Source organism: Streptomyces sp. NPDC008317 (genome assembly GCF_042955955.1).
Classification (GTDB): domain Bacteria; phylum Actinomycetota; class Actinomycetes; order Streptomycetales; family Streptomycetaceae; genus Actinacidiphila.
On sequence record NZ_JBIBFQ010000001.1, the window covers coordinates 400,167 to 455,572 of the forward strand.

Annotated in this window: 54 protein-coding genes and 1 pseudogene (2 of these 55 cut by a window edge); 21 read left to right on the forward strand and 34 right to left on the reverse strand. The window is 72.0% G+C overall.

Going from position 1 to position 55,406, the window contains the following annotated elements; translation table 11 throughout:
• The 3 genes in view from ACFY9V_RS01560 to ACFY9V_RS01570 are tightly spaced (at most 60 nt apart) and all read left to right on the forward strand, a layout consistent with a single transcriptional unit that may run on beyond the window.
• Positions 1–60: the final stretch of a Scr1 family TA system antitoxin-like transcriptional regulator gene (locus tag ACFY9V_RS01560; protein ID WP_391158644.1), read on the forward strand. 792 nt of this gene lie to the left of the window's left edge; the window shows 60 of its 852 coding nt (coding positions 793–852); the start codon falls outside the window, past its left edge; its stop codon occupies positions 58–60.
• A gap of 12 nt (positions 61–72) precedes the next feature.
• Positions 73–264: a hypothetical protein gene (locus ACFY9V_RS01565; RefSeq protein WP_391158647.1), complete on the forward strand. Its 192-nt coding sequence runs from the start codon at positions 73–75 to the stop codon at positions 262–264.
• 60 nt (positions 265–324) lie between these two features.
• Positions 325–516 carry a hypothetical protein gene (locus tag ACFY9V_RS01570; protein ID WP_355339601.1) on the forward strand — a complete coding sequence of 64 codons (192 nt, stop codon included), beginning with the start codon at positions 325–327 and terminating at the stop codon, positions 514–516.
• 55 nt (positions 517–571) lie between these two features.
• Here the strand turns inward: ACFY9V_RS01570 and ACFY9V_RS01575 are convergent, their stop codons facing one another.
• Positions 572–742 (reverse strand): hypothetical protein, encoded by a 171-nt coding sequence (locus tag ACFY9V_RS01575; protein ID WP_355339598.1) that lies wholly within the window; start codon positions 740–742, stop codon positions 572–574.
• A gap of 183 nt (positions 743–925) precedes the next feature.
• Between ACFY9V_RS01575 and ACFY9V_RS01580 the strand changes: the two genes are divergently transcribed.
• The 4 genes from ACFY9V_RS01580 to ACFY9V_RS01595 are packed head-to-tail and all read left to right on the forward strand — an operon-like array spanning position 926 to position 3,736.
• Positions 926–1,447 carry a hypothetical protein gene (locus ACFY9V_RS01580; RefSeq protein ID WP_355339595.1) on the forward strand — a complete coding sequence of 174 codons (522 nt, stop codon included), beginning with the start codon at positions 926–928 and terminating at the stop codon, positions 1,445–1,447.
• 2 nt (positions 1,448–1,449) lie between these two features.
• Positions 1,450–1,836, forward strand: coding sequence for a tail fiber domain-containing protein (locus ACFY9V_RS01585; protein WP_355339593.1), 387 nt, complete (start codon positions 1,450–1,452; stop codon positions 1,834–1,836).
• Positions 1,833–3,389, forward strand: coding sequence for a glycosyltransferase (locus ACFY9V_RS01590; RefSeq protein WP_391158651.1), 1,557 nt, complete (start codon positions 1,833–1,835; stop codon positions 3,387–3,389). Before ACFY9V_RS01585 ends, ACFY9V_RS01590 begins: the two co-directional genes overlap by 4 nt.
• 38 nt (positions 3,390–3,427) lie before the next feature.
• Entirely contained in the window at positions 3,428–3,736 is a 309-nt protein-coding gene (locus ACFY9V_RS01595; RefSeq protein ID WP_391158653.1) for a hypothetical protein, read from the forward strand.
• Here ACFY9V_RS01595 and ACFY9V_RS01600 read toward each other — a convergent pair.
• Positions 3,733–4,695 carry a pirin family protein gene (locus tag ACFY9V_RS01600; protein ID WP_391158656.1) on the reverse strand — a complete coding sequence of 321 codons (963 nt, stop codon included), beginning with the start codon at positions 4,693–4,695 and terminating at the stop codon, positions 3,733–3,735. The genes ACFY9V_RS01595 and ACFY9V_RS01600 overlap by 4 nt on opposite strands.
• A 203-nt stretch (positions 4,696–4,898) precedes the next feature.
• Positions 4,899–5,342: an SseB family protein gene (locus tag ACFY9V_RS01605; RefSeq protein ID WP_391041886.1), complete on the reverse strand. Its 444-nt coding sequence runs from the start codon at positions 5,340–5,342 to the stop codon at positions 4,899–4,901.
• Between the two features lie 136 nt (positions 5,343–5,478).
• Here ACFY9V_RS01605 and ACFY9V_RS01610 point away from each other — a divergent pair, with 136 nt between their 5' ends.
• From ACFY9V_RS01610 to ACFY9V_RS01620, 3 genes are all read left to right on the forward strand, one after another.
• On the forward strand, positions 5,479–7,305 hold the full coding sequence (locus ACFY9V_RS01610; protein ID WP_391158659.1) for an acyl-CoA dehydrogenase C-terminal domain-containing protein: 1,827 nt from the start codon (positions 5,479–5,481) through the stop codon (positions 7,303–7,305).
• Between the two features lie 140 nt (positions 7,306–7,445).
• Positions 7,446–8,738 (forward strand): M18 family aminopeptidase, encoded by a 1,293-nt coding sequence (locus tag ACFY9V_RS01615; protein ID WP_355339578.1) that lies wholly within the window; start codon positions 7,446–7,448, stop codon positions 8,736–8,738.
• Between the two features lie 159 nt (positions 8,739–8,897).
• The gene (locus tag ACFY9V_RS01620) at positions 8,898–9,134 is read left to right on the forward strand and encodes a hypothetical protein (protein WP_188282515.1); all 237 of its coding nucleotides are present in this window, start codon (positions 8,898–8,900) and stop codon (positions 9,132–9,134) included.
• 48 nt (positions 9,135–9,182) lie between these two features.
• Here the strand turns inward: ACFY9V_RS01620 and ACFY9V_RS01625 are convergent, their stop codons facing one another.
• Complete coding sequence (locus ACFY9V_RS01625) at positions 9,183–12,257, reverse strand: hypothetical protein (protein ID WP_391158662.1); 3,075 nt, start codon at positions 12,255–12,257, stop codon at positions 9,183–9,185.
• 99 nt (positions 12,258–12,356) lie between these two features.
• Positions 12,357–14,252, reverse strand: coding sequence for a thioredoxin-like domain-containing protein (locus ACFY9V_RS01630; protein ID WP_391158664.1), 1,896 nt, complete (start codon positions 14,250–14,252; stop codon positions 12,357–12,359).
• A gap of 39 nt (positions 14,253–14,291) precedes the next feature.
• Between ACFY9V_RS01630 and ACFY9V_RS01635 the strand changes: the two genes are divergently transcribed.
• A complete protein-coding gene (locus tag ACFY9V_RS01635) occupies positions 14,292–14,786 on the forward strand; it encodes an LURP-one-related family protein (protein ID WP_355339569.1) in 495 nt (164 codons plus the stop codon).
• A 121-nt stretch (positions 14,787–14,907) separates the two neighbouring features.
• Here the strand turns inward: ACFY9V_RS01635 and ACFY9V_RS01640 are convergent, their stop codons facing one another.
• On the reverse strand, positions 14,908–15,711 hold the full coding sequence (locus ACFY9V_RS01640) for a carbon-nitrogen family hydrolase (RefSeq protein WP_355339566.1): 804 nt from the start codon (positions 15,709–15,711) through the stop codon (positions 14,908–14,910).
• Between the two features lie 133 nt (positions 15,712–15,844).
• Here ACFY9V_RS01640 and ACFY9V_RS01645 point away from each other — a divergent pair, with 133 nt between their 5' ends.
• A complete protein-coding gene (locus tag ACFY9V_RS01645; protein WP_355339563.1) occupies positions 15,845–16,669 on the forward strand; it encodes a maleylpyruvate isomerase family mycothiol-dependent enzyme in 825 nt (274 codons plus the stop codon).
• A gap of 88 nt (positions 16,670–16,757) precedes the next feature.
• On the opposite strand, the gene ACFY9V_RS01650 is transcribed toward ACFY9V_RS01645, so the two are convergent.
• Complete coding sequence (locus tag ACFY9V_RS01650) at positions 16,758–18,092, reverse strand: MFS transporter (RefSeq protein WP_391158667.1); 1,335 nt, start codon at positions 18,090–18,092, stop codon at positions 16,758–16,760.
• Positions 18,089–18,769: a GntR family transcriptional regulator gene (locus ACFY9V_RS01655; RefSeq protein WP_355339557.1), complete on the reverse strand. Its 681-nt coding sequence runs from the start codon at positions 18,767–18,769 to the stop codon at positions 18,089–18,091. Before ACFY9V_RS01655 ends, ACFY9V_RS01650 begins: the two co-directional genes overlap by 4 nt.
• A gap of 125 nt (positions 18,770–18,894) precedes the next feature.
• On the opposite strand from ACFY9V_RS01655, the gene ACFY9V_RS01660 reads away from it, so the two are divergent.
• A complete protein-coding gene (locus ACFY9V_RS01660) occupies positions 18,895–19,533 on the forward strand; it encodes a methyltransferase domain-containing protein (protein WP_391158669.1) in 639 nt (212 codons plus the stop codon).
• 223 nt (positions 19,534–19,756) lie between these two features.
• Here ACFY9V_RS01660 and ACFY9V_RS01665 read toward each other — a convergent pair whose 3' ends face one another.
• On the reverse strand, positions 19,757–20,398 hold the full coding sequence (locus ACFY9V_RS01665; protein WP_391158672.1) for a TetR family transcriptional regulator: 642 nt from the start codon (positions 20,396–20,398) through the stop codon (positions 19,757–19,759).
• A gap of 110 nt (positions 20,399–20,508) precedes the next feature.
• Here ACFY9V_RS01665 and ACFY9V_RS01670 point away from each other — a divergent pair, with 110 nt between their 5' ends.
• Positions 20,509–21,447, forward strand: coding sequence for a zinc-binding dehydrogenase (locus ACFY9V_RS01670; protein WP_391158675.1), 939 nt, complete (start codon positions 20,509–20,511; stop codon positions 21,445–21,447).
• A 111-nt stretch (positions 21,448–21,558) separates the two neighbouring features.
• Here ACFY9V_RS01670 and ACFY9V_RS01675 read toward each other — a convergent pair whose 3' ends face one another.
• Both ACFY9V_RS01675 and ACFY9V_RS01680 read right to left on the reverse strand, forming a co-directional pair.
• A complete protein-coding gene (locus ACFY9V_RS01675; RefSeq protein ID WP_391158677.1) occupies positions 21,559–22,644 on the reverse strand; it encodes a hypothetical protein in 1,086 nt (361 codons plus the stop codon).
• A 167-nt stretch (positions 22,645–22,811) separates the two neighbouring features.
• Entirely contained in the window at positions 22,812–23,606 is a 795-nt protein-coding gene (locus ACFY9V_RS01680) for an MHYT domain-containing protein (protein WP_391158679.1), read from the reverse strand.
• Positions 23,607–24,383: 777 nt separating this feature from the next.
• On the opposite strand from ACFY9V_RS01680, the gene ACFY9V_RS01685 reads away from it, so the two are divergent.
• On the forward strand, positions 24,384–25,184 hold the full coding sequence (locus ACFY9V_RS01685; protein WP_391158681.1) for a type II CAAX prenyl endopeptidase Rce1 family protein: 801 nt from the start codon (positions 24,384–24,386) through the stop codon (positions 25,182–25,184).
• A 110-nt stretch (positions 25,185–25,294) separates the two neighbouring features.
• Here ACFY9V_RS01685 and ACFY9V_RS01690 read toward each other — a convergent pair whose 3' ends face one another.
• Genes ACFY9V_RS01690 through ACFY9V_RS01700 form a run of 3 tightly spaced genes read right to left on the reverse strand, consistent with a single transcriptional unit; the run spans position 25,295 to position 26,589 of the window.
• Entirely contained in the window at positions 25,295–25,495 is a 201-nt protein-coding gene (locus ACFY9V_RS01690; protein ID WP_391158683.1) for a DUF397 domain-containing protein, read from the reverse strand.
• 11 nt (positions 25,496–25,506) lie between these two features.
• Complete coding sequence (locus tag ACFY9V_RS01695; RefSeq protein WP_391158687.1) at positions 25,507–25,704, reverse strand: DUF397 domain-containing protein; 198 nt, start codon at positions 25,702–25,704, stop codon at positions 25,507–25,509.
• A gap of 3 nt (positions 25,705–25,707) precedes the next feature.
• On the reverse strand, positions 25,708–26,589 hold the full coding sequence (locus ACFY9V_RS01700) for a Scr1 family TA system antitoxin-like transcriptional regulator (RefSeq protein WP_391158689.1): 882 nt from the start codon (positions 26,587–26,589) through the stop codon (positions 25,708–25,710).
• A gap of 261 nt (positions 26,590–26,850) precedes the next feature.
• On the opposite strand from ACFY9V_RS01700, the gene ACFY9V_RS01705 reads away from it, so the two are divergent.
• Both ACFY9V_RS01705 and ACFY9V_RS01710 read left to right on the forward strand, forming a co-directional pair.
• On the forward strand, positions 26,851–27,273 hold the full coding sequence (locus tag ACFY9V_RS01705; protein ID WP_391158692.1) for an ATP-binding protein: 423 nt from the start codon (positions 26,851–26,853) through the stop codon (positions 27,271–27,273).
• Positions 27,274–27,290: 17 nt separating this feature from the next.
• On the forward strand, positions 27,291–27,995 hold the full coding sequence (locus tag ACFY9V_RS01710) for a 2-phosphosulfolactate phosphatase (protein WP_355336738.1): 705 nt from the start codon (positions 27,291–27,293) through the stop codon (positions 27,993–27,995).
• On the opposite strand, the gene ACFY9V_RS01715 is transcribed toward ACFY9V_RS01710, so the two are convergent.
• The 4 genes from ACFY9V_RS01715 to pdhA (ACFY9V_RS01730) form a co-directional block, all read right to left on the reverse strand.
• The gene (locus tag ACFY9V_RS01715) at positions 27,976–28,170 is read right to left on the reverse strand and encodes a hypothetical protein (RefSeq protein WP_355336737.1); all 195 of its coding nucleotides are present in this window, start codon (positions 28,168–28,170) and stop codon (positions 27,976–27,978) included. The genes ACFY9V_RS01710 and ACFY9V_RS01715 overlap by 20 nt on opposite strands.
• A 99-nt stretch (positions 28,171–28,269) precedes the next feature.
• Positions 28,270–29,730 carry a 2-oxo acid dehydrogenase subunit E2 gene (locus ACFY9V_RS01720; RefSeq protein WP_391158694.1) on the reverse strand — a complete coding sequence of 487 codons (1,461 nt, stop codon included), beginning with the start codon at positions 29,728–29,730 and terminating at the stop codon, positions 28,270–28,272.
• Between the two features lie 10 nt (positions 29,731–29,740).
• Positions 29,741–30,715 (reverse strand): alpha-ketoacid dehydrogenase subunit beta, encoded by a 975-nt coding sequence (locus tag ACFY9V_RS01725; RefSeq protein ID WP_355336735.1) that lies wholly within the window; start codon positions 30,713–30,715, stop codon positions 29,741–29,743.
• Between the two features lies 1 nt (position 30,716).
• The gene (gene pdhA, locus ACFY9V_RS01730) at positions 30,717–31,925 is read right to left on the reverse strand and encodes a pyruvate dehydrogenase (acetyl-transferring) E1 component subunit alpha (protein WP_355336734.1); all 1,209 of its coding nucleotides are present in this window, start codon (positions 31,923–31,925) and stop codon (positions 30,717–30,719) included.
• A 381-nt stretch (positions 31,926–32,306) separates the two neighbouring features.
• Between pdhA (ACFY9V_RS01730) and ACFY9V_RS01735 the strand changes: the two genes are divergently transcribed.
• Together ACFY9V_RS01735 and ACFY9V_RS01740 are read left to right on the forward strand one after the other, a co-directional pair.
• The gene (locus ACFY9V_RS01735) at positions 32,307–32,966 is read left to right on the forward strand and encodes a response regulator transcription factor (protein ID WP_355336779.1); all 660 of its coding nucleotides are present in this window, start codon (positions 32,307–32,309) and stop codon (positions 32,964–32,966) included.
• A 65-nt stretch (positions 32,967–33,031) separates the two neighbouring features.
• Positions 33,032–34,066: a phosphotransferase gene (locus ACFY9V_RS01740; RefSeq protein ID WP_391158697.1), complete on the forward strand. Its 1,035-nt coding sequence runs from the start codon at positions 33,032–33,034 to the stop codon at positions 34,064–34,066.
• A gap of 209 nt (positions 34,067–34,275) precedes the next feature.
• Here the strand turns inward: ACFY9V_RS01740 and ACFY9V_RS01745 are convergent, their stop codons facing one another.
• On the reverse strand, positions 34,276–35,790 hold the full coding sequence (locus tag ACFY9V_RS01745) for a protein kinase (protein WP_391158700.1): 1,515 nt from the start codon (positions 35,788–35,790) through the stop codon (positions 34,276–34,278).
• A gap of 336 nt (positions 35,791–36,126) precedes the next feature.
• Between ACFY9V_RS01745 and ACFY9V_RS01750 the strand changes: the two genes are divergently transcribed.
• The gene (locus tag ACFY9V_RS01750) at positions 36,127–37,881 is read left to right on the forward strand and encodes a protein kinase (RefSeq protein ID WP_391158702.1); all 1,755 of its coding nucleotides are present in this window, start codon (positions 36,127–36,129) and stop codon (positions 37,879–37,881) included.
• Positions 37,882–37,962: 81 nt separating this feature from the next.
• Here the strand turns inward: ACFY9V_RS01750 and ACFY9V_RS01755 are convergent, their stop codons facing one another.
• The 12 genes and pseudogenes from ACFY9V_RS01755 to pdhA (ACFY9V_RS01810) form a co-directional block, all read right to left on the reverse strand.
• Positions 37,963–38,535, reverse strand: a complete 573-nt coding sequence (locus ACFY9V_RS01755; RefSeq protein WP_391043469.1) for a proteasome activator — start codon at positions 38,533–38,535, stop codon at positions 37,963–37,965.
• Between the two features lie 121 nt (positions 38,536–38,656).
• On the reverse strand, positions 38,657–41,452 hold the full coding sequence (locus tag ACFY9V_RS01760) for an FtsX-like permease family protein (RefSeq protein WP_391159540.1): 2,796 nt from the start codon (positions 41,450–41,452) through the stop codon (positions 38,657–38,659).
• 200 nt (positions 41,453–41,652) lie between these two features.
• Positions 41,653–42,411, reverse strand: coding sequence for an ABC transporter ATP-binding protein (locus ACFY9V_RS01765; protein WP_355336729.1), 759 nt, complete (start codon positions 42,409–42,411; stop codon positions 41,653–41,655).
• Between the two features lie 281 nt (positions 42,412–42,692).
• On the reverse strand, positions 42,693–43,406 hold the full coding sequence (locus ACFY9V_RS01770) for a helix-turn-helix transcriptional regulator (RefSeq protein ID WP_391158705.1): 714 nt from the start codon (positions 43,404–43,406) through the stop codon (positions 42,693–42,695).
• Positions 43,407–43,507: 101 nt separating this feature from the next.
• Positions 43,508–44,248 carry a hypothetical protein gene (locus ACFY9V_RS01775; protein ID WP_391158708.1) on the reverse strand — a complete coding sequence of 247 codons (741 nt, stop codon included), beginning with the start codon at positions 44,246–44,248 and terminating at the stop codon, positions 43,508–43,510.
• Positions 44,249–44,408: 160 nt separating this feature from the next.
• A complete protein-coding gene (locus ACFY9V_RS01780) occupies positions 44,409–45,368 on the reverse strand; it encodes an NAD(P)H-quinone oxidoreductase (RefSeq protein WP_355336726.1) in 960 nt (319 codons plus the stop codon).
• Positions 45,369–45,607: 239 nt separating this feature from the next.
• A complete protein-coding gene (locus ACFY9V_RS01785; RefSeq protein WP_188279870.1) occupies positions 45,608–46,747 on the reverse strand; it encodes a TrkA family potassium uptake protein in 1,140 nt (379 codons plus the stop codon).
• A 170-nt stretch (positions 46,748–46,917) separates the two neighbouring features.
• Positions 46,918–48,459: a molybdopterin-binding protein gene (locus ACFY9V_RS01790; protein ID WP_391158710.1), complete on the reverse strand. Its 1,542-nt coding sequence runs from the start codon at positions 48,457–48,459 to the stop codon at positions 46,918–46,920.
• Positions 48,456–49,426, reverse strand: a pseudogene (locus ACFY9V_RS01795) (DUF6457 domain-containing protein). Before ACFY9V_RS01795 ends, ACFY9V_RS01790 begins: the two are co-directional and overlap by 4 nt.
• A gap of 174 nt (positions 49,427–49,600) precedes the next feature.
• Complete coding sequence (locus ACFY9V_RS01800; RefSeq protein ID WP_391158712.1) at positions 49,601–50,932, reverse strand: 2-oxo acid dehydrogenase subunit E2; 1,332 nt, start codon at positions 50,930–50,932, stop codon at positions 49,601–49,603.
• Complete coding sequence (locus tag ACFY9V_RS01805) at positions 50,932–51,960, reverse strand: transketolase C-terminal domain-containing protein (protein WP_391041923.1); 1,029 nt, start codon at positions 51,958–51,960, stop codon at positions 50,932–50,934. Before ACFY9V_RS01805 ends, ACFY9V_RS01800 begins: the two co-directional genes overlap by 1 nt.
• Complete coding sequence (gene pdhA, locus ACFY9V_RS01810; protein WP_391158715.1) at positions 51,957–53,057, reverse strand: pyruvate dehydrogenase (acetyl-transferring) E1 component subunit alpha; 1,101 nt, start codon at positions 53,055–53,057, stop codon at positions 51,957–51,959. Before pdhA (ACFY9V_RS01810) ends, ACFY9V_RS01805 begins: the two co-directional genes overlap by 4 nt.
• 180 nt (positions 53,058–53,237) lie before the next feature.
• Between pdhA (ACFY9V_RS01810) and ACFY9V_RS01815 the strand changes: the two genes are divergently transcribed.
• Complete coding sequence (locus ACFY9V_RS01815) at positions 53,238–53,720, forward strand: Lrp/AsnC family transcriptional regulator (protein ID WP_188279875.1); 483 nt, start codon at positions 53,238–53,240, stop codon at positions 53,718–53,720.
• 38 nt (positions 53,721–53,758) lie between these two features.
• On the opposite strand, the gene ACFY9V_RS01820 is transcribed toward ACFY9V_RS01815, so the two are convergent.
• The 3 genes from ACFY9V_RS01820 to ACFY9V_RS01830 all read right to left on the reverse strand — a co-directional run.
• Positions 53,759–54,541 carry an alpha/beta hydrolase family protein gene (locus tag ACFY9V_RS01820; RefSeq protein WP_391158718.1) on the reverse strand — a complete coding sequence of 261 codons (783 nt, stop codon included), beginning with the start codon at positions 54,539–54,541 and terminating at the stop codon, positions 53,759–53,761.
• 79 nt (positions 54,542–54,620) lie between these two features.
• The gene (locus tag ACFY9V_RS01825; RefSeq protein WP_391158720.1) at positions 54,621–55,208 is read right to left on the reverse strand and encodes a TetR family transcriptional regulator; all 588 of its coding nucleotides are present in this window, start codon (positions 55,206–55,208) and stop codon (positions 54,621–54,623) included.
• A gap of 7 nt (positions 55,209–55,215) precedes the next feature.
• Positions 55,216–55,406, reverse strand: partial view of a 3-hydroxyacyl-CoA dehydrogenase gene (locus tag ACFY9V_RS01830; protein WP_391158721.1) — the final stretch only. The gene runs 1,297 nt beyond the window's last position; the window shows 191 of its 1,488 coding nt (coding positions 1,298–1,488); the start codon falls outside the window, past its right edge; its stop codon occupies positions 55,216–55,218.

Genomic DNA, 55,406 nt, shown 5'->3' on the forward strand with positions numbered 1-55,406 from the left:
ATAGCCCTTCCGCCCGAAAAGACGCGCGACCTCGTGCACTCCATCACGTCCCAGCTCTAGGAGAGTCCCCCCGTGCCCGACATCACCTGGGAAGCCCCCTTCTGCCAAGACGCAAGCAACTGCTTCCGCCTCGGCACCGACGCCGACGGCAACGGCTACATAGCCGTCAACGGCCAAGAAGACCGTCCCCTCACCGACACCCGCGAAGCCCTCCGCACCCTGATCACCGACATCAAGGCCGGCAAGGCCGACCACCTGCTGTAGTCGCGACACATCTCCACGACCTGCGCGCTCAGGCCCGTACCCCGAGGAGACCAAACCCCGATGCCCGACATCACCTGGGAAGCCCCCTTCTGCGGCGAAGGCAGCTCCTGCTTCCGCCTCGGCACCGACGCCGACGGCAATGGCTACATAGCCGTCAACGGCCGCGAGGACGAATACCTCACCGACACCCGCGAAGCCCTCCGCACCCTGATCACCGACATCAAGGCCGGCAAGGCCGACCACCTGCTGTAGGCCGGCCACCTCGCGGTCAAGGAGCCCCCGACGGCCGTCGGCCGTCGCCGTCGGGTCAGGTCACGACCCGCAGTTCGGGGCTGCCGGCCAGGTCGATGCCGTAACGGGCGTAGACGGCCGTGGTGTTCTCGCTCGTGAGGGCGTCCCGGTCGAGCGAGAGCCGGTCGGCCGTCTTCGCGGAGCCCTTCGACGGCGAGGCCCTGCTGGTCAGCCACTCCTCCGGCACCGGCGACACCCTTCTCGTACAGGCGGACCAGGGGGCGAACGTAGGTCGGGGCGGAGGGGTCACTCGATGGGGCGAAAAATGCGATCGTCGTCCCCTATGTACCGATTGGCGGAGAGCGACGGATGGGCCGTTGGGGTCGAATGACCCGGACCAACCGTCGCCGCAGCACCCGTCGGAGAAGACATGAAGGTCTCAGGAACCAGGTTCGCCGGACTCGCGGCGGTCGCCGTGAGCACGCTGTCGCTCGGCGCCATCGTCGCGTCGGCCGCGCCTGCCGTGGCCCAGCCGCCGATCTGCGGCACCACCGACTGTCCCAGTCTGTCGCCGGCCAACCTGTCGGCCACCCAGGGATCGCTGAACGTCACGCAGATGCAGTTGGAGAACATCTCGGCCACGGCGACCGACGCGGTCACCGGCCGGCCGCTGGCGGGCGCGCTGGTCCAGTTCTCCACCAGCAACGGCCGCGCGCTGGGCTCGGCGTACACCAACTACCAGGGCGTCGCCGCCATCAGCGCCTCGGAGAACTTCGGCCCCGGCACCGTCCAGGAACTGCTCAACGGCTACACCGCCGTGCTGGTCGGCGACGGCATCCACGCCCCCGCCTCGGCGCACGCGGCGATCACCATCGGCACGGACTGCACCATGGCCGCCAGCAGCGACCGCGGGCTGAAGTGCGCCGTCGTCCCGGTCGACTGGAGCCGCTGAGCGTGTGGCCTTTCCGCCGTTCCGGCGCGGCCACACCGGTAGCAGCCACACCAGCAGCGGACACCGCCGTAACGACCGCTTCCGCCGAGGTCACCTCGACGGGAGCCGTCAACGGCTACCACGTGCTGGCGACCGTCGCGGCCCTGCCGGTCAGCACCTGGCGCTACCTCTGGGAGCCGGAGCACGTACGCCACATCGGTCCGATGTCCCAGGACTGGCACGCCGCCTTCGACTTCCAGCACGCCAACACCAGCGTGATCCCGCTCGTCGACGCCAACGGCGTCGCCATGGTCTGCATCCAGGCCCTGAACCGGCGCATCGACGAACTGACCGCCGAAGTGCGCGGCCTGCGCGAGATCACCGCGCAGCACGCACGGTCGGGCCGATGAGCGAGCCCGCGGACGAGGCGGGCCTGGCGGCCCTGCGCGAGTTGGTGGCGGCCCCCGCCGACCGCTTCCGTCAGCGCCCCGCCCCGGGACCCGAACAGGAACCGCGCACCCTCACCGTGGGCATGGCGACCTACGACGACTACGACGGCGTGTACTTCACCGTCATGAGCCTGCTGCTCTACCACGCGGAGGCGATGGACCGGGTCAGCGTCCTGGTCGTCGACAACCACCCCTCCGGGCCGCACGCCTGGGCGCTCAAGCGCCTGGAGCAGCAGATCCCCCAACTGCGTTACGTCCCCTACGACCGCCGCGTGGGCACCGCCGCCCGCGACCGGATCTTCCGCGAGGCCGTCTCGGACTGGGTGCTGTGCGTGGACTCCCACGTCCAGCTGCTGCCCGGGGCGCTGGCCGCCCTGCTGGACCATATCGACGAGCACCCCGACAGCGGCGACCTGCTCCAGGGACCCCTTGTCTCCACCGACGGGCACACGGTGTCCACCCACTGGGAACCGCGCTGGGAACGGTTCATGTACGGGGTCTGGGCCACCGACCCGCGCGGCACCGACCCCGACGCTCCCGCCTTCGAGATCGGGATGCAGGGCCTCGGCCTGTTCGCCTGCCGAACGAAAGCCTGGCCAGGGCTCAACCCCGCCTTCACCGGCCACGGCGGCGAAGAGGGCCACCTGCACGAGAAGTTCCGCCGCTCCGGCCACACCACCTTGTGCCTGCCCGCCCTGCGCTGGACGCACCGCTTCGACGCGCCGCGCCCCGGCCACATCACCCAGGACTGGTACCAGCGCCTGCGCAACTACCTGATCGGCTTCGACGAACTCGGCCAGAGCGCCGGCGAGGCCGTCGGCCACTTCACCTCGATCCTGGGCGAAACAGCCGTCCGCCAGGGCCTGGCCGACTACCGGACCGAGACACGCAGCCCCTTCACCGCCTTCGACGGCATCACCTGCATCAACCTCGACGACCGGCCCGACCGCTGGGAGACCGTGCGACGGCGGCTCGGCGCGCTGGAGATCCCCGCCGCGCGCGTCCACCGCCTGTCGGCCACGGCGACCCCCGTCAACCACCACATCGGCTGCGCCCTCTCCCACCGCCGGGCCATCCAGCAGGCCCACATTGACGGCCTGGAGTCCCTGCTGGTCCTGGAGGACGACGCGGTCTTCCTGCACGGCACCACGTGGGTCCTGCGCCGCGCCCTGGCCGAACTCGGGTCACGGCCCTGGTCGTTGCTCTACCTCGGCGGCGCCGACTGGGGCCGGACCTTCCCGCGCGCGGAGAACTGCGGACACATCGAGCCCGTCACCGGGATCACCACCGCCCACGCCATCGCGTACCACCGCGATGTCTTCACCGACCTGCTCGACGAACTCCCGGACACCGTCGACGGCATGACCGCCTGGATCCGGCGCCACACCGCGATCGACCAGTACCTCGCCGCCTGGGACCGGCCCGACTGCTACCGGACCGTCCCCGTCGTCGCCGCCCAGACCGACCAGATCCACCTGGTGGCGGAGGACCTGCGCGACCAGTTCGCCCTCTGAACCGTCCCCGCGAAGGCACCCGAAGGAGCGCCCGCCCGGTGAACTCGCCCCAGGCCCGCCGTGACGGGCTGCGCGTCAAGTCCCTCGCGGACGGCCGCCTGGCCGTCTACGACGAGCGGGCCGAGCAGGGACACCTTCTCGGCCCGCAGTCCGCCGCGGTCTACCTCCTCGCCGACGGCACCCGCACGCTCACCGACCTCACCGCGGCCGTCGCGCGCGTCCGGCCCCCGGCCGACACCGCGGCCGTCCGGCTGGCGCTCGGCGAGCTGACCGCCGCGGGCCTGCTCGACACACCGCCCGGCGCGCGGCCCGGCGCACCGTCCGGGCCGCCGGGGCGGACCGGCTAGCGGCCGAGGGCCGTGTCGGCGGGGATCGTGCCGAGGCGACCGGCCTGGAAGTCGTCGAACGCCTGGGCCAGTTCGGCGTGGGTGTTCATGACGAAGGGGCCGTACTGCATCATCGGCTCGCGGATCGGGAGGCCGCCGAGCAGGACGACCTCGAAGTTGGGCGAGCGGGACTCCTGGGTCTCGTCCGCGCGGATGGTGAGGGAGTCTCCCTTGCCGAAGACGACGGCCTGGCCCATACGGAAGGGGCGGGCGTCGGGGCCCGCGAAGCCGCGGCCGGCGAGGCCGTAGGCGAGGGCGTTGAAGTCGGCGCGCCAGGGCAGGGTCACCGAGGCGCCGGGGTTCACCGAGACGTGGATCATCGTGATCGGGGTGTGGGTGGCGCCGGGGCCCTCGTGGCCCGCGAGGTCACCGGCGATCAGCCGGATCAGCGCGCCGCCGTCACCCGAGGTGAGCAGCTTCAGGCCGCCCGCCCGGATGTCCTGGTACTTGGGCGGCATCATCTTGTCGGCCTTCGGCAGGTTCACCCAGAGCTGGAGGCCGTGGAAGAGGCCGCCGCTGGTGACCAGCGACTCCGGCGGGGTCTCGATGTGCAGCAGACCGGACCCGGCGGTCATCCACTGGGTGTCGCCGTTGGTGATCGTGCCGCCACCGCCGTGCGAGTCCTGGTGGATGAAGGTGCCGTCCATGATGTACGTGACGGTCTCGAAGCCGCGGTGCGGGTGCCAGGGGGTGCCCTTGGGCTCTCCCGGCGCGTACTCCACCTCACCCATCTGGTCCATCATGATGAACGGGTCGAGGTTGCGGTAGTCGATGCCCGCGAAGGCGCGGCGCACGGGGAAGCCCTCCCCCTCGAAACCGCTCGGGGCGGTGGACACCTGTAGCGCCTTGCGGGGCTGGGCGTCGTCGGGCGCGCTCACACGCGGCAGGGTCAGCGGGTTCTCTACGGTCACGGCGGGCATGACTGCCTCCTTCGGGATGCTCCGGTTCCAAAGTAGTTGAACACTGAACATCTCGCAAGGCGTGACTATTCCAGCACTCACCGGAGGGGAAGATCGAAAGCGCGGGCGTACGAGCCGGGACGTGCGCCCGTACGGTCTCAGGCGTACCGCCGTACGGTCTCAGGCGCGCCGCCGTACGGTCTCAGGCGTGCCGCCGGGCAGCCTCAGCCGTACATCCGGCGCATCGTGAAGTCGACCATCTGCTCGACCGCCTTGGCGTCGAAGACCATGCGATGCTGGCCGTCGATGTCCAGCACGAAGCCGTAGCCGGTGGGCAGCAGGTCCAGCACCTCGGCGCCGGTGATCACGAAGAACTTGGACTCCTTGCCCGCGTACCGCCGCAGCTCCTTCAGGGAGGTGAACATCGGGATGACCGGCTGCTGGGTGTCGTGCAGCGCCAGGAAGCCCGGATTGTCGCCGCGCGGGCAGTACACCTTGGACGTGGCGAAGATCGCCTGGAAGTCCTCGGCGGCCATCGAACCCGTGGTGAAGGCGCGGACCGCGTCGGCCAGGGACGGCGGGGAGGGCTCCGGATAGCCACCGGGCATGGGTGCGGCGCCCTGGACCGGGCCGGGTCCGGGATTCACGCTCTGCTCGTAGCCGTACACGGCCTCAAGAGTAACGGCCCCCGGGACGAGGAAACGGTCACATCCGACCCTTCCGGGGTTGCTTCTTATTACCGACGGGTAGCATTATTTTCCACGAGTGCCACGACCACCCCACTTGCGATACGGAGCCGACGTCATGGGCCACTACAAGTCGAACCTCCGCGACATCGAGTTCAACCTCTTCGAGGTGCTCGGCCGCGACCAGCTCTACGGCACGGGTCCGTTCGCCGAGATGGACGTGGAGACCGCGAAGGACGTCCTCGCCGAGCTGGCGCGCATGGCGGAGAACGAGCTGGCGGAGTCCTTCGCCGACGCCGACCGCAACCCGCCGGTCTTCGACCCGAAGACCAACACCGCCCCGGTGCCCGAGTCCTTCAAGAAGAGCTACCAGACCTTCATGGACGCCGAGTACTGGCGGCTCGGCCTGCCCGAGGAGATCGGCGGCACCACCGCGCCGCGCTCCCTGATCTGGTCCTACGCGGAGCTGGTGCTGGGCGCCAACCCCGCCGTGTGGATGTACTCCTCCGGCCCGGCCTTCGCCGGAATCCTCTACGAGGAGGGCACCGAGGAGCAGAAGAAGATCGCCGCGCTCATGGTCGACAAGCAGTGGGGCTCCACCATGGTCCTCACCGAGCCCGACGCGGGCTCCGACGTCGGCGCGGGCCGCACGAAGGCGGTCAAGCAGGACGACGGCACCTGGCACATCGAGGGCGTCAAGCGCTTCATCACCTCGGGCGAGCACGACATGTCCGAGAACATCATCCACTACGTGCTGGCCCGCCCCGAGGGCGCGGGACCCGGCACCAAGGGCCTGTCGCTGTTCATGGTCCCGAAGTACGAGTTCGACTTCGAGACCGGCGAGCTGGGCGAGCGCAACGGCGTCTACGCCACCAACGTCGAGCACAAGATGGGCCTGAAGGCGTCCAACACCTGCGAGATGACCTTCGGCGACGGGCTCCCCGCCAAGGGCTGGCTGATCGGCGAGAAGCACGACGGCATCCGGCAGATGTTCCGGATCATCGAATTCGCCCGCATGATGGTCGGCACGAAGGCCATCGCGACGCTCTCCACCGGCTACCTGAACGCGCTGGAGTACGCCAAGGAGCGCGTGCAGGGCCCGGACCTCGCGCAGTTCATGGACAAGACCGCGCCCAAGGTCACCATCACCCACCACCCCGACGTCCGCCGCTCGCTCATGACGCAGAAGGCGTACGCCGAGGGCATGCGGGCGCTGGTGCTCTACACCGCCTCCGTGCAGGACGCCATCCAGGTCGCGGAGGCGGCCGGTGAGGACGCCACGAGGCTGCACGGGCTCAACGACCTGCTGCTGCCGATCGTCAAGGGCTACGGCTCCGAGAAGTCGTACGAGCAGCTCGCCCAGTCCCTCCAGACCTTCGGCGGCTCCGGGTACCTCCAGGAGTACCCGATCGAGCAGTACATCCGGGACGCCAAGATCGACACGCTCTACGAGGGCACCACCGCCATCCAGGGGCAGGACTACTTCTTCCGGAAGATCGTCCGCGACCAGGGGCAGGCCATGACGGCGCTCAGCGAGGAGATCAAGAAGTTCCTCGCCGAGGCCACGGGCGGGGAGGACCTGGCCGCCGCCCGCGACCAGCTCGCCAAGGCGGCGGTGGACCTGGAGGCGATCGTCGGCGCCATGCTCACGGACCTTTCGGCCACCGAGCAGGACGTCCGCTCGATCTACAAGGTGGGGCTCAACACCACGCGGCTGCTGCTCGCCTCCGGTGACGTGGTCATCGGGTACCTGCTCCTGCGCGGGGCCGGCGTGGCCGCCGAGAAGCTCTCCGGGGCCTCCGCCAAGGACGCCGCCTTCTACGCGGGGAAGGTCGCCGCCGCGAAGTTCTTCGCCGCCAACGTCCTTCCCGGCGTGGGAACGGCTCGGTCCCTGGCCGAATCCGTCGACCTCGGCCTCATGGACCTCCCGGAGGACTCCTTCTGACCCGCCCACGGGGACTCCTTCTCACCCGCCCCGGCGGGCAGTCCGGTGGTCGCCGGACTGCCCGCCGGGGCGGGGTTGCTCGCGCAGCTCCCCGCGCCCCTCACGGGGCGAGCCATATGGCCGAAAACTAAGCTGAGGGCATGAGCTCTCAGCGTCCGGCGTTTGGCCGTAAGCACACCGAAGATCTGGCCGCCTTCGTGCAGGCGAGTCCGACGCCGTACCACGCGGTGGCGACCGTGGCGGAGCGGCTGGAGGGGGCCGGGTTCCGGCGGGTGACGGAGACGGAGAAGTGGGGGGCCGAGCCGGGCGGGCGGTATGTGCTGCGCGGGGGCGCGGTGGTGGCGTGGTTCGTGCCGGACGGCGCACGGCCGGAGACACCGTTCAGGATCGTCGGCGCGCACACGGACTCGCCGAATCTGCGGGTGAAGCCGCGCCCGGACATGGGGTCGCAGGGCTGGCGCCAGGTGGCGGTGGAGATCTACGGCGGCCCGCTGCTGAACAGCTGGCTGGACCGGGACCTGGGCCTGGCGGGCCGGCTGACGCTGCGCGACGGCAGTACGCGGCTGGTCGCGACCGACCGCCCGCTGCTGCGGGTGCCGCAGCTCGCGATCCACCTGGACCGGGGCGTGAACGACGGGCTGACGCTGGACAAGCAGCGCCACCTCCAGCCGGTGTGGGGCCTGGGCGACGCGCAGGACGGCGACCTGATCGGCTACCTCGCCGAGCGGGCGGACCTCGACCCGGAGGACGTCGTCGGCTGGGACCTGATGACGCACGACACACAGCCGCCCGCCTTCCTCGGGCGCGACGAGGAGCTGTTCGCCTGCCCCCGGCTGGACAATCTGCTGTCGGTGCACGCGGGCGCCGCCGCGCTGGCCGCCGCGGCGGGCGGCCAGGACCTCACGTACATCCCGGTGCTCGCCGCCTTCGACCACGAGGAGAACGGCAGCCAGTCCGACACCGGCGCCCAGGGCCCGCTGCTCGGCAACGTCCTCAGCCGCTCGGTGCACGCGCGCGGCGGCGGCTTCGAGGAGCGGCAGCGCGCGCTGGCCGCGAGCGTCTGCGTCTCGTCGGACTCCGGCCACGCCGTGCACCCCAACTACGCCGAGCGGCACGACCCGACGCACCACCCGCGCGCCAACGGCGGCCCGATCCTGAAGACCAACGTCAACCAGCGGTACGCCACCGACGGCACCGGCCGCGGCGTCTTCGCGGCGGCCTGCGACACCGCGGGCGTCCCCTACCAGCACTTCGTGTCGAACAACTCGATGCCCTGCGGGACGACGATCGGCCCGATCACCTCCGCCCGGCACGGCATCACCACGGTCGACGTCGGGGTGCCGATCCTCTCGATGCACTCGGCCCGCGAGATGTCCGGCGCCGACGACCCGCATCTGCTGGCCAGCGCCCTGACGGCCTTCCTGGCGGCCTGACTCCGGGGCCTGCTTCCCGGGGCCTTCCGGGGCCTGCTTGCGGGCCGGGGCCGCGCCCCGGCCCGCCCGCGACCCGATGCGCCTGCTTGTGCCCCGAGGTCCGGGGTAGGCGCTGCTTCAGAACGCCGGAGCACAACTAGGCCAAAGGAAGCGGTAATTGTGGGCATCGGAGGCTGCATCATTCTGATCGCGGTCGGTGCGATCATCACGTTCGCCACCGACTGGCACGCCAAGGGCGTCAACATGGATCTGCTCGGCCTGATCATGATGGCCGTCGGCATCATCGGACTCGCCGCTTACGTCAGCATCTTCAAGCGCCGCCGGATTCCCCCGACGGCCGACGGCGACATCCCGCCCGTCGAGGAGCGCTACTACCCGGGTGACCGGCGGTACTGACACCAGGCCAGTACCACCGGCGTTCTGACGTGAGGTCAGCCCCGGATCTCAGAACAGCGACTTGTACATCTGCCAGCCCGCGCCGAGCCTGACGCGGGCGGCAAAGCCCGGCTCGCTGTCGCGGCCGTCGTAGCGCCACAGGTCGCCCGCCGCGTCACGGGCGACCAGTCCGGTGAGGTACGCCCCCCGGACCGGCCGGATTTCGCCGACGCCCACGATCGAGTTGTAGATGTTCCAGCCGGACCCGATCTTCACGCGCGGCCCGAAGTGCCCCTTGCCGTCGCCGTCATAGGCCCACAGCACCCCGGACTTGTCCCGGGCCAGAAGCTGACGGCCGTAGCCGACGGATTCGGAGTGCTGCGAGCCGATCAGCAGGTTGTACGTGTTCCAGCCGCCGCCGATGAGGGTACGCGGCCCGAACCTGCCGTTCCGGTCGGCGGCGTAGAGGTACAGGCTGCCGGACGGCGTACGCGCCACGAGGTCCGCGCGGCCGTCACCGGTCAGGTCGCCGACCGAGGCCAGCGCGTCGTACGCGTTCCAGCCGGGGCCGATGAGCGTGCGCGGCTGGGACGGGGTGAAGTTCGTGCCCGCCTTGCCGTCGTAGCGCCACAGTTGGCCCGAGGCGTCCCTGACCAGCAGGTCGTTGACCCGGTCGCCGCCGAGGTCGCCGTAGGGCACGTACAGCGAGGACGTCGGCCAACCGGACGTGGAGCGCGCCGCGTTGACATTGCCCTTGCCGTTGCCCGCGCGCAGGTCCAGGCGGCCGGACGGGGTGAGGCCGAAGAAGTCGCCGGTCCCGTCACCGGTGAAGTCGTGCACGCCCGCGGCGCCCTTGACGACGATCAGGCCGGTGAGGGAGAGCCCGCCGGGGCCGCCGTCGGCCGGGGGCGCGGTCAGCGTCCAGGTGTAGCGGCCGTTCTTGACCCACGCCCCGTCGGCGCCCTTGAGATTCCAACTCGCCGACACCTGCGCGCCCGTGGAGCCGCGGCGGGTGGCGACCGTCCTGCCCGCCTCGTCCGTGACCGTCAGGCTCCAGCCCGCGACGGGCCGGGACAGCGTCCACCTGCCGTACCAGTCCTCGGGGTTGTCCAGGACGTCGACGACGGCCGGGCCGACGTCGCTGCTCAGCACCGACACCGCGCTGCGCGGTATCGAGGTCAACGGCTGCACGTGGAAGCGGTGTTGCGCATCGACGTACGCGACACCGCCGCCGTACTTGTCCACCGTCCACGTCACGCCTCGGTCGTCGGCCAGGTCGCTCGCTGCCAGTTCCGCGAGGTTGCTGCCGACGGCCGAGCCCGTGTGCACGTCGGTGAGCATCAGACGGCCCGCCGTCGTGTCGTGCCGGACGACGTAACCGTCGCCCAGCAGCGCGGTCCCGGTCGGCACCGGCACGTTCTTGCCGGTCGTACGGTCGTGCACCCCGGCGCTGGTGCCGCACGACCAGTACAGCCAACGCCCGTCCGCCTGAAGCTCCTTGGGCACGCACGGCGCGCCCGTCTGGACCGTGGCGCCGTACGTCCGCCGCTCCAGGTCGTACGGGCGGACGGTGCCGGTGGCGCTGCCGGGCACCCACAGGGTGCGGCCCCACAGCGCGGAGGCCGTGACCGGGCCATCGAACAGGGTGCCGTCGTAGCGGAGGTCGAAGACCTTCTGCCGCGCGGGAGTGCCGGTGTGCACCACGACGTACGGTCCCGCGGCGTCGGTGACCGTGCCGGGCGCGCCGAGGAAGACGGCGCGCGAATCGGTCGGGGACGGCGGCTGGGGCACGGTGATGATGTTGGCGGCGGAGAAGGCCACGGTGCCGGTGCCGGTGCCCTGGAGGTGCACGCAGGCGACGCCGGAGCCGCAGTCGGCGGGCTTCGGACCGTAGCTCCACAGCAGTTCGGGTTCCGACACGGCGGGCGCCGGGCCCGCGGCCACATCGCGCCGTACCAGGGCCGGGTAGGGCCGGGTGGTGTCGGAGTACGCCAGCCGCCCGGCGCTGTAGGACAGTCCGTAGACCGTGGCCGCGACCGGCGGCAGCGTCTTGAGGTCGGTGACGGTCGCGTCGGCGCCGTCGGCCGCGGTGATCCGGCGGACCGCCCAGTCGTCGGGTCCTGTGCCGCCCTCGACCAGCACCGAGCCGTCGGGCGCGGTCGCCATGTCCGTGGCGACCTTGGCCAGCAGGGTCCGCGCGGGGCCGCCGCCGACCGGTACGGCCCGCAGCGGAAGTCCCGCGGACTGGCTGTCCGTCGACCGCTCCAGCACCAGGACGCGGTCCCCGGTGACGGCGAGCTTCGGCGTACCGTCCCGGCCGTCGGTGGGCAGCGGCGTCTTCTCGACGGGGGCCGTCGGGTCGTCGAGCCGTACGGTGTACGCCGTCGTGGCCGCGCCGCCGTACGCCAGCACCCGGTCCCTGCCGAGGACGACGGTGGTCTGCTCGGCGGCGGGCACGTCGGCGAGGATCGCGCGCAGCGTGCCGGTGCGGTAGTCCAGCAGGTAATTGTGCGCGGTGCCGGGCGCGGCGCCCGAGGTCAGCCGCAGGACGGCGTGGTCGCGGTTCTGCGCGAGCAGGTCGGGCCAGTCGGGCACGGCGGTCCCCGGGGGCAGCCCGGTGACGGTCAGGTCGGCGGAACCGTCCTTGCCGTCGCCGATCACGTGCAGCGCGGCGAGCGTGCCGTCGGCGGCGGTCTCGCTGGTGAGGACGCGGTCGAGGCTGAAGCCGAACGGCACCCAGCGCTGGCCCGCCGGCGCGGTGACCGTGCGGAAGGTGTTGGTGTCGTAGTCGGTGATCGTCACCGACTGGGACGGGAAGTTGCGGATGAGGTGCGCGGACAGGCCGGTGTTGGCCAGGGGCGTGGGATCCGGCAGTACCGGGCCCTCGCTGCCGTCCGCCGGATTCACCCAGTGGGCGCCGTTGGCCCCCCTGACCAGGTATCCGTCGTTCCCGGCGGTGATCAGCGGCTCGCTCTGCGGCAGCCACCGCGAACCGGCGGGTATGACGGTCTCCTGCGACGCGGTACCGGACGGCGTACCGTCCGCGTACGCCGTGCCGCCGGTGGCGGCCGGGGCGAGCCCGGCGGCCATGACGACGACGGTGGCCGCCGCGACGGAGCCGCGTGTGAGAGCGCGACGAGGCACTCGGTCCCTCCCCAGGTGACGCTCCGCCCCCCGGCGGATCAAGAGTGATGGCCGGAGCTTACTCACCGCCCGGGCACGCCCGTACGGCGCCTGTACGCCTTACGCGTCCAGGCCCGCCAGGACCAGCGCCAGCCGGGAGTCGCCGTCGGCGCCGACGCGGACCGGGACGCCCCAGTCCTGCTGGTGCACGTGACAGGCGGGGTAGGGGTTGGCCGGATCGTCGTCGCAGGACGCGGCCATCGCGGAGACGTGCAGGACGCCCTCGGTGACGGACGGGTCGAGGACCAGGTCGCGGAAGAGGTCGGTGCCCTTGCCCGCGCCCTCCGCCAGGAGTTCCGGCGGGGTGGCGCTGACCAGCAGCCGCGTCGAGGGCCCGTACCGCTCGTCGAGCTTCTGCCCGTCGGGCGCGGTGAACACCACGTCGAGCCGGAAGGCACCGGCCGCCACGTCGGTCGCGTCCCGCTGCGTACGGTGGGCGACGGCCTCCACGCGGACGGCCTCCTCCGGCAGGTGCATCCGGGTCAGCCGGTGCCCGGCGGACTCCACCACGACGATGTCGCCGTCCACGACCACCGCGTCCGAGGGCTCGCGCAGGTCGGTCGCGAGCGTGGTGACCTCGCCGGTCACCGGGTCGTAGCGGCGCAGCGCGTTGTTGTACGTGTCGCTGACCGCGACCGAGCCGTCCGGCAGCGCGGTGACGCCCAGCGGGTGCTGGAGCAGCGCCTGCCCGGCGGGGCCGTCGCGGTGGCCGAAGTCGAACAGGCCGGTGCCGACGGCCGTACGGATGATGTAGCGGCGCGGCTCACCGCCGTCACCGCCTGCCGCGTCCGGGTCGTCGTCGGCGCGCTCGACCCAGCGCAGCGCCGAGGTCTCGGAGTCGGCGATCCACAGCCTTCCCCAGCCGTCGGCCGGGGGCGCCCCCGCCTCGCCGCGCTCCGGCGCCGCCGCGAGGCCGGACGGCTGGGCGAACCACGCCTGCGCCGCGTGCCCGTCCACCAGCCCTTCGTTGGTCGTGCCCGCCGCGACCCGTACGGTCTCCGTCGCCGGGTCGTACGTCCAGAGCTGGTGCACGCCCGCCATCGCGATCCACACCCGGTCGTCGAACCAGGCCACGTCCCACGGCGAGGACAGGTCCACCTCGCGGGCCGGGCCGGACGTCGGGGAGCCCTGCCACCACTGCTTTCCGGTGCCCGCGACCGTCGTCACGTGCCCGGTGCCCAGGTCGACGCGGCGCAGCGCGTGATTGACGGTGTCGGCGACGATCACGCTGCCGTCGGGCAGCAGCGTCAGCCCCTGCGGCTCGCTGAAGCGGGCCGTCTCCGCGTTGCCGTCGGCCAGCCCGCGCGTGCCGGTGCCGATCCGCCGCACCACGCTCTCGGCGTCCGCCGCCAGCTCCACCAAGGCGTGCCGGGTCGAGTCCGACACCAGGAAGTGCCCGGAGCCGGGCAGCGCGAGCGCCTTGCCGGGGAAGCGGAGGTCGGTCGCGACCGGCTCGGGCGGTACGTACGGGCCGTCGCCCCTGCGCAGGGTGCCCTTGGCCGCGTGCTCCTTCTCCAGCGCCGTCACGAGCTGCTCCAGCGCGTGCGCGTGCCCCTCGCCCGCGTGCTGCGCGACCACGTACCCCTCGGGGTCGATCACCACCAGCGTCGGCCAGGCCCGTACGGCATACTGCTTCCACGTCGAGAGCTGCGGGTCGTCCAGCACCGGGTGGTGCACCTCGTACCGCTCCACCGCGTCCACGACCGCCTGGTGCTCGGCCTCGTGCACGAATTTCGGCGAGTGCACGCCGACGATCACCACCGTGTCCCTGTGCCGCTCCTCCAGGGCCCGCAGCTCGTCCAGGACATGCAGACAGTTCACACAGCAGAACGTCCAGAAATCCAGAATGACGATGCTGCCCCGCAGGTCAGCGAGGGTCGGATGCTTGTCGCCGGTGTTCAGCCAGCCGCCCTCGCCGGTCAGCTCGGGCGCCCGGACACGTGCACGTGCAGTCATATCCCCATCCAACAGCATCCGCCGGGGTAGGCATTCCCTATGAAATACGTGGTGCGAGAGAAGATGTTCGCCATCGGTGACGACTACTGGATCGAGGACGAGCACGGCCGCAGGGCCTTCTACGTCGACGGGAAGGTCCTCCGGATCCGCGACACCCTCGAACTCCAGGACCCGGACGGCAACGAGGTCGCCGTCATCCGCAAGAAGCTGGTGTCCCTGCGGGACGCCATGACCATCGAGCGCGACGGCGACGTCCTCGTCACCGTCCGCAAGAAGCGCCTCCACCTGCTCCGCGACGTCTTCCGCGCCGAGCTCGCCTCCGGCGAGGAACTCGAAGTGCGCGGCGACATCATCGACAAGGAGTTCGACATCGAGTACGAGGGGGAGCGCCTCGCGCGCATCTCCCGCAAGTGGTTCACCCTCCGTGACGCCTACGCCATCGACATCGAGCGCGAGGACGCCGATGCCGCGATGCTGATCGCGGTGGCGGTGTGCGTCGACCGCATGGTCGACAAGGAGCACGAGGACGAATAGCCCTGCGCAGGGCGGCGACCCGGTCTTTCCGGGGCGCCGCCCCTGTGCCCGAACCTCGCGCGGGTGGGTGCCCGCAGCGCCCCTGAAAGATCGGCGGGCCCCTCTCGCGGCCGGACAGGCCCTAGCGGGGCTTCGGGGTGGGGACTCCGAGGACGCGGTCGCGGAGGACGGGGAAATCGGCGCGGGTGACGTCCACGCGGAAGACGTCGACCTCGGCGGAGAGCGCCTGCTCGGCGGGCCCGGCCTCGGCGACGATCTCACCCCAGGGATCGACGATCATGCTGTGCCCGGCCTGCTCCACCCCGGCGTGGGTGCCGGCCGTCCCGCAGGCGAGGACGTACGCCTGGGACTCGACGGCGCGGGCGCGCACCAGCAGCCGCCAGTGGGCGAGCCGCCGCGCGGGCCAGCCCGCCGGAACGACCAGCGTCTGCGCCCCGGCGTCGAGCAGCAGCCGGAACTGCTCGGGAAAGCGCAAGTCGTAGCAGGTGGCGAGGCCGAGGACGGTACCGGGGACGCGGGCGGTGACGATGTCGTGCCCGGAGGACATGAGGACGGCCTCGCCCTGGTCGAAGCCGAAGCGGTGGATCTTGCGGTAGACGGCCGCGAGAGCGCCGTCGGGGGAGAAGAGCAGCGAGGTGTTGAACAATTCGCCGCCGACGACGTCGCGTTCGACGATCGACCCGGCGTGCAGCCACACCCCGGCGTCGCGCGCCGCCGCGCTCATCACCTCGGCGGTCGGGCCGCCGTCCGCCGTCTCGGCCTCGGCCGCGAAGTCCTCCGCGGCGAAGGCGCCGACCGGCCACAGTTCGGGCAGCACGACAAGATCCGCGTCCGCGTGGGCACGTACCATCGCCGCCACACGGTCGCGCCGCGAGGCGACCGATTCCCTCTGGTCCACGTCGATCTGAAGAAGCGTTGCGCGCACTCGGACACCGCCCATACGTTGGGTCGTCAAGCCGGGCCTACCATCGTCACTCGAAAGCACTGCGTGGGCGCCCGCGCGCAGCGTAACTTAGGCGCCAACCGCCACGACCGCGCACCGACCGTCGAGGGGTCCCGTGACCGTCCACAGCAAGCTCCAGCCGTATATCGACGCCTGGACCCACTCCATAGAATCCGTCAACGAACTGGTGACGCCGCTGCCCGACGGCGCGTGGAACCGCCACACCGAGTGCCCGTACTGGTCGGTCCGCGATGTCGTGTCCCACATCATCGGCTTCGAGTGCGAGCTGCTGGGCGACCCGCGCCCCATCCACACACTTCCCAGCGACCTCCGCCACATCACCAGCGAGACGGCCCGCTACACGGAGGTCCCGGTCGACATCCGCCGCCACCACACGGCGCCGGAGATGACGTCCGAGCTGGAGTACACGATCATCCGCCGCTCGCGGCAGCTCAGGAACGAGTCGCGGCAGCCGGACGCCGAGGTCCGCGCGATCGGCGGCGGCGAGGTCACCCTGGAGGAACAGCTCTGGGGCCGCGTCTTCGACGTGTGGGTGCACGAGCAGGATCTGCGCCGGGCCCTCGACGCCCCGGGCAACCTCGCCTCCCCCGCGGCCGTACTGGCCCGTGACTACCTCCTGCGCTCGCTGCCGAAGCTGGTCGCCGAGGACGCGGGCGCCAAGCCGGGCTCCGCGGTCGTCTTCGACGTGCACGGACCGCTGGAGTTCATGCGGACCGTACGGGTGAACGCCGAGGGCCACGGCAGCATCGACTCGGCCGTCTCGCTCGGCCCGGCCGTCACCTTCGTCGTGGACTGGGAGACGTTCCTGCGGCTGCTCACCGGCCGGGCGCGTCCGGCCGCGCTCGCCGACCAGCTCAAGATCGAGGGCGACCGGCAACTGGCGGACGCGATCCTGTCGCACATCGCGGTCACGAAGTAGCGCCCGGCGCCTCGGGCGCCGTTCCCGGATCACGGCGCGCCCGCCATGAACCCCGCCGCCGTACAGCGTCGTACGGCCGCGCCGGGCGTCAGTCGGAGGTGACCGCCGCCGGCAGGCGGTGCACGCTCTCGACGCGGCTGACCGCGATCCGCTCCCGCTCCAGCCGTTCCGCACGGCGGCGGAGCCGGAGGATCTGGGCGGTGCCGACCGCCTGGAGCACGAAGACGCTGCTCCAGGCGATCCGGTAGTCGTCGCCGGTCGCGTCCAGGAGCAGGCCGACGGCGAGCAGGGTGAGGACGGAGGCGGTGAAGCCGCCGATGTTGACGATCCCGGAGGCGGTGCCGAACCGCTCGGGCGGGTTGGCGGGGCGGGCGAAGTCGAAGCCGATCATCGAGGCGGGCCCGCAGGCGCCGAGGACGACGCACAGGGCGACCAGCAGCCACATCGGGTCCTGGCCGTGGCCGCCGCCCCAGGCGAGCGTCGTGGCCCAGGCGGCGGCGGTGGCCGCGATCACGCCGAGGGTGAGCGGCATGCGGGCGCCGTGGTGGCGGGAGATGAGCTGCCCGAAGACCATGCCGAAGAACATGTTGGCGACGACGACGAGCGTGAGCAGCCCGCCCGCCGCGCCGCGCGAGAGCCCCTGGTCCTCGACGAGGTACGGCAGCCCCCACAGCAGCAGGAACACCATGCCGGAGAACTGGGTGGTGAAGTGCGTCCACATGCCCAGGCGCGTGCCGGGTTCGGCCCAGGAGGCGGCGATCTGGCGGCGTACGTACGTCAGGCCCGCGTGCTCGGCGGGCGCGGGTTCGTACCCCTCGGGGTGGTCCTTGAGGAAGAGGGCGACCAGGACGAGGACGAGCGCGCCGACCAGGGCGGTGCCGAGGAAGGTCGGGGTCCAGCCCGCCGAGTGCAGGACGCGGGAGAGGACGACGGTCGAGACGAGGTTGCCCGCGACGCCGAACAGGGCGGCGCCCTGGGCGATCATCGGGCCGCGTCTGGCGGGGAACCAGCGCGAGCCGAGCCGCAGCACGCTCACGAAGGTCATGGCGTCGCCGCAGCCCAGCACGGCGCGGGCGCCGAGGGCCATGCCGTACGAGTGGGACAGCGCGAACGCCCCCTGGCCGAGGGTGAACAGCACGGCGCCGAGCAGCAGGACCTTCTTCGTGCCGAGCCGGTCCACCATCAGCCCGACCGGTATCTGCATGCCCGCGTAGACCAGCACCTGGAGGATCGAGAAGCTGGAGAGCGCGGAGGCGCCGATGTGGAAGCGGTCGGCGGCGTCGATGCCCGCGACGCCAAGGCTGGTGCGGTGGACGACGGCGACGAGGTAGACGGAGGTGCCGACGCCCCAGACGAGGGCGGCACGGCGTCCGCCGGGCGGGTCGCCCGGCAGGACCTTCTCCGGGGCCGGGCTCCGGCTCACGACTCGCCCCTGGCGAGCACCTTCACCCACGAGACGTGCCGGTCCACGACGTCGGCGGCCGTGTCGGCCGCGCCGTCCCTGAGCGCGTCCAGGATCTCGGTGTGCTCCGCGATGTTCTTCGCCACCCGGCTCGGCTCGGCGTGCATGGTGGCCACCCCCATCCGCAACTGACGGTCCCTGAGCTGGTCGTAGAGGTGCGCGAGGATACGGTTGCCCGCCGCGCGGACGATCTCCGCGTGGAAGCAGCGGTCCGCGACGGCGAAGGCCGCCAGGTCGCCGGTCTCCGCGTGCCCGCGCTGCTCGGCCAGGGACTCCTCCAGCCGCGCGATGAGCCGCGGCGGCACCGCCCCGACCACCTTGGCCACGGCGTGCTGTTCCACCAGCAGCCGGGTCTCCACCACGTCGGCGATCTCCTGCGCCGACACCGGCAGCACCAGCGCGCCCTTCTTCGGGTAGAGCTTGATCAGCCCCTCCGCCTCCAGCCGCAGCAGCGCCTCGCGCACCGGCGTGCGCGAGACCCCCACCGCGTCGGCGAGATCCCCCTCGGTGAGCAGCGTGCCGCCCTCGTAACTCCGGTCCAGGACACCGGACTTGACGTGCAGATAGACCCGCTCGGCGGCGGGCGGCGCCTTGACGGCGGGGCCGGGCGCGGCGACGGTGAGAGTGCTGGCATCCATGATGCACGCATCATAGATACAACAGCTGAGGGGACGGTACGGGCGTCCGGGATATGGACATGCCAGGAGCCCGTCGCGCAGGGGCGCTTCGGCGGCGGCGGGCCGCGGGACTACCGTCTCGGAGCATGACTGCGGACGACTGGCTGGCGGACACCCGAACCTCGTACGACACGGTCGCGGTGAGCTACGCGGACTTCGTACGGGAGGCCCTGGACGGCGCGCCGGCCCTGCGTACGGCCCTCGCTCTGTTCGCCGCCGAGGTCACCGGCGCCGGGGGCGGTCCCGTGGCGGACGTGGGCTGCGGTCCCGGCCATGTCACCGCCCACCTGCGCGGCCTGGGCGTCGACGCCTTCGGCATCGACCTCTCCCCCGGCATGGTCGACGTGGCCCGCTCCGACCACCCCGGACTCCGGTTCGAGGTCGGCTCGATGACCGCCCTCGACCTCGCCGAGGCGTCACTCGCCGGCCTGGTCGCCTTCTGGTCGCTGATCCACGTCCCCGACGACGAGGTCCCGGCCGTCCTCTCCGGCTTCCACCGCGTCCTGCGCCCCGGCGCCCCGCTGCTGACCGGCTTCCACACCGGCTCCGTCTCCCGCCTCAAGACGGAGGGCTACGGCGGCCACCCCATGAAGGTCCACGTCCACAAACGCCCGCCCGCCCGGATGACCGCCTGGCTCCAGGAGGCCGGTTTCACGGTCGCGACCGAAACCCTCATCGCCCCCGACTCCCCCACCCCCGCCGCCCTCCTCCTCGCCCACCCCTGACTCCCGGGGCGGCCATCCGGCTCCGCGTCCCCGTGCATCCGGCGGTAAAAGAGCAGGTCACAGCACCGATCTACCAGTCCGGGAGAAAGTAGTAGATCAGCGGTAGTCAAGCGGTCCTGATGTCCCTCGCGCTTCGGCTGGCTCGCGCTCACCGTCGCAATACGGCCGCCGCCGCGGGACAAGGGGACCACAGGAGGTCGCCAAGCGGCGGCGGAGCCTCCGTTCAGCCTCGCGTCACGCCGTCCAGGACGGCCTGGAAGGCGTCGGTGACCGGGCGCAGGTCCCGGTCGAGCTCGTCGATGTCGACCGCTTCGGCCCCGGCGTCGTCCCCGCGCGCCTCCGCCGCCCCGGCCCACCGCCTGAGCACCGCGACGTAGGCCGCCTGTACGGCGCCGCCGATCGCGGCCGGGACGGGGTCGCCCGCGTCGAGGCCGGTGCGCCCGGCCACGTACCCGCTCACCGTCTCGCCCCAGACGCGCCAGTGCGCGGCGGCCTCCGCGACGAGCGCGGGGTCCCGGTCGAGCACGCGGAAGCGGTCGAGCCACGAGTCCGGCGCCGCCGCCTGCGAAAGCCGCGTGGACCGGACGACCGCCGACCGTACGGCCGTCATGACGGGTACGTCGTCGGCGTCGCGAAGGGCGGCCCGCAGCCGCTCGACCGCGCGGTCGAACTCGCCCCACACGATCCCCGCCTTCGACCCGAAGTAGCGGAAGAGCGTCGAGCGCCCGACACCGCCCGCGGCCATGATCGCCTGGAGCGTCGTCGCCTCGTAGCCGTCGCGAAGCAGCAGGTCGAAGGCGACTTCCTCCAGGGCTTCGCGGGTCGAGGCGGGCGGTCGCCCGCGGCTCCTTCGGGAGGTGGTCATCGCCCGAGCGTAGTGGAGGAGTATTTTTGGGATGAGGTACCAATATTCTTCCGGGTGACCGCCGACATCAGCGCGGCCCCGCCGGGAGCCCACCGTCCAAGGAGCGGAAAATGCGCGCATGGCAGTTCACCGACATCGACAAGCCCCTCACCCTCAGTGAGGTCCCGGCCCCGGCACCGGACGCGGAAGAACTCGTCGTGCACGTCCGCGCGGCCGGGCTGTGCCACAGCGACGTCGGGTTTCTCGACGGCACGCTGACGCCGCTGCTCCCGTTCCGGCCGATCACACTGGGTCACGAGATCGCGGGGGTCGTCTCCGCCGTGGGCTCGGACGTGACGCGGTTCGCCGTGGGCCAGAAGGTCGTCATCCCGGCCGCCATCGAGGGTCCCGGCACATCGAAGAACGGCGGATTCGCGGACGAGGTCGTCGTCCTCGAACGGCTCGTCGTCGCGCTGCCGGACGGGGTGCCGTTCGACCAGGCGGCAGCCGCCACCGACGCCGGGCTCACCTCGTACCACGCGGTCTCCGTGCAGGGGAGGGTCACCGCCGGCTCCCGCGTCGGGATCATCGGCCTCGGCGGGCTCGGCTCGCTCGGCGCCCAGACCGCGCTCGCGCTCGGCGCGACGGTGTTCGTCGCCGAGAAGAACGAGCGCGTGCACGACTTCGCCCGCTCGCTCGGCGCGGAGAAGGTCGCGGGCGACATCACCGACTTCGCGGGCGAGAACCTCGACGTGGTCGTCGACTTCGCCGGGTTCGGGACGACCACCGACGGCGCGATCCACTCCGTACGCCGGGGCGGCCGTATCGTCCAGGTCGGCCTCGGCCGCGCGCGCGGCGAGATCGACCTTCAGGCGCTCACCCTGAACGAGGTCGAACTCGTCGGCTCCCAGGCCGGATCGAAGGAGGACTGCGCGGCGGTGCTCGACCTCGTCGCCGAGGGGAAGCTGTCGTCGCGGGTCACCGAGATCGGATTCGAGGAGATCGGCGAGGGTGTCGGGCGGCTGGAGCGCGGCGAGGTGATCGGACGGCTGGTCGCCGTCTTCGGGTGATGTCGTCCCGTACGGACAGCGGGAGGGACGGACGGGCGGACGCGAGGCGGCGGGCGGCGGGCGGCTCAACGGCCGCCGCCCGCCGTACTGTCGGCGCGGACGCACCGTCCGTCAGACGGTGCTCATCGGGGTCGCGTCCACGCTCGTCGTCTGCTGTTCGAGGCCGTAGACGGTGGGGGTGCCGCTCGGGGCGATCACGCCCACTTCCATCTGCATCTCGTGGTTCACGACCTGGTACATGTGGTCGCTCGCGCCCTTCTTGACGAACGGCTTGAGCCGCTTGCCGAGGGTGATGTACGAGGTCAGGTCTTTGGCCAGTGACGTCTCGTCGACGGCGCTGTCGTTGAGCACGAGGGCCCCGCCGTCCTTCGTGCGCAGCGCGTACGTGGTGCCGACGCGCGGGGCGGCCTTCTTGTAGTCGTTGTACGCGTGGCCGTCGAGGCCGTTGAGACGGTTGTTGTACGCGGAGATCGCGTTCTCGCGCGCCTTGGTCCGCGCCAGCGGGGTGTCGGCGCCGCCGGTCACGTAGAGGTCCGCCACCAGGTCGGCCAGGTCCGCGGGCGCGGTGCCGCCGATCTTCGCCGTCGGCTCGGCGACCCGCGCCAGCCCGTCCGCGTCCAGGGCGATCTCCGGGATCTTCTTCTGCTCGTCGCCCGAGAAGTCCTGGGAGTTGACCGCGCGCCAGCCGTCGGCCGTGTGCTTGAAGACGATGAAGCGGGTGCCGGTCGTCCACGGCGCGCCCGGCTTGCCGTCCTTCAGCTCCGCGCCCTGCGCCCTCACCATGAACCAGTCCGTGTTGGCCGCGGCCGGAGGGATGTAGAACGCGCGGTTGACGTACACGAAGCCCGCCAGATTCGCCTTGACGTTCTTCTGGTCGAGGCCGGACGCCTGCGTGAAGTAGCCCTTGTCGAAGGCGAGCATGGCCCCTGCCTCGGCCTTGGCGATCAGCGCCGGGCTGAGCTTCGCGTTCGCCTCGTTGTTGAGCGCCTGATACGTGTCCACGATCTTGTTCGCCTCGGCCACGGTCAGCAGCGGCGCCGCCTTCTTCCCGCCCTTGCCCTTGCCCGCGTCCCCGCTCTTCTCCGTGGACGTGTCCGACGTCTCGTCCGACGACGAGCCGCCGCACCCGGCGGTCAGGACGAGACACGTCGCCGCGAGGCCCGCCGCCAGCGCGACGCGGTGCTTTCGGTTAACCATGAGTCCCTGCTTCCCCGTGAACAACACTTCCCCGTAACGGCCTCGGGCCGCCGGAACCCGGTCCACGCTACCGAGCGGGCCGCGTCGGCCCGCTGGTGGGGCTGCCGGGACGACCGGGGAGGGCGGTTCGTACGCGTCCGGACGTCCGGACGTCTGGGCGTCCGGGCTCAGGACGGCCAGTCGCCGTGGGTCGTCGCGGGCTGGGGCGGGGCCTGGCGGACGGGGGCCGGATTGTCGGCGGCCAGCTCCTCGGTCGGGTTCATCAGGACCGCGAAGGCGACCACGAAGACGATCAGGCTCAGGCCCGCGATCAGAGGCAGGACGAAGGCGGAGGCCGAGACGCCCGTGGTCGGGTCGGTGTGGTCGGTGATCGTGGAACTGACCGCCGCCATCCCCGTGTAGTGCATGCCGCTGATCGCGAAGGCCATGACGAGCGCGGCCCCGGTGATGAAGAGCGGGCCGCGCGCGCGGAGCGTCGCCCACAGCGCCGCCGTGGCGGCCACGATGGCGATGACGATCGACATGGCGACGGTGGAGCCGTCGTAGCTCATCGTGCCCGGCATGATGATCGCCGCCATGCCGAGGTAGTGCATACCCGCCACGCCGACCCCGGCGAGCAGGCCGCCCGCCAGCAGCGACGGCCAGGACGAGTCCCGGCCCGCCACGTAGATCCCGACGCCGACGACGCCCACCGCGAGCACCCAACTCAGCACGGTCAGCGTCACGTTGTAGCGCAGCGTCACGCCCTGGACGTCGTAGCCGAGCATCGCGACGAAGTGCATGCCCCAGATTCCGGTGCCCAGCGCGACGGCTCCCGATCCGAGCCAGCTCTTTCCCCGCCCGAATCCCACGAGGTGCAGCCGGGACGAGCAGGCCAGGCCGAGCACGGAGCCGACAAAGGCGATCACGTAAGCGAACGTCGGATAAAGGGAGTTGGACCAGAGCGGTTCGTGGTGTTGCATTTGAGCGGCCCTCTCAGGATTTTCCTGCCTGCTGAGTGAAGTGACGACAGCGCAGGCCGGAGAGGCACGCGCGCACAGGTGTACGACCTTGTATCACCTATACGGCCATTCGGCGATATTGATCTTCAAAATTGGTACACAGCGGGGACGCGTGGGGCTCGATATCACTCATGCGCAATTCGAGGCACCCCGAGGCCGCCTCACCGAGGCAAGTTTTCGCCCCTTCCGGCCAAGATCAACTTTCTCTCGCCGCAACCTGCCGCCGTCCCGTCGTTTCCCGCCCTGACCAGCCCGTCCCCCGCCCTGCCGACCGGCCGCCCCGCCCAACTCACCTTCCTTGCGCACCACTTCGCGGCGCCCGAGCCTGTCCGGTTCCCACCGGTCCGGGCCTCATCGCCCCTCCCGAATAGCCGATTTACCCCCATGCGCGGTCACATGCATGATGCGCCTCCCGCCCCGAGACGATTCCCGGCATATTCGTTTTGCCATATCCTCGACGTCATATGCCCGTTCGGCATCACCGGCACGGTGAAGTGTCAGCGGCGCGGTGAAGTGTCAGGAGCGCGGAGTAGCCGAATCCCCGATCGCTTGTCGGCTTTCGCGGCCCGCCGGGACGGCCACCGCGGACGGTCGGCCGGTCCTCGGGGTGGTGCCGCCGGTTCGGGGAAGGGGCACGAGGGGTGTTCATTCCGGTATGAGAGTCTGCTGGGGAACCGCGGCGATGTGTGACGGTGCCCGTCGGGCGGCGAACCTCGCCGTCACTGAAAGGGCTGCACGATGCGCGACACGGCGGAAGCGATACCGGAGGCCAGGGCGGGACGCAGGCTGTCGTGGCCCTGGTTCCTCGTCGTGGTGGTCGTGTACGTGGGCATCATCCAGGGCCTGGGCCTGCTGATCGGCGTGGACACCGGTGACTCCGACAGCCAGTTCCCCACGACCGCGTCCCTGGTGCGCAACGCGCTGATCCCGATCGGGGCGTCGATCGCGTTCGGCGCCGCGGTCGTCTCCTGGCTGGGCTGGTGGGGCGAGGTCCTGCGCTACCGCGCGCCGGTGCGGCGCTGGGTGCGCTGGGTACCGATCTCGATGATCGCCGCCGCGGTGATCGGGCTGAACTACCCGCACCTGGCGGACCAGAGCCTGTCTCTCGTGGCCTGCCTGCTGCTGCTCGGGCTGTTCGTCGGCGTCGGCGAGGAACTCATGTTCCGGGGCATCGGCGTCCATGTCTTCCGCCGGGCGGGATTCACCGAGGGCAAGGTCGCGCTCTGCTCCTCCGTCGTCTTCGGCCTCGTCCACATCAGCAACGCCATCAGCCAGGGACCACAAGCGCTCGGGCAGGCCGCCGTCGTCTCCACCTCGGGCTACTTCTTCTACCTGTGCCTGCGCGCCGGCGGCGTCCTCGTGCTGCCGATGCTCGTCCACGGCCTGTGGGACACCAGCCTGATCTCCAACCTCGTGGGCGACAAGCCCCAGGTGTCACTGGGCACCCTCCTGATCATCCTGCTCCAGGTCGCCCTGATCATCGTGCTGCTCGTCAGGCGCCGCGCGATCCAGCCCGCCTCCCCGGCCGTCCCAGCCTGACCAGCGGTACGGCCCCCGCCGGTCAGGCGGCGAGCTGCGCCGGTCGGGGCTCTCGGGCGGGCACGCCGAGGCGGTTCCGTGGTGCGGGCGCCGTAACCGGCGGCTGCCGGTCAGTTGACGAAGTCGCCTGCGGCGAGCGCCCGTTGGAAGTGCGTCCACTCGACGGGGGTGAAGGCGAGGGCCGGACTGTCGGGGTTCTTCGAGTCGCGGACACGTACGGTGCCGGGCACGTTGACGGCGACCTCAACGCATTCCTGACCCGCAGGGTCCGGGCCGCTGTAGCTGGACTTCTTGAACTCGAAGTGCCTCATCGCGCATCCCCTTACGTTGCGAATGTGCCTGTCGCCAGGGCCTGTTGGAAGTGGGTCCACTCCGAGGGAGTGAAGGCCAGGGCCGGACCGTCCGGGTCCTTGGAGTCGCGGACACGTATGGTGCCGGGCACGTTGGTCGCCACCTCGACGCATTCCTGCCCGGCGTTCCCGCCGCTGTAGCTCGACTTGGTGAAATGGAACTCGGGCACGCCCTACGTCTCCTTGAGAATCCCGTCGATGAGCGCAGCCGAATTGTGCTGCGCCAAGGAGAGGCGCACGAGCCGGTCGAAGATCGCGCCCTCACGGGCGGCATCGTGCTCGCTCTCCAGCCAGAGCGTAGACGAGGTGGTGTCCATGTGCACCACGTCCATCGAGCCGGGTTCCGCGAACGAGACGATGGTGAAAGCGCTGGTCATGCCGGGATGCGCACCGGCCAAATAGGGCAGCACCTGGATCTTCACGTTGGGCAGTCGAGCCACTTCTCGCAGGTGGTCCAACTGGGCGCGCATCACGTGTCGTCCACCGACGAGTTGGCGTAGCGCGCCTTCGTGCACGACTGCCCAGAGCTGGAGCGGCTGTTCACCGGTGAGCCGGACCTGGCGGGCCATCCGCGACTCCACGAACGGCTCGATCTCGTCGGGGTCGTCCCAATTTCCGTTGCCCACCGCGAGGGCGCGAGCGTAGTCCGGGGTCTGGAGCAGGCCGGGTACGATCGCCTGTTGCCAGGTTCGGATGTGGGTGGCGATGTCCTCCAGAGCGACGTACTCCACCATGTCGGACAGCGCGGGGTGCTGGTTCCACCAGCCCTTTGCCTTCCGGCGGTCGCGGTCGGTCTTCGCCAGACCGAGCAACCGGTCGAGCACGACGGAGTCCGTGACGCCGTAGAGCTTGCACAGGGCGATGACGTCGGGGTCGCGGAACGGGACCCAGCCCCGTTCCATCTTCGTCACCTTGGCCACCGACGCGCTGAGCACTTCCGCCGCGCGCGGCTGGGTCAGTCCGGCGTCCTCGCGCAGGCGGAGCAGTTCGCCGCCCAACTTGCGGGCGAGCACGGTCGATACGCGATTGCCCACATCTGCCCGGCTGGTTGCCACGGGTCGCCACCTCCCTGGAAGCGGACTCAGTCTGCAACCGATCTTCCGCAGCGGCAAGCCAGTTACGGAGACATGTTTCCCCAAGAAGGTTGCACCCAAGAAAGGGAACCCTCTACCGTCGGTGACGACCCGCTCGCACAGCGGCGCCGCACGGCGGAAGTGCACCGCTGCGTCATGCCCGGGTGGGGCGGAGGGCGTGGGGGCGACGCCACCGCCAGGGACCGTGCGCGGGCTGACGCGCGAGGCTGGGAGGTCGCCGGGATGGGCGACGCGGAGACGACGTATGACACATGCCTGTACGCACCGACGGCGCGGAGTGTGAGCAGGGCGCGGGTGCGGACCGCCGAGCTGGTGGAGAAGTGGGGGCACCCCGAAGTGGCCGGGGACGCCGGGCTGTTGGTGAGCGAGCTGGCGACCAACGCGGTCCGGTACGGGCGGGTGGCCGGGCGGCTGTTCCGGGTCGAGGTGCGGCTGGCCGACGACGTGCTGCGGGTGGGCGTCACCGACGCGCGCGGGGAGCGGCGGCCCCAGGTGCCCGAGGCCGTGAGCGACGACGACGAGTCCGGCCGGGGCTTACTGATCGTCGCGGCCGTCGCCGCCCGCTGGGCCGTCGTCCCCCTGGACGTGGGCAAAACGGTCTGGGCCGAGTTGGATCTGACGCCACTGGGGCGAGGGCAAGGGTGAGGGGGAGCATGGGCGGTATGGAGACTTCATTTCTCGGGATCGCTGAACTCGGCGAGCGGGGCCGGGCACCGGCCGTGGCGGTGGTCGTGGACGTCATGCGGGCGTTCACCGTGGCGGCTTGGGCGCTCGGGCGCGGGGCGGAGAAGGTGGTGCTGGCCGGGTCGTTGGACGAGGCGCTGGCGCTCAAGGCCCGGCATCCGGACTGGGTGACGGTCAAGGACGGTGCGCCCGCGCCGGGGTTCGACACCGTCAACTCACCGGGCCTGATGCGGTCGCTCGCCCTGGAGGGACGGACCGTCGTACAGAAGACCACGGCGGGGACGGTCGGCGCGCTCGCGGTGAAGGACGCGCCGCTGGTGCTGTGCGCCGCGTTCGTGGTGGCGGAGGCGACGGCCGACCACCTGCGGGCGCACGCGGGCGACGGCGTCACCTTCGTGGTCACCGGCGAGGACGGGCAGGCCGACGAGGACCTGGCGTGCGCTCAGTACATCGCCGGGCGGGCCGCCGGGGCCGGAACGGACGCCGCCGAGTTCCTGCGCCGCGCCGCCACGTCGCGCGCCGCCGCCGAGCTGGCGGAGGGGGTGCGCGAAGGAGTGCACCCCGACGACATCGCGCTCTGCCTCGAACTCGACCGGTTCCCCTTCGCCATGGTGGCGGCCGTGGAGGGGCCGCTCATGGTCCTGCGGGCGTCAGCGGCGCTCGTCAGGGACGGATCGTGCTGACCAGGGAGGCGGTGGAGTTCATCGTGGACTGGATGGTGGGGGCGAGGCTGGTGGAGGAGAGGCAGAAGCCGAGGAGGACGCAGATGACGGCGTGGCTGGGCTTGAGGGACTTGTTGCGCATCATCATGGCGGCGAGGACGAGGAGCAGCAGGACGACGGAGACGGAGACGGCCATGGGGTGATGGCAGCATAAAAGGGGACGAATGGGTGGGACGCACGCACGACGGAGGGCCCGGACGTTTGTACGTCCGGGCCCTCCGTGCGGGTGACGGCGTCAGCCCCAGGTGAGCAGCCGCTTGGGCTGTTCGAGGATGGCGGCCACGTCGGCCAGCACGCGGGAGCCGAGTTCGCCGTCGACCAGGCGGTGGTCGAAGGAGAGGGCGAGCGTGGTGACCTGACGCGGCTTCACCTTGCCCTTGTGGACCCAGGGCTGGAGCTTGATCGCGCCGAAGGCGAGAATCGCCGACTCGCCCGGGTTGAGGATGGGCGTTCCGGTGTCCACGCCGAAGACACCGACGTTGGTGATGGTCACCGTGCCGCCCTGCATCGCGGCCGGCGAGGTCTTGCCGTCACGGGCGGTGGCGACCAGTTCGCCGAGGGCGGCGGCCAGTTCGGGGAGCGTCTTGTCGTGCGCGTCCTTGATGTTGGGGACGATCAGACCGCGCGGGGTGGCGGCGGCGATCCCCAGGTTGACGTACGACTTGTGGACGATCTCCTGCGCGGCCTCGTCCCACGCGGCGTTCGCCTCGGGGTGCCGCTTGAGGGCGACCAGCAGGGCCTTCGCGACCAGCAGCAGCGGGCCGACCCGTACGCCCGTGAAGGCGCGGTCCTCCTTCAGCTCCTGGACCAGCTTCATCGTCCGCGTGATGTCGAACGTCACGAATTCCGTGACGTGCGGCGCGGTGAAGGCGCTGGTGACCATCGCCTGGGCGGTGGCCTTGCGGACGCCCTTGATCGGGATACGCGTCTCCCGGGCGCCGGCGGTCGCCGCGAGCGGCTCGGGCGCGGCCGTCACCGGCGGCAGCGCGGCAGGCGGGGCCGCCGCCGCGCGGATGTCCTCGCGGGTCACCACGCCGTTCGGCCCGGTCGGCACCACGGTCGCCAGGTCGATGCCCAGCTCCTTGGCCAGCTTCCGTACCGGCGGCTTGGCCAGCGGCCGGTCCACCGCCGCCGCACGGTCGTGACCGTTCAGCTCGGCGGCCTGAGCCGGTACGGAGGGGGCCGGTACGGCAGCGGTCGGTACGTCAGCGGTCGGTACGGCAGGGGCTGGTACGTCGGGGGCCGCCTGCTTGCGCGGACGGCGCGTCGTGGCCGACGGCGCGACGCCGTATCCGACGAGCACCGCCTGCCGCTTGGGCTCGGCGGGCGGGGCCTCGGGGGCGGGAGTCTCCACGGCGGGCGGCTCCGAAGCCGCGACCCCGGCGGACCCTGCGGAACCGCCCGAATCGGCGGAACCGGCGGCCCCGTCCCCCCCGGCGTCCACCACGATGATCGGCGTACCGACATCCACCGTCGTGCCCTCGCCGAAGCGGATCTCGCTCACCACCCCGTCGTACGGAATGGGCAGCTCGACGGCGGCCTTCGCCGTCTCCACCTCGCAGATGACCTGCCCGTCGGTGACGGTGTCACCGACGGCCACGTACCACTTGAGGATCTCCGCCTCGGTCAGGCCCTCGCCGACATCCGGCATCCGGAATTCGCGGAAGCGCTGTGCAGGTGCGGTCATGGTCGTCACAACCCTCTCCTCAGAACGCCAGCGCGCGGTCGACGGCGTCGAGTACGCGGTCCAGGCCGGGCAGGTACTCCTCCTCCAGGCGGGCCGGCGGGTACGGGGCGTGGAAACCGCCCACCCGCAGGACCGGGGCCTCGAGGTGGTAGAAGCAGCGCTCGGTGATCCGGGCCGCGATCTCCGCGCCCGTGCCGTAGAAGACCGGGGCCTCGTGCACGACGACCAGGCGGCGGGTCTTCTCCACGGACGTCTGGAGAGTGTCGAAGTCGAGGGGCGAGAGCGAGCGCAGGTCCACGACCTCCAGGCTACGGCCCTCGTTCGAGGCGGCCGCGGCAGCCTCCAGGCAGACCTTCACCATCGGACCGTACGCGGCGAGCGTGAGGTCGGTGCCCTCCTGGGCCACGACCGCCTTGTGCGGGGAGCCGGGCACGGCCGAGGTGTCGACCTCGCCCTTGTCCCAGTAGCGCCGCTTCGGCTCGAAGAAGATCACCGGGTCGTCGCACTCGATGGCCTGCTGGAGCATCCAGTACGCGTCGGAGGCGTTCGAAGGCGTGATCACCTTCAGGCCGGGGACGTGCGCGAACAGCACCTCGGGCGACTCGCTGTGGTGCTCGACCGCGCCGATGCCGCCCGCGTACGGGATACGGATGACGACCGGCAGCTTGATCTTGCCGAGCGCGCGGGCGTGCATCTTCGCGAGCTGCGTGACGATCTGGTCGTAGGCCGGGAAGACGAAGCCGTCGAACTGGATCTCGACCACCGGGCGGTAGCCGCGCAGCGCGAGGCCGATCGCGGTGCCGACGATGCCGGACTCGGCGAGCGGGGTGTCGATGACGCGCCCCTCCCCGAAGTCCTTCTGGAGACCGTCGGTGATCCGGAAGACGCCGCCGAGCTTGCCGACGTCCTCACCCATGACGAGGACCTTCGGGTCGTTGTCGAGCGCCGTGCGCAGCGACTCGTTCAGGGCCTTGGCGATGGACATCTGGGTCATGTCAGCGTCCCTCTCCGGAAGCGGCGCCCTCGGACTCGAACGAGGCCAGGTACGCGGCGAACTGCGCGCGCTCCTCGTCGACGAGCGCGTGCCCGTCGGCGTAGACGTTCTCGAAGATCGCCATGGTGTCCGGGTTCTCCATCGTGCGTACGCCGTCGCGCACCCGCTTGGCCAGTACGTCGCTCTCCTGCTCGATCGACGCGTAGTACGCCTCGTCGGCCAGGCCCTGCTTGTCCAGATACGTCTTCAGCCGCAGGATCGGGTCCTTCGACTCCCACTGCTCGCGCTCCTCGTCGGCGCGGTAGCGGGTCGGGTCGTCGGTCGTGGTGTGGGCGCCCATCCGGTACGTGAACGCCTCGACCAGCATCGGGCCCTGGCCGCTGCGCGCGTGCTCCAGGGCCGCACGGGTGACGGCGAGCACCGCGAGGACGTCGTTGCCGTCGACGCGGACGCCCGGGAAGCCGTATCCGGCGGCGCGCTGGTAGATCGGCACGCGGGACTGCTTCTCGGTCGGCTCGGAGATCGCCCACTGGTTGTTCTGGCAGAAGAAGACGACCGGCGCGTTGTAGACGGCGGCGAAGGTGAACGCCTCCGCCACGTCGCCCTGGCTGGAGGCGCCGTCGCCGAAGTACGCGATGACGGCCGAATCCGCGCCGTCCTTGGCCACGCCCATGGCGTAGCCGGTGGCGTGCAGCGTCTGCGAGCCGATGACGATCGTGTAGAGGTGGAAGTTGTTCTCGTTGGGGTCCCAGCCGCCGTGGTTCACACCACGGAACATGCCGAGCAGGTTGAGCGGGTCCACGTCACGGGTCCAGGCCACACCGTGCTCGCGGTAGGTCGGGAAGACGTAGTCGTCCGGGCGGGTGGCCCGCCCCGAACCGATCTGCGCGGCCTCCTGGCCGAGCAGCGAGGCCCACAGGCCCAGCTCGCCCTGGCGTTGCAGGGTGATCGCCTCGGCGTCGAAACGGCGGGTCAGCACCATGTCGCGGTACAGGCCACGCAACTCTTCCGGCGTCAGGTCGATGGAGTATTCGCCGTGCTCGACGCGCTCGCCCTCGGGCGTCAGCAACTGTACGAGTTCGGGCTCGGTGCCACGGCGCTTGGCGCCTGCTGCGCGGGTGGTCCGTCCCCTGCCCTTGGCGGGAGTGGCGGTGCTTCGCCCCCCGCTCCTGGCGGGGGTGGCCCCAGCGGCAGTGCTCTTCACGCTCACGTTCGCTCCTCCGTCTGTCCGGCCCCCGGGATCCGCCGGGCAGCCAGTGTGCGGCTCACCTGGTACGACGCGGCGCACGGGGTGTGTGCGGCATGGCCGAGCCAGGCGTGACAGTGCCCCGGCCAAGTGGCCTGCAACAGAGACGTTACCTATAACCCACGCCATCGCGCGAAGCCGTCCGACCTGCGGTTTTGCTTGGAGTTCCTAGTAAATACGCGTTACCGCAGGCCACCGGGACAACCGCACCGTATCCCGGATACGGAAAGTGCGTAAGAGGCGGCGCTGTCGTCCGTAAGAGGCGCGGGCTGTTGTCCGTAAGAGGCGGGGAGCTCCCGGCGGTGCGACGCTGGGCAGGTGCCTGTAGAAGGAAATAGCCCCACAATCCGCGTGTTCCTGCTCGACGACCACGAGGTGGTCAGGCGCGGGGTGCACGAACTCCTCTCGGCCGAGCCGGGAATCGAGATCGTCGGCGAGGCCGGGAACGCCGCGGAGGCGGTGGCGCGCATTCCGGCCACCCGCCCGGACGTCGCGGTGCTCGACGTACGGCTGCCCGACGGCAGCGGCGTCGAGGTGTGCCGCGAGGTCCGCTCGCACGACCCGTCGATCAAGTGCCTGATGCTGACGTCCTTCGCGGACGACGAGGCGCTCTTCGACGCGATCATGGCGGGCGCCGCCGGATACGTGCTCAAGGTGATCCGCGGCAACGACCTGATCGACGCCATCCGCGACGTGGCCGCGGGAAAGTCGCTGCTGGACCCGGTCGCGACCGCCAAGGTCCTGGACCGGCTCCGGCACGGCGGCGCGCGCTCCGAGGGCGACGACCGTACGGCCGACCTGACCGCCCAGGAGCGCCGCATCCTCGACCTGATCGGCGAGGGCCTCACCAACCGCCAGATCGGCGAGCGCCTGCACCTGGCGGAGAAGACGGTGAAGAACTACGTGTCCTCGATGCTCGCCAAGCTCGGCATGGAGCGGCGCACCCAGGCCGCCGCATACGTGGCCCGCATGCAGGCCGAGGGTGACCGGAGGCATATGCCTTAGCACGTCCCAGGGGGTCGGCGCCAGTCCGCGCGGGCGGGGTGTCGCGGTGATCTACGCTTCTGCACGTGACGGGCACGGCGAAGGTGCCGCCGGCGCGGGCTTCGCTGACCGCTCTGCTGCGCCGCTACGAGGACGCGGGTACCCCGCTGACCTGCGTACCCGTTCCCCGGGGGCTGCTCAACAAAGGCTACGAGGTGACCACCACCCGCGGCCGGTTCTTCCTCAAGCAGTACGTCGCCCGGGACACCGCGGACCCCGGCGTGATCGCCCGGCAGCACCGCGCGACGCGGGGTCTGGTCGGCCTCGGACTGCCCGTCGCCGCGCCCCTGCCGGACTCCCGCGGGCGTACGGTCGCGCGGCTCGGCGGCCACGGATACGCGCTCTTCCCCTGGATCGAGGGCAGGCACCGAGAGGGCACCGAGCTGACCGCCACGCAGTCGCGGCGGCTCGGCACGCTGCTCGGCATGGTGCACGCCGGGCTCGCCCGCGTGCAGCCGCCCCCGCCGGAGGACCAACGCCACCACCCGAGCGCCGACCCGGACCGTACGTACGCGCAGATCGACGAACTGCTCGCGCTGGTACGCCGGCACCGGCCACGCGACGCCTTCGACGAACTCGCCGAGCACCGGCTGCTGGAGCGCCGCGCCCTGCTGCGCCGCCACGCCCACCGCCGGCCGCCGGACGCCGACGGGACGGTCAGCGGCTGGGTGCACGGCGACTTCCACCCGCTCAACCTGCTCTACTGCGGTGAGGAGCCCGCCGCCATCGTCGACTGGGACCGGCTCGGTGTGCAGCCGCGTGCCGAGGAGGCGGTACGCGCCGCCGCCATCTTCTTCGTCCACCCGCTGGACGGGCGTCTCGACCTGCGGAAGATCCGCTCCTACGCCCGTGCCTACCGCTCCGCGGCGGGGGTTCCCGTCGCCGAGCTGGCCGCCGCCGTCCACCGCGTCTGGTGGGAACGCCTCAACGACTTCTGGATGCTCCAGTGGCGTTATCAGCGGCGTGACCCCCGCAGCGATCCGCTTTTCCCGCCCGCCTCCGCCCTGGCCGTCTGGTGGACGGCCGAATACAGCGCCGTCATCGACGCCTTCACGTCCTAACGGCCCCCCGACAAGGGCGCCCTTACGCAGAGCGGTGCCCCGAGTTTTTAGGGGCGCGGGGAACTGCGCCACCAGCCCCCACCGGGCTGTCAGCCCGAAAACAACAGCATCTGCCCCACTGGGGCCGGTTTTTCACGGCGCACCACCGCGCGGGCTGAGCGCGCAGTTCCCCGCGCCCCTACGGGGCTCCGACCCGCCGTGCGGGTGGGCTACTCCGCCGGGGTGGCCGCGTCCGACGTCGGCGGGGTCGTCGGCGGGGTGGTGGGGGGCGTGGTCGGGGGGGTGGTGGGGGGCGTGGTCGGCGGAGTCGTCGGCGGGGTCGTGGGGGGCTTGGTGGTCGGAGTCGTCGGCGGGGTCGTGGACGGAGTCGTCGGCGGGGTCGTCGCCGGAGTCGTGGTCGGGTCGGTCTGGTCGGACCCGGTTTCCGTCGGCTCCGTGGACGGCGGGTCGGACGGGGTGCCCGTGTCCTGGGTCACCGACGGCGACGGGGAGTTGGCGGGCGCGCCGCCGTCCCCGCCGGTACCGCGCGTGGCGAAGTAGACGCCCAGCGCGATGGCCAGCACCGCGGCGATGGCGAAGAGCACCGGCTTGAGCCAGCGGTTGCCGCCGCCGCCCGGCGGCCGCTCGCCGTAGCCCTGACCGCCGTCGTCGTCACCGGTGCCGGAGATGCCGGCGAGCAGCGGGGCGCCGAATTCGGCGGTGGTGCTGTTGCCGGGCCGCCCCTGTGCCACGACGGTCGGCGACATGCCGCCGGTCCGGGGGCCCGCGAGGGGGGTGATGACGCCGGTGTTCCACATGCCGCCGGTCCAGCCGCCCTGCTGGACGAGCGCCTGGTGCGCGTACTGGACGACGCCGCGCATCTCCTCGGCGCTCTGGAAGCGGTCGTCCGGCTGCTTGGCGAGCGCGCGCAGCACGAGCCCGTCCAGCTCGGGCGGCACCCGGTCGCTGATCTGCGACGGGACCTGCGGCTCGTCCTGGACGTGCTGGTAGACCACCGAAAGCGGCGTCTCGCCGGTGAAGGGCGGACGCAGCGCCAGCAGCTCGTAGAGGAGACAGCCGGTCGCGTACAGGTCGCTGCGGTGGTCGACGGCCTTGCCGAGCGCCTGCTCGGGCGAGAGGTACTGCGGGGTGCCCATGACCATGCCGGTCTGCGTCATCGTGCTCTGGGCGCCGTGCAGCGCCCGCGCGATGCCGAAGTCCATGACCTTGACCGCGCCGTTGGTGGTGATGATCACGTTGGCGGGCTTGATGTCGCGGTGCACGATGCCGTGCTGGTGGCTGTAGGCCAGCGCTTCGAGGACGCCGGAGACGATCAGCAGCGCCTGGTCGACGGGCGGCGGCTCGGCGCTGGAGAGCAGGTCCCTGATGGTGTGGCCCTCGACCAGCTCCATCACGATGTAGGGGACGGTGCCGGTGGGCGTACGGTCCTCGCCGGAGTCGTAGACCGCGACCACCGCGTGGTGGTTCAGACCCGCGACGGCCTGGGCCTCGCGGGTGAAGCGGGCCTTGGAGACCGGGTCCTCGGCGAGGTCGGTTCGCAGCAGCTTCACCGCCACGATCCGGCCCAGGCGTACGTCCTCCGCCGCGAAGACCTCGGCCATGCCGCCGCGGCCGAGCCGCCCGGTCAGCCGGTAGCGGCCCTCGCCGACGACGGTGCCCACGCCCCACTGGCCGGATGTCTCCGACGCTCCGGGGCCCGGGGCCGTCTCTTTGGGGTCGACCATCAGTCCTCGCCGTCGTTCGTACGCGGTCATCGTCCGGGCGGGCGCGCGCGGACGCCCGTATCGTACGGATGCCCCGGAGCGGCCACCGTACCGCTTTCGCGTGCCCCGCCGGGCACACGTCCGCGTCACAGCACCTCAATACGGCGGTCCCGCGGGGATACACAGCATGTGCGTGCCCGATGTGCGTCAGGTGACGAGATGGTCAACGAACTTGACGTGTCCGTGCGATGGGCCAGACTTGGCGGGCAAGCTCGGGGACGAATATCGCCACAGGCAACCGCACAGGTACCGGCGCGACCCTCTCCCCGGTGGACTTTCCAGGGGGTAGCGGTACAGATGAGCGGGGACGCCACGCAGGGCGAGTACACGGGGCGCTCGGTCGGCGGCGGGCGGTACGTGCTGCGCGACCTGCTGGGCGAGGGCGGCATGGCGTCTGTGCACCTGGCGCACGACACCGTGCTCGACCGGCCGGTGGCCGTCAAGACCCTCCACACCAACCTGGGCAACGAGCAGTCCTTCCGCGAGCGCTTCCGCCGCGAGGCGCAGTCCGTCGCGAAGCTGAACCACACCAACATCGTCTCCGTCTTCGACTCCGGCGAGGACACCATCGACGGCCAGCTCGTGCCGTACATCGTCATGGAGTACGTCGAGGGCAGCCCGCTCGGCGACGTGCTGGCCGCCGATGTGGCGCAGCACGGCGCGATGCCCGCCGACAAGGCGCTGAAGATCACCGGGGACGTGCTGGCGGCGCTCGCGGTCAGCCACGAGATGGGCCTGGTCCACCGGGACATCAAGCCCGGCAATGTGATGATCACCAAGCGCGGTGTGGTCAAGGTCATGGACTTCGGCATCGCGCGCGCCATGCAGTCCGGTGTCACCTCGATGACGCAGACCGGCATGGTGGTCGGCACCCCGCAGTACCTGTCGCCGGAGCAGGCGCTGGGGCGCGGTGTGGACGAGCGCTCCGACCTGTACTCGGTCGGCTGCATGCTCTTCGAGCTGCTGACCGCGCGGCTGCCCTTCGACGCGGACTCGCCGCTGGCGATGGCGTACCAGCACGTACAGGAGATCCCGCCCGCGCCGTCGACGTTCAACCGCGCGCTGGGCCCGGCCGTGGACGCGCTGGTGGCGCGCGCGCTGCGCAAGAACCCCGCGGAGCGCTTCCCGACCGCGGACGCGATGCACGACGAGGCGGACCGGGTCCTGGCGGCCACGCGGCGCGACACGATGCCGCTGATGTCCGGCTCCGCGCCGCCCACCGGCAACCGCGGCCAGGACGTGGCGGCGTCGGTCTTCCCGTACGCGCAGGGCCCGCTCCAGACCCCGCCGCCGCAGATGCGGACGCCGTACGCGCCGGGCAATCCGCAGCAGGGCGGTTACGGGCAGCCCGCGCCGGCCCCGTCGCTGCCCTCGGCGTACGGCTACCCGCAGCAGTCCCCGACGCCGCCGCCGACCCCGGCGTACACCATGGCGCCCCAGATGCAGCACCAGCAGCACCAGCAACAGATGCCGCAGCAGCGCGCGGGCGGTCACCCGGGCGGCGGCATAGGCGGCCCCGGCGGTCACGGCGGGGTCGGCGGCGGCACCGGTGGCGGCGGGAAGTCCAACACACCGCTGATCGCGGGCGCGGCCGTCGTGGTCGTGGCCATCGCGGTGATCGTCGCGATCGTCCTGGCCAACAGCGGCGGCGGCAAGGGCAGCCCCAGCGCGGACGACCAGTCGGGCGGCCCGACGACCTCGTCCTCGACCCAGGCGTCCAACGACCCGACCACGGGCACCGGCGCGGGCGACGTCGTGAACGGCGACCAGAGCCGCACGATCGACCCCGACAAGTGCACCAAGGCGCACAACGACCTGATCTCGAACGACCCGGACGTCATGACGATGCCGGACTTCACGTCGATCTACGTGGACTCGGTCGTCGCCTGCATCAAGGCGGCGGGCTGGCAGTACACGATCAAGCAGACCGACGAGCAGCAGTGGGGCAAGGGCGCGGTGACCAGCCAGACCCCGAAGTATCTGGAGGACTACAACCCGAAGAAGGGCGGCAAGGTCACCATCTGGGTGTCCACCGGCAAGAGCTCGAACTGACCGGGCCCCCGCCGGTGCGACACCTCACCGGCTCGGATGCGGATTAAAGGCCGGACGAGAGATCCGGACGAGAGATCCGGACTAGAGATACGGGCCCGAGCGGGCGCCCTGGTTGCCGCCGTCGTCCTCCTCGTGGCCGCCGGCGCCGGGCGGCAGGGCGCGCCGCATCTGTTCGAGCTGGGCGCGGGCCGCCATCTGCTGGGCGAACAGCGCGGTCTGGATGCCGTGGAAGAGCCCTTCGAGCCAGCCGACGAGCTGGGCCTGGGCGATCCGCAGCTCCGCCTCGCTGGGCACGCTGTCGTTGGTGAAGGGCAGCGAGAGCCGGTCCAGCTCCTCCACCAGCTCGGGCGCGAGCCCGGCCTCCAGCTCCTTCACCGAGCTGGCGTGGATCTCCTTCAGGCGTACGCGGCTGGCCTCGTCGAGCGGCGCCTGGCGCACTTCCTCCAGCAACTGCTTGATCATGCTGCCGATGCGCATGACCTTCGCGGGCTGCTCGACCATCTCCGTCACCGGGATCTCGCCGTGCTCGCCGCCGTCACCGGTCGGCGCGCCTCCCAGGGCCATTCCGTCGGAACCGACGATCAGGACCTGCTGATTCGGTGAGTGCTGCGGATTCTGCGGATTCTGCGAGCTTTCCGGCGAGCGTTCGTTCATCGCGTTCATCGGCATCTCCATACCGCCATTGTCCCTTAGGACGCGCGGCAGCGTCGGCCAGGTCCCGTCTCCCGTACGGGGCCCGGCCGACGCCGCCGCCTTCCTCCGCGCGCGCCCCGGTTTACGGCTCCGCGCGGCGGGCGAGCTGGGTGCGCGAGCGGGTGACCAGGGCCGCGAGCAGAGCGGCGCCGAGCGGCACGGCGACGATCAGCAGGGCCAGCGTGCTCCACGGGACGACGATCGGCACGTGCGGCAGCCTGCTCGTGCCGCCCCAGCCCCCGTCCAGCGCCTGGTGGTAGTACTTCCACTGCTCGCGCCGCTCGGTGTGCCGCAGCCCCACCGCGGGCAGCACGCCCGCCGCCGAGCCGAGCACCACGCCCATCGTGGCGATCACCCCGCACTGGAGGCCGGAGAGCGTGCGCCGCACCCGCGGCGGCGCGCCGATCGCGGCGAGCGTCTTCAGATCGGGCTCGGCGTCGGCCTGCGCGAGGCCGGTGGCGATGCCCGCGGCGCCGATGGTGACCAGGCCCGCGAAGAGCGTCAGGGCGAGCAGCACCAGGCTGTTGTCCCTGGTGTAGCCGCGCTCCAGATAGACCTCCGTGTCGGTGCCGATCTTGGCGAGGTCGCTGTCCAGCGCCTGCCGCTCGGGGCCGTTGGGCATCCGGGCGTTGGTGTAGAAGGAGCCCAGCGGCATCGTGTCGATCCCGACGCCGTCGGCGGCCTGTTGCGGCATCACGGCCAGCAGCCCGTACGTCCGGTCACGGCCCTCGCCCGCCAGGTGCACCGGCACCGACTTGACCGGGCCGACCGGCTCCTGTCCGTCGGGCACCGCCTTGCTCGTGTCCAGGGTGATCTTCAGCTTGAGCGTGCCGCGGTCGAGGTACCCCTTGTCGAACAGCACGGTCTCGCCGCGCGCCAGCGCCTGTTCCGCGTCCCCGTCCCGGATGCCGAGGGCGTGCAGGACGGCCGGGCCGCCGATCAGGACGGCGCTGCTGGTGGGCATGGCGGTCAGGCCCTCCACGTACGCGCAGCGCCAGTCGTGGGCCAGGGCACGGCGCTCGGCCAGGGTGAGCGCGGTCGCGCCCTCCGGCCGGTCGGTCGGGCACACGTTGGCGGCCGGCTTCACCGGCTGGACGTCGCCGCAGCCGTCGCCGCCACCGCCGCCCGCCTGGCAGTTCTTGCCACCGACGACCATCGCGGACACGTCGGCGCGGCCGGAGACCGGGTAGCGCTTCTCGACCGCCGCGCGCACCGCGGTCAGGTCCCGCCCGCGGTCGCTGTAGGCCGCCACCGCCACGACGCCGCGCGGCAGTTGGGCCTCGTACGCGTCCCTGTCCTGCCGGTCGGCGCTCGCGGAGTACGTGGCGACCGCGACCGTACCGGCGACGGCGGCCAGCACGGCCGCGACCGCGGGCGCCGTACGGCCCCGGTTGCGCACCGCGTCGCGCAGCGCGAGCCGCGGGGACAGCGGCAGCCACTTGCCGGTCCTGCCGAACATGCCGACCAGAGTGGGGGTGAGCGCGACGATGCCCAGCTCCGCGATGCCGGAGCCGCCGCCGACCGCGAGGGTGCTGTCGGTGCGCAGCGAGCCGAAGACCGCGATGCCGACGCCGAGGCAGATCGCGCCGATGCCGAGGACCGGCAGCACGCGGTTGGCGTGCCGCACACCGCGCCGCCCGGTCAGCGACGCCAGCACGCTCTGCCGGGACGCGGTGACCGCGGGCACGACGGCGGCCAGCAGACCGGTGAGTACGGCCAGGCCCGCGATGCCGAGCAGTTCGAGCGGGCGCAGCGTCAGACCGCCGAAGCGGCGGCCGACGAAGTCCTCCAGCGGGGAGCGGAGCAGGACGGTGAGCAGCAGGCCCAGCAGGGTGCCGACGACGGCCGCGGCGACGCCGATCACCAGGCCGCCGGAGAGCACGATCGCCCGGATGTGGCGGCGGTCGCCGCCGTTGGCGCCGACCAGGCCGAGCTGGCGGCGCGAGCGCCGCGCGCCGACGGCGAAGGCGGGACCGGCCAGCAGGCAGATCTCCAGCATCGACAGGCCGACGATGGTCGCCGCCACGGCGACGGCCGTGGCCTTCCCCGTGTCGCCGGTGCGGTAGGGGGCGCTGCCGTTGCGCGACTTCGTGTAGAGCGGCACTTCGGAGTCGGCGGGCGGGTGCAGCACCACCGCGCGGGACTTGACGTAGATGCCCCGGGTGTTGGCTTGCTGCACCATCTGCCAGGAGTAGTCGCCGCTCGGCAACCCCACCAGGTAGGTGGTGTAGGCCGAGTCGTCCTCGCCGTTCAGCGCCTTGCGCGCGGCGGTGTAGGGCGCGATGAAAGCGCCCGGCCGCGCGATGACCTGCTCGGTGCCGAGCGTGTCCGGCAGGTCGTACGCGCCGACGATCTTGTACGTACGGTCCACGTCGCGGACGACGAGCTTCGAACCGACCTTCAGGCCGGCGGACTTGAGGAACGCGGTGGTGGCGATGACCTCGTGGTCGGCCGCCGGGTAGCGCCCGCGGTCCAGGTGGGTGATGCCGCGCGCCAGCGGGTCGCCCGCCTCCAACTCCCGCACGGGGGCGGCGAGCAGACCGTACTTCGTCTTGAAGCGGGCGTAGGTCTGGGAGTCGGAGATCCAGCGCGCGCCCCGGGGCAGCGCGGTCAGCGGGTCGGTCGGCTTCGGGGTCTCCTGCTGTTCCGCCAGGTCCGCCGCCGACGGCGTGGCGTCCGGGTCCGCGGTGGCGTCCTTCACCGAGGTCCAGATGTCCGCGGGCGGGTCCTGGTAGATCGGCCGCCCGTTGGCGTCGGCGTCCGCAAGGCGCGCGTCGGCGGCGCCGATGTCTCGGCTCAGCTTCTGCTCCGGGCTCAACTGGGAGCTGCGGATGGTGATGTCGGCGGCGCTCACGCCGATGATCGGCAGCGCGATCATCGCCAGCACCATCGCGCTGCGGCCCTTGGAGCGCCAGGCGTCACGGCGGGCGATGCGGATGGCGGCGCGCCACGAGTTGAGGTTCCCCGCGCGGGCGCTCGGGCCGCGGTCCTGCGAGGCGGCGGGGTCCTGCGAGGGGCCGCGGTCCTGGGAGGCGGCGCGGTCCTGCGAGGCGGCGGGGTCCTGCGAGGCGGCGCCGCTCACTGGGCCGCACCGCCGGTCAGCAGCGACTCGGCGGAGGAGCGCAGCGTCATGTCCACGACGGAGCCGTCCCGCAGGAAGACCACCCGGTCCGCCCACGCGGCGAACCGCGGCTCGTGCGTCACCAGGATGCCCGCGGCGCCCGCGTCACAGCGCGAGCGCAGCAGCGCCAGTACGGTGTCGCCGGTCTCCGAGTCCAGCGCGCCGGTGGGCTCGTCCGCCAGGACGAGGCGGCGGTCGCCGACCAGCGCGCGGGCGATGGCCACCCGCTGCTGCTGGCCGCCGGACATCTCGTCGGGGAAGCGGTCGGCCAGCTCGCCCAGGCCCATCTCCTCCAGCGCGGCGACCGCCTCGCGGCGCGCCTTGCGGGCGCCGGTGCCGTCCAGCTCGCGGGGGAGTGCCACGTTCTCGGCGGCCGTCAGCGCCGGTATCAGGTTGTAGTCCTGGAAGACGTAGCCGATGCTGCGGCGGCGCAGGGCCGCGATCTCCTTGCGGCTGGCCGTGGTCAGGTCCGTGCCTTCCACGATCACCCGGCCGGACGTCGGCAGGTCGAGGCCGCCCGCGATGGTCAGCAGCGTGGACTTGCCCGAGCCCGAGGGGCCCATCACGGCGACCAGTTCCCCCGGACGCACGTCCAGGTCTATCCCGCGCAGCGCGTGCACCTCGGTCGCTCCGGTGCCGTGCACGCGGGTGAGGGCTTCCAGGCGGAGGACGGGCGCTTCCGGCGGCGCGGCTTCGGTGTGCGGCTTTACGGACATGGGCGGTGCGTCCCCCAGGGTCGTGGAGTGCTCGTGCGGCGAAGTGCTCGGGTGCTGGCGTGCTCGGGTGCTGTGTGCTCGGGTTTCGGGGTGCTCGGGTGGCGGTGGTCCGGCCGCTGGTCGGGCGGGCCGGTCCTGGCCGGGAGGTGGCCGCGCGACGCGGCCGGGCGCAGGGGTGGGGCGTACGGGGTGGGGCGTACGGGGTCGGGCTTAGGTGCCGGACGTACGGGCCGGACGTACGCGGTCAGGCGTACGGGGCCGGGTGCCGGTCGGCGCGCGGCTCAGCGGCGGGCCCGTGTCCGCCTCAGCGCGCCGCGCAGCACCCCGTCCGGCGCGGCGTCCTTCTCGTCGCCCTTCCCGTCGTCCAGGCCGCCGCCGTCGGCGGGGTCGGCGGAACCGGCGGGATCGGGAGTCGGGGCCGGTGCGGCGGCCTCGGCCGTCGGCGCCAGCGCCGTCAGCCGTACGAGCCGGGTCTCGCAGTGGTCGAGCCACCGCGCCTCGGCCTCCGCCTGGAAGATGAGCTGGTCGAGAACGAGCTGCCAGGCCACGTCGTCGCGGTCCGGCGCCCCGCTCTGCGCGGGCGCCGCCTCCAGCGCCTGGCCCTTCAGCCGGGTGTAGTCCTGCATCGCCCGGATGGTGTGCGCGCGCTGCGCCTGGATGACGGCCCGCACGTCCACCTCCGGCGATCCGACCGCCATGGCCAGCTTGATCGCCAGCTCGTTCCGCGGCGGATTCGCCCGGTCCACGGGCCGGGCGAACCACTCCCGCAGCTCACCCCGCCCGCCCTCCGTGATGGCGTACAGCGCGTGTCCGGCGTCGTCCTCGCCCGCCGGCACCACCAGCCCGTCGCGCTCCAGCCGCGCCAGCGTCGTGTACACCTGCCCCACGTTCAGCGGCCAGGTGGAACCGGTGCGGGACTCGAACTCTGTTCTGAGCTGGAAGCCGTATCGCGGCCCCCGCTCCAGGAGGGCCAGCAGGCCGTGGCGGATCGACATACTGAGTATGTATACCGAGTATGGACCCGCCTTTCAAGGCCGCGGCGACCCGTCCGACCGGGCACAACGGGACATGAGGGGCGCGTGCGACCGCCTCGGGGTCAGTCGCGGCGCAGGCGCAGGCCCAGGAAGCCGAGACCCAGGCCGACCAGGGCGAGGCCGGCGCCGAAGGGGAGGATGCGCAGGACGCGGCGGCCGGGCTCGTAGACGGCGGGAGTCTGCGCGCGGGCCTGGGTGCGGGCGGCGTCGGGTCCTGCGGGCGCCGAAGGGCGCGGCGGGGCCTGGGCGGGCCCGCCGTCGGGGACCAGGAAGGGCGCGGAGCGCGCGGCGCCGTAGGTGGACCGTACGGGCGGGGTGAGCGGCGGCCTGGCGGCCCCGTCGCCCGGTACGGACGTCGGTGTCGGCGTCGGGACCGGTGGCCGCAGCGGGCCCGCCGGGGTGGCGGGAACGGCGGGGGAGGCCGGGGGCCGGACGCCGACCGTGGGGTCGGGGGCCGGCTTGGCGGCCGGAGCGGTGGGGGTGGGGGTGGGGGTGGGGGTGGCCGGAGCGGTCGGCTCGGTGGTGGGCTCCTCCGTCACCGGCGGCCCGCTGGGCCCGGTGGTCGGCGCGGCGTCCTGGCGTCCCCCGAGTCCGGGGCCGCCGACCGTCTCGTGCCGGCCGACGAGGCCGGGGACCAGCCCGGTGAGCACCTCGGTGACGATGTCCGCGCCCGGCGCCGGGAGCGGACGGACCGCCGGGGCCGTGGGCTCGTCGGGCCCGGGCGCGACCGCCCACGCGGAGCCCGTCGCCATCACCGTCGCCGTCGCTGTCGCCGGAACGAGCAGCGCCCCCGCGAGCAGCACGGGCGCCGCCCTCCGTATCGCGCATCGCCTGTCGGGTGCCCGCCGCACACGTCCCGCCTCTCCACCGAACCCTGTGTGGATTCAGCGTCACACGCGGCAACATTTCCGGCATCCCGGACGGCCGGCTCCGTATCGGACCGTTATCCGCGAGAGGGCGTGTTCATGCCGTGGTCAGGAGCACTTTTCCGATGTGGGTGCTGCCGTCCACCACGCGGTGCGCCTCGGCCGCGTCCCGCAGCGGGAGCGTACGGTCCACGACCGGCCGTACGGTTCCGGCCTCGATCAGCGGCCACACGTGCTCGCGTACCGCCGCCACGATCGTGGCCTTCTCGTCCAGCGGCCGGGGCCGGAGCGAGGTCGCGGCGACGGCGGCGCGCTTGCTCAGCAGCGTGGCCAGATTCAGCTCGCCCACGAGGCCGCCCTGGAGGCCGATGACGACCAGGCGGCCGTTGACCGCGAGCGCGTCCACGTTCCGCCCGAGGTACTTCGCGCCCATGATGTCGAGGATCACGTCGGCCGTGACGGCCTTCTCGAACTCCTGCTCGCGGTAGTTGATCAGGATGTCCGCGCCCAACTCCCGGCAGGCCGCCAGCTTCTCGGCGCTCCCCGCCGTGACGGCGACCGTCGCCCCCACCGCCTTGCCGAGCTGGACCGCCATCGTGCCGATCCCGCTGGAGCCGCCGTGCACCAGCAGCGTCTCACCGGGGCGCAGGTGCGCGGTGAGGAACACGTTCGACCACACCGTGGCCGTCACCTCGGGCAGCGCCGCCGCCGTCACCAGGTCGATCCCCTTGGGCACCGGCAGCAGTTGGCCCGCCGGCACCGCCACCTTCTGCGCGTATCCGCCGCCCGCGAGCAGCGCGCACACCTCGTCCCCGACCCGCCACCCCGCGACCCCGGAGCCCACCTCGACGATCCGCCCCGAACACTCGAGACCCGGATACGGCGACGCCCCCGGCGGCGGCTCGTAGAACCCCTGCCGCTGCAACAGATCCGCCCGGTTCACCGCCGTCGCCGCCACCTCGACGACGACCTCGCCCTCCCCCGCGACCGGATCCCCCACCTCCGCCCACGTCAACACCTCGGGCCCGCCCGGCTCCGGAATCGTCATCGCATACATCCCCCGAGGCTACCGCTGCCCTCAGCCCCCCAGCCCGCCGGTTCCTTTGCGCCGGACGGCCAGCCGATCTTTTAAGGGGCGCGGGGAACTGCGCGACCAGCCCCAACCGTGGCGCGGACAAAAAACCGGCCCCAGCGGGGCAGACGCCGTCGTTCCCGGGCTGACAGCCCGGCGGGGGCTGAGCGTGCAGTTCCCCGCGCCCCTAAAAAAACACGCCCTGCGCACGTGCGGGTGGGGGCCTAGGCGAGGGGCGGGCCGGCGGGCCCGGCACGGTGGATGGCAATCACGCGGTCGGTGAGAAGCAGAGGCGCAGCCTCCGGATCGTCGTGGTCGAGAAGCCGATGCCCTCGCTTGACCGACACGACGAGGTCGTGGAGGTCACGCGGCGCCTGCCCCGCCTCGGCCTTGGTCACCGGCCGTTCGATGAGATCGAGCCCGCTCCCGTAAGTGATGAGGTCGTCCATGACGACCCCGACGCTGGGGCTGAGCATGGACAGCCCGAGAAGCCGCCCGGCGGCACTGGAGCTGGTGATGACGGCATTGGCCCCGGACTGCCGCAGCAGCGGCGCGTTCTCCTCCTCGCGGACGGACGCGACGATATGGGCGCGCTTGTTGAGCTGACGCGCGGTCAACGTGACGAGCACGGCGGTGTCGTCGCGCTGCGCGGCGATGACGATCTCCTTGGCGACCTGGGCCTCGGCCCGCAGCAGCACGTCGTTGCGGGTGGCGTCGCCGACGACGGCGACGTACCCCTCGTCGGTCGCGGCCTGCACGACCTTGGGGCTCGGGTCGACGATCACGATCCGGCTCTGCGGGATGCCGCGGCCGATCAACGTCTGGGCCGCCGACCGGCCCTTGGTCCCGTATCCGACGATGACCACATGATCGCGCAAGGTTCTCCTCCAGCGCTTGAGGCGGAACTGCTCGCGGGTCCGCTCGGTCAGCACTTCCAGGGTCGTCCCGACCAGGATGATCAGGAAGATCACGCGCAACGGCGTCACCAGGAAGGTGTTCGCGAGCCGGGCGCCCGTACTGTACGGGACGATGTCGCCGTAGCCGGTCGTCGACAGCGTCACCGTCGCGTAGTAGAGCGAATCCAGGAACGACACCGAGCCGTTGGCGTTGTCGTGGTAGCCGCCGCGGTCGAAGTAGACGATCAGGACGGTGGCGAGCAGGACCAGCAGCGCCATCAGCAGGCGGCGCGAGACCTGGAGCAGCGGGCCCGCGGCGGGACGCGGGAAGGCCACCCGGCGGTACCCCGCCGTACCGGCGGAGATCGCCGCCGAGGCGCTGCCGTCGCCCGTGCCGTCGGCGCCGTCCGCGCCGCCGGGGGGAGGATCGGCGCGACCGGCCGCCGCGTCGTACCGGGGCAGTTTCATATCCCGCTCCCCATCATGTGCCGCTCACCTTCATATACCGGTGTCGTCCACCGGTCCGACGACGTATCGCTTCGCGTACGGGATCACGTACCACGTGACATGGGCTGACGGCGGTCACGTACCCCGTACCTTCACGTATCGAGCACCACCGCGTACGCACCGGGGTGCCCTCACGTGCCGCTCCCCCACGCCAGCGCGAGCGCCCCGGTGTCGAGTACGGCCGTGTCGTCGCCCGCGCGGGCGCCGCCGGGCGGGATCACGGCCATGCCGTCGGCGGCGGCGAGGCCGCGGAGCATGGCGGGGCCGGAGTAGGTGAGCGGGCGCGCGGCGGAGTCGTCGTCGAAGACCACCGGAACGAGCCGGGTGTCGACCGGGTGACCCGGCACGTCGGCGGTGAGCGGGGCCGCGTACGGGGCCGGTACGGGGCGGCCCGCGAGGGTCCGCAGCAGGGGGGCGGCGAGGGTCAGGACGCCGGACACGGCGGCCAGCGGGTTGCCGGGCAGCCCGATGAGGTGGGTGCCCGAGGGGAGTTCGGCCAGCACCATGGGGTGTCCCGGGCGGACGGCGACGCCGTCGACCAGCAGTTTCGCGCCGAGCGCGGCGAGGACCGGGTGCAGGTGGTCGACCGGTCCGCCCGCGGTGCCGCCGGTGGTGACCACGAGGTCGGCGGTGCTCTCGCGGACCGCCCTGCGCAGGAGGTCGGCGTCGTCCACCAGCCGCCGTACCGCCACCACTTCGGCGCCGAGCGCGCGCAGCGACGACGGGAGCATCGGGCCGAGCGCGTCCCGTACCCGCCCCGACCTGGGCAGGCCGTGGTCCAGCAACTCGTCGCCGAGGACCAGGACTTCGACGCGCGGCCGTACGGTGACGGTCAGCTCGTCGTAGCCCGCGGCGGCGGCCAGACCGAGTACGGCGGGCGTCACGACGGTGCCCGCGGGCAGCAACTCCTCGCCGCCCCTGCACTCCTGGCCGCGCATTCTGACCTCCTGGCCCGGCGCGGGCGCGGGGTGCGGCGACCGCACCTGCAACCACTCGCCGTCCGTGCGGCGCTGCGTCCAGCCGTGTTCGCTGCGCAGCACCGCGGTGGTGCCGGTCGGCACGGCGGCGCCGGTCGCGATGGGGGCGGCGTGGCCGACGAGCAGCGGCTCCGCCGGGCGCTGCTGTCCGGCGAGCACCGAGGCGCCGCGCAGCCGCCACGGGCCCGGGCCCGCCACCGCCCAGCCGTCCATCGCGGAGGAGTCGAACGACGGCAGGTCCGTCAGCGCCGTCAGCGCCCTGGCCAGCGTCATGCCCAGCAGGTCCTCTCCCAACTCCCGTGTTTCGGAGCCGAGTCGGCGGCCGACGCGGCGCGCGATCCGCCGCGCCTCGGGCCACGGCACGGCGTCGGCGGGGGAGGGGAGCGGGGGTTGGGGCTGGGGCTGGGGCTGGCGCTGGGGTTGGGCGGGTGCCTGCGCGGGGGCCGGGCCCTGGACGGGGGGCCGGGGCGCGGGGCCCTCCGGGGTGGGGGCGGTGTCGTCCCGGCCGTGGCGGAGGGCGACGGACAGCGGGTCGTTACGGTCCTGGCCTCCGTAACCGGCCGCGCTGGCGGCGGTACGGCGCGACTCGTTGGCCAGGGCGAGGGCGTCGTCGAGCGCGCGGTCGGCCGCGTCGGAGGCGCGCGGGTCGGAGGCGCCCGCGTCGAAGGCGCCCGCGCCGGGACGGGTGCCGCTCATTCCGCCGGTTCCGGGTCGGTGCCGGGGGTGCCGGGGGTGCCTGGTTTCCGCGCGTCGGCCTCCTGCGCGTCGGCCTCCTGCGCCCAGCGCACGGCGAGGGCGGCGGCCTTGTCGGCCGCCTCCCGTACGGCCTCGGGGCCGCCGCCCGCGCGCGCCGCCGCGTAACCCACCAGGAAGGTGGTCAGCGGCGCGGCCGGACGAGCGACGCCGTGCGCCGCGTCGCGGGCCAGATCGAGCAGGACGCCGGTGTCCACGTCCAGCTCGATACCCAGTTCGGTCTTGGCTGCTGCGATCCATTCGTCCAACACAGGGCCATGGTCCCTGAAACCTGGCTCGCTGTGGGACAGGCTCACCCCTCGGACACCCCGTCCAGCCGTGCCCGCGCCACCGCCACGTCCTCCCACGTATCGCAGTCGAACGACGCGTCCCCCGTCGGATCGGCCCGCCTGCGCACCACCAGCTCCCGTGTCAGCAGCCGCAACGGCAGCCCCGCCAGCCCGCCGTGCTCCCCCTTCAGCAGCGCCACCTCCCGGCGCAGCGCCTCCCCCCAATACGCCCCCGCCAACGGCTGATCCCGCCCTCCCGCGTCGGTGAGCAGCACCCCTTCCGTCCCGGTGCCGAGCGCGCCCAGCGCCTCCACCAGGCCGGTCACGGCGCCGACCGTCAAGAACGGCAGATCGGCCGCCAGCACGACGACGATTTCTGGCGCGGGAAGCGGCGGCCCCGATGGGGCCAAGTGGGCCAACGCGGTCAGCCCGGCGTCGAGCGCGGGCAGCGGCCCGCCCCCCGGCGGCTCCTCCCGCGCCCAGCTCACCGGCCGTACGGTCCCCCGGCGCGGCCCCACGACCACCGTCCGCTCCGCCCCCGCGCACGCCGCCAGCACCCGGTCGAGCAGCATCCGCCCCCCGACCTCCACCGCCGCCTTGTCCACCCCCCCGAGCCGCCTCGCCCCACCCCCGGCCAACACCACCGCATCAAACCCAGTCGCCACCCCCCGAGTATCCCCGGCCCCGGCGCACCCCGATCTTTTTGGGCGCGCCCCCGCGCTGGACGCTGCACCGATCTTTTAAGGAACGCCCCCGCGCTGGACGCTGCACCGATCTTTTAAGGGGCGCGGGGGGGACCTCCCAGCGCCCGGGGGTCAGACGGCGGCGAGGAGAACGGCCGGGCTCTCGACGCAGTCGGCGACAAAGCGAAGGAACCCCCCTGCGGTCCCACCGTCGCAGACCCGGTGATCGAAGGTGAAGGAGAGCTGCACGACGTGACGCACGGCCAACTCGCCCTGGTGAACCCACGGCTTGGGGGCGATACGGCCGACACCGAGCATGGCGGCCTCGGGATGGTTGAGGATCGGGGTGGAACCGTCCACCCCGAAGACCCCGTAGTTGTTGAGCGTGACGGTGCCGCCGGTCAGGTCCCGCGGCGTCAGCGCCCCCGTCCGAGCGGCCTCGGTCAGGCGGCCGATCTCCGCGGAGAGCCCGGCCGTGGACCTGGTGTGGGCGTCGCGCACGACAGGCACGACCAGGCCGCGTTCGGTCTGCGCCGCGAAGCCGAGGTGGACGGCCGGCAGCCGTACGATCTCGCGCCGCTCGGTGTCGACCGTGGCGTTCAGCTCCGGGTAACGGGCCAGCCCCGCCGTCACGATCCTGGCGAAGAGGGCCAGCACCGAGATCCGCTCGCCGCCCGAGGCGTTCATCGCCGCCCGCGCGGCCAGCAGTTCGGTGGCGTCGGCGTCCACCCAGCACGTGGCGTCCGGTATCTCCCGCCGACTGCGGGCCAGCTTGTCCGCGACCGTGCCGCGTACCCCGCGCAGCGGCACCCGCTCCTCCCCCGCCGGCGCGGGAGCCGGGGCCGGGGCCGGGGCAGGTGCCGCCGGAGCCGCCACCGCGCGCTCGACGTCCGCCCGCAGGATCAGCCCGTCGGGCCCCGTACCGGCCAGGTCCCGCAGGTCCAGCCCGTGTTCCCTGGCCAGCCGCCGTACCAGCGGCGATATGACGGCCACCGGGCCGTCGGCGACGGGCGCCCCGGCGACAGGCACCTCGGTGACCGAAACCGCCGCCTGCACCGAACCGTCCACCGCCCGCACCCGTCCGCGGCGCCGCGCCACCGCCGTACCGGTGCCGTAACCGACCAGCACATTGCCCGAGCCCTCATCGGCCCCGCCGCCCGAGGCGTCCGAGTCGCTCGGGGCGTCCGACCCCACCGGGTTCCCGGCCGCGTCGGAGTGCGAGCCCACCGCGACCGTGACCAGGGGGCGGCCCACGTCGAGGGTGTCGCCCTCGGCGCCGAAGCGGGCGGTCACGACACCGCCGTAGGGGCAGGGGACCTCGACGACGGCCTTAGCGGTCTCGACCTCGACCACCGGCTGGTCGATGGCGACGACCTCGCCGACCTCCACCAGCCAGCGCACGATCTCCGCCTCTGTGAGCCCTTCGCCCAGGTCGGGGAGCGTGAATTCCTTGACGACGGCCATCAGCCCTCCCACTGCAAGCGGCCGACGGCGTCGAGAATCCGGTCGACGCCGGGCAGATGGTGCCGTTCCAGCATCGGCGGCGGGTAGGGGATGTCGAATCCGGCGACGCGCAGGACCGGCGCCTCCAGGTGGTGGAAGCAGCGCTCGGTGATCCGGGCCGCTATCTCGGCGCCCATGCCGCCGAAACCGGACGACTCGTGCACGACGACCGCCCGCCCGGTGCCGCGTACGGCCGCCGCGACCGTCTCCTCGTCGAAGGGCACGAGGCTGCGCAGATCGACCACGCCCAGGTCCCAGCCCTCCTCCTTGGCGGCCTCCGCGGCCTCCAGGCAGACCGGGAGCGAGGGGCCGTAGGTGACCAGCGTCGCAGTGCGCCCGGTGCGCCGCACCACAGCGCGGCCGATCGGCGGAACCTCGGCCGGTGCGGCCGGCGACCAGTCGGACTTGGACCAGTAGAGCCGCTTCGGCTCCAGGAAGACCACCGGGTCGTCGGAGGCGATGGCCGCCCGCAGCAGCCCGTAGGCGTCCTCGACGGTGGCCGGGGTGACCACATGGAGGCCGGGGGTGTGCGCGTAGTACGCCTCGGAGGAGTCGCTGTGGTGCTCGACGCCGCCGATTCCGCCGCCGTACGGGATGCGGATGGTGATCGGCAGCGGCAGCGCGCCACGCGTGCGGTTGCGCATCTTCGCCACATGGCTGACGAGTTGCTCGAACGACGGGTAGGCGAAGGCGTCGAACTGCATCTCGACCACCGGGCGGAGCCCGTACATCGCCATGCCGACCGCCGCGCCGAGGATGCCCGCCTCGGCGAGCGGGGTGTCGGTGCAGCGGCTGTCGCCGAATTCGGCGGCGAGCCCGTCGGTGATCCGGAAGACGCCGCCCAGGGTGCCGATGTCCTCGCCGAGGACGTGGACGGAGTCGTCGGCCGTGAGCGCGTCACGCAGCGCCTGGTTGAGGGCCTGCGCCATGGTGGCGGGTCTGCGGGTGGGCGCGGCGGCGCGTCCCGCGGTCGGTGCGACGGTGGTCATGACTGCCGCTCCGCTTCCAGTTCGGCCCGCAACTGGGCCTCCTGCTGCCGCAGTTGCTGCGTGGGCTCGGCGTAGACGTGGGCGAACAGCTCCATCGGGTCGAGCCGCGGATCGGCGTTCATCCGCTCCCGCAGGTCCGCCGCCATGGTCTCGGCCTCGTCGGCCGCGCTCCGCCTGACGTCGTCGTCGAGCAGTCCGCGGCCGGTCAGCTCCCGTTCCAGCAGGGCGATCGGGTCGTGCGCGCGCCAGGCGGCGACCTCGTCGTCGTCGCGGTATCGGGTGGCGTCGTCGGCGTTGGTGTGCGCGTCCATCCGGTAGGTGACGGCCTCCACGAGCGTGGGGCCGCCGCCGTCCCTGGCCCGCCCGACGGCCTCGGTCAGCACCTCGTGCACGGCGGCCACGTCGTTGCCGTCGACCAGCCGTCCCGGCATCCCGTAGCCGACCGCCTTGTGGGCGAAGGAAGGGGCCGCGGTCTGCTTGGCGAGCGGCACGGAGATCGCGAAGCCGTTGTTCTGCACGAGGAAGACCACCGGGGCCTGCCAGACGGCCGCGAAGTTCAGCGCCTCGTGGAAGTCGCCCTCGCTGGTGCCGCCGTCGCCGACCATGGCGAGCGCCACGACGTCGTCGCCGGTCAGCCGGGCGGCGCGGGCCAGCCCGACCGCGTGCGGGAGCTGCGTGGCCAGCGGGGTGCTGAGCGGCGCCACCCGGTGTTCGTGCGGGTCGTAACCGGTGTGCCAGTCGCCGCGCAGCAGTGTCAGCGCCTCGACCGGGTCCACGCCTCTGGCGACCACCGCGAGGGTGTCGCGGTAGCTGGGGAACAGCCAGTCACGGGGCCGCAGCGCGAGAGCGGCGGCGATCTCGCAGGCCTCCTGACCGGTGCTCGACGGGTAGACGGCGAGCCTGCCCTGCTTGGTGAGGGCGGTGGCCTGCCGGTTGTAGCGCCGGCCGCGGACGAGCTGCCCGTACAGCGTGTGGAGCAGGGCGGGGTCGAGCTCCGCGGCAGCGGGGGTGCCGAGCAGCCGGTACGGCTCCGGGTCGGGCAGCAGCGGCGCGGCTTCGGTGCGGGGGCGCCAGGCAGGGGTGTCCAGCACGGTCATCGCGAGCACCTCCTTGTGGTCGGTGACCGAAAAAGCGATCGGGCGTGAGCGGGTGTCGCTCCCTACCGATTGTTCGGTCGCCGGAGGCATTTTGGCTACAGGGTGGTTTCGCCTGTGGACAAACGGTTCTGCACAGCCTGAGATGGAGCCAGTACGTCCATGGTAAGGAGGCGCGGGGGGATGGCGAGAGAACAGATGGCCGCACAGGACCCGGAGGTCCGACCGCTGGACCCGATCGACCGCACGATCCTGCGGCTGCTCCAGGAGGACGGAAGGGCCTCGATACGCTCCGTCGCCGAGCGCGTGCACGTCTCACGGGCGAACGCGTACGCCCGGATCAACCGGCTCATCGAGGACGGGGTCATCCGAGGTTTCACCGCTCGCGTCGACCACGAACGTGCGGGACAGGGCGCGTCCGCGTACATCACGCTCAAGATCGTCCAGAATTCCTGGCGGACCGTCCGTGAACAACTCATCACTCTTCCGGGTGTTGCCCACATTGCCCTGGTAAGTGGTGATTTCGATGTTTTGCTGCTGGTCCACACCGCCGACAACCGGACCCTGCGCGAGCTGGTCCTGACCCGGCTCCAGGCCATCGAGGAAGTCCTCAGCAGCCGCACCCTGCTGGTCTTCGAGGAGACCGACCAGGTCGTCGGCGACTGAGGACCGGCGCCGGCCCCGACCGCGACCAGCGCCTCCGGTCAGCCGCCGTACTTCTTGAGGAACGCCTTGACCTTCGCGTAGTTCGCCTCGTCGGACAGCATGCTCACGCCGTGGTTGAAGCCGCCGACGATCGTCAGGTCGTTCTCCTTCGCCTTCTTCGTCAGCTTGCTCAGCTCCTTCGTGGAGTCCTGGAAGGGGCTGTCCAATTCGGCGGCCATGTAGAAGACGGGCATCGTCAGATTCGGTACGACCATCGAGGCGTCCATGCCGGAGTACGTCGAGGGCGCGGACAGCGAGACGACCGCGTCGACCGGTGGCGTGATGGCGCCCGCGGCGGACAGCACCGCCGTACCGCCCTTGGACGCGCCGACCAGCAGCAGCTTCGTCACGCCCTTGGACCGCAGGTAGGCCGCCGCCGCGGTGAGTTCCCGCACCTCGCTGCCCGCGGAGTTCACGGCCAGCACGCGGTAGCCGTCCGCGGCCAGGTCCTGCGCGTGCGGCACCCACTGGCAGACGTCCCCGTCCGCCTGGTGGGCCAGCACCAGCCCGGTGCCGCCGGTGCCGGTCAGATAGCCCTCGACGTCCTGGCCGTCCCCGCCCGGGAAACTCACCGAGCCCGCCTTGGCCTGTTCGGGTGACAGGCAGCCGAAGCCGTTCACCGTGGCGGTGGGCGTGGGGGCGGGCGCGGCCCTGTCCTTGCCCTTGGCGCCCCCGCCGCCTCCGCACCCGGCCAGCAGCAGGAGGGAAACGGCCAGCGCGGAGGCGGCCACCGCCCGCACCGGCGGCCCGAATCGCGCGACAGATCGCTCAGCGGAGAACATGGCTGGATCGTGCCGGGGCCACCCCCGGTGGGTCAATGGTCTGGACCATCCGACCGCACGGTCGCCCGGCTCGCCGTCGCTACATACGCAGCCCGTCGAACGCCAGCCGCACCACCGCGTCCGCCACCTGCTGCCGGTCGAGCGCGCCCTTGGCCTCCGGCCGGTACCACTCCACGATCGAGTTGATCATCCCGAAAAGCAGCCTGGTCGCCAGCCTGACATCCACGTCGCCGCGCAGATCGCCGTCCGCGACCGCCGCCTTCAACAGGTCCGCCACCCGCTGGTCGAACTCCCTGCGCCGCTCCATCGCCCAGCGCTCGGTGTCGGTGTTCCCGCGCACCCGCAGCAGAAGGGTGACGTAGGGAAGTTCCGCCATCAGCACCTCTGTCGTACGCCGGGTGACGTACTCCAGGCGCCGCACCGCGCGGCCGTCGACCGCTCCGGGCTCCTCCAGGATGCCGAAAAGCCCCTCAAGGGCGCGGCCCACCGCCCTGTTCAGCAGTTCTTCCTTGCCGCGCACATGGTGGTAGATCGACGACTTCGAGATGCCCGCGGCGCGCGAGAGATGCTCCATGGACGTGCCGTCGTAACCGCGCTCGTTGAAGACCTCGACGGCGACGGCGAGCAGCGAATCCGGCGTATAGGTGTCGCGCTTGGGCATGGTCATGAGGAGATCATTCTTCCTCCGCCCTCGCGCGCCACAGCACTTCGACCGAAGGCGCGTAACGGCCGTTGGGGTAGTACGAGTGCAGCGACTCCAGCGTTTCGCGCACCCAGGACAGGGAGAGCCGCTCGCCCCATTGCAGCGGGCCCAGCGGGTAGTTCACACCGAGGCGCATGGCGGTGTCGACGTCGGCGGCGGACG

Excerpts from the sequence above, each read along its gene's own strand:
- ACFY9V_RS01570 (WP_355339601.1), top strand. The coding sequence starts at position 325 with ATGCCCGACATCACCTGGGAAGCCCCCTTCTGCGGCGAAGGCAGCTCC.
- ACFY9V_RS01580 (WP_355339595.1), top strand. The coding sequence starts at position 926 with ATGAAGGTCTCAGGAACCAGGTTCGCCGGACTCGCGGCGGTCGCCGTG.
- ACFY9V_RS01590 (WP_391158651.1), top strand. The coding sequence starts at position 1,833 with ATGAGCGAGCCCGCGGACGAGGCGGGCCTGGCGGCCCTGCGCGAGTTG.
- ACFY9V_RS01600 (WP_391158656.1), bottom strand. The coding sequence starts at position 4,695 with ATGCCCGCCGTGACCGTAGAGAACCCGCTGACCCTGCCGCGTGTGAGC.
- ACFY9V_RS01610 (WP_391158659.1), top strand. The coding sequence starts at position 5,479 with ATGGGCCACTACAAGTCGAACCTCCGCGACATCGAGTTCAACCTCTTC.
- ACFY9V_RS01615 (WP_355339578.1), top strand. The coding sequence starts at position 7,446 with ATGAGCTCTCAGCGTCCGGCGTTTGGCCGTAAGCACACCGAAGATCTG.
- ACFY9V_RS01630 (WP_391158664.1), bottom strand. The coding sequence starts at position 14,252 with ATGACTGCACGTGCACGTGTCCGGGCGCCCGAGCTGACCGGCGAGGGC.
- ACFY9V_RS01635 (WP_355339569.1), top strand. The coding sequence starts at position 14,292 with ATGAAATACGTGGTGCGAGAGAAGATGTTCGCCATCGGTGACGACTAC.
- ACFY9V_RS01655 (WP_355339557.1), bottom strand. The coding sequence starts at position 18,769 with ATGGATGCCAGCACTCTCACCGTCGCCGCGCCCGGCCCCGCCGTCAAG.
- ACFY9V_RS01660 (WP_391158669.1), top strand. The coding sequence starts at position 18,895 with ATGACTGCGGACGACTGGCTGGCGGACACCCGAACCTCGTACGACACG.
- ACFY9V_RS01665 (WP_391158672.1), bottom strand. The coding sequence starts at position 20,398 with ATGACCACCTCCCGAAGGAGCCGCGGGCGACCGCCCGCCTCGACCCGC.
- ACFY9V_RS01670 (WP_391158675.1), top strand. The coding sequence starts at position 20,509 with ATGCGCGCATGGCAGTTCACCGACATCGACAAGCCCCTCACCCTCAGT.
- ACFY9V_RS01675 (WP_391158677.1), bottom strand. The coding sequence starts at position 22,644 with ATGGTTAACCGAAAGCACCGCGTCGCGCTGGCGGCGGGCCTCGCGGCG.
- ACFY9V_RS01680 (WP_391158679.1), bottom strand. The coding sequence starts at position 23,606 with ATGCAACACCACGAACCGCTCTGGTCCAACTCCCTTTATCCGACGTTC.
- ACFY9V_RS01685 (WP_391158681.1), top strand. The coding sequence starts at position 24,384 with ATGCGCGACACGGCGGAAGCGATACCGGAGGCCAGGGCGGGACGCAGG.
- ACFY9V_RS01690 (WP_391158683.1), bottom strand. The coding sequence starts at position 25,495 with ATGAGGCACTTCGAGTTCAAGAAGTCCAGCTACAGCGGCCCGGACCCT.
- ACFY9V_RS01705 (WP_391158692.1), top strand. The coding sequence starts at position 26,851 with ATGGGCGACGCGGAGACGACGTATGACACATGCCTGTACGCACCGACG.
- ACFY9V_RS01710 (WP_355336738.1), top strand. The coding sequence starts at position 27,291 with ATGGAGACTTCATTTCTCGGGATCGCTGAACTCGGCGAGCGGGGCCGG.
- ACFY9V_RS01715 (WP_355336737.1), bottom strand. The coding sequence starts at position 28,170 with ATGGCCGTCTCCGTCTCCGTCGTCCTGCTGCTCCTCGTCCTCGCCGCC.
- ACFY9V_RS01725 (WP_355336735.1), bottom strand. The coding sequence starts at position 30,715 with ATGACCCAGATGTCCATCGCCAAGGCCCTGAACGAGTCGCTGCGCACG.
- ACFY9V_RS01745 (WP_391158700.1), bottom strand. The coding sequence starts at position 35,790 with ATGGTCGACCCCAAAGAGACGGCCCCGGGCCCCGGAGCGTCGGAGACA.
- ACFY9V_RS01750 (WP_391158702.1), top strand. The coding sequence starts at position 36,127 with ATGAGCGGGGACGCCACGCAGGGCGAGTACACGGGGCGCTCGGTCGGC.
- ACFY9V_RS01755 (WP_391043469.1), bottom strand. The coding sequence starts at position 38,535 with ATGAACGAACGCTCGCCGGAAAGCTCGCAGAATCCGCAGAATCCGCAG.
- ACFY9V_RS01760 (WP_391159540.1), bottom strand. The coding sequence starts at position 41,452 with ATGATCGCGCTGCCGATCATCGGCGTGAGCGCCGCCGACATCACCATC.
- ACFY9V_RS01765 (WP_355336729.1), bottom strand. The coding sequence starts at position 42,411 with ATGTCCGTAAAGCCGCACACCGAAGCCGCGCCGCCGGAAGCGCCCGTC.
- ACFY9V_RS01770 (WP_391158705.1), bottom strand. The coding sequence starts at position 43,406 with ATGTCGATCCGCCACGGCCTGCTGGCCCTCCTGGAGCGGGGGCCGCGA.
- ACFY9V_RS01780 (WP_355336726.1), bottom strand. The coding sequence starts at position 45,368 with ATGTATGCGATGACGATTCCGGAGCCGGGCGGGCCCGAGGTGTTGACG.
- ACFY9V_RS01785 (WP_188279870.1), bottom strand. The coding sequence starts at position 46,747 with ATGAAACTGCCCCGGTACGACGCGGCGGCCGGTCGCGCCGATCCTCCC.
- ACFY9V_RS01790 (WP_391158710.1), bottom strand. The coding sequence starts at position 48,459 with ATGAGCGGCACCCGTCCCGGCGCGGGCGCCTTCGACGCGGGCGCCTCC.
- ACFY9V_RS01800 (WP_391158712.1), bottom strand. The coding sequence starts at position 50,932 with ATGGCCGTCGTCAAGGAATTCACGCTCCCCGACCTGGGCGAAGGGCTC.
- ACFY9V_RS01805 (WP_391041923.1), bottom strand. The coding sequence starts at position 51,960 with ATGACCACCGTCGCACCGACCGCGGGACGCGCCGCCGCGCCCACCCGC.
- pdhA (WP_391158715.1), bottom strand. The coding sequence starts at position 53,057 with ATGACCGTGCTGGACACCCCTGCCTGGCGCCCCCGCACCGAAGCCGCG.
- ACFY9V_RS01815 (WP_188279875.1), top strand. The coding sequence starts at position 53,238 with ATGGCGAGAGAACAGATGGCCGCACAGGACCCGGAGGTCCGACCGCTG.
- ACFY9V_RS01820 (WP_391158718.1), bottom strand. The coding sequence starts at position 54,541 with ATGTTCTCCGCTGAGCGATCTGTCGCGCGATTCGGGCCGCCGGTGCGG.
- ACFY9V_RS01825 (WP_391158720.1), bottom strand. The coding sequence starts at position 55,208 with ATGACCATGCCCAAGCGCGACACCTATACGCCGGATTCGCTGCTCGCC.